The organism is Bacillus sp. EB106-04-04-XG123, from assembly GCF_058791855.1.
Map to the genome: position 1 here is coordinate 919,864 of NZ_JBYTDZ010000002.1, position 57,671 is coordinate 977,534.

At 42.5% G+C, this 57,671-nt stretch carries 54 protein-coding genes and 4 tRNA genes (2 of these 58 only partly in view); 19 read left to right on the forward strand and 39 right to left on the reverse strand.

What is annotated here, in order from left to right:
* The 12 genes from AC3WTB_RS10035 to AC3WTB_RS10090 all read right to left on the reverse strand — a co-directional run.
* Nucleotides 1-22: the start of a hypothetical protein gene (locus AC3WTB_RS10035; RefSeq protein WP_059375747.1), read on the reverse strand. Its footprint begins 287 nt before the window's first position; the window shows 22 of its 309 coding nt (coding positions 1-22); the start codon lies at nt 20-22; the stop codon falls past the left edge of the window.
* Between the two features lie 130 nt (nt 23-152).
* Nucleotides 153-617, reverse strand: coding sequence for a GNAT family N-acetyltransferase (locus tag AC3WTB_RS10040; protein WP_058838359.1), 465 nt, complete (start codon nt 615-617; stop codon nt 153-155).
* A 68-nt stretch (nt 618-685) separates the two neighbouring features.
* A complete protein-coding gene (locus AC3WTB_RS10045; protein ID WP_369880193.1) occupies nt 686-1,876 on the reverse strand; it encodes a S1C family serine protease in 1,191 nt (396 codons plus the stop codon).
* Nucleotides 1,877-1,954: 78 nt separating this feature from the next.
* Complete coding sequence (locus AC3WTB_RS10050; protein ID WP_058838357.1) at nt 1,955-2,749, reverse strand: MBL fold metallo-hydrolase; 795 nt, start codon at nt 2,747-2,749, stop codon at nt 1,955-1,957.
* 6 nt (nt 2,750-2,755) lie between these two features.
* Nucleotides 2,756-3,619 carry a two-component system regulatory protein YycI gene (locus AC3WTB_RS10055; protein WP_058838356.1) on the reverse strand — a complete coding sequence of 288 codons (864 nt, stop codon included), beginning with the start codon at nt 3,617-3,619 and terminating at the stop codon, nt 2,756-2,758.
* Nucleotides 3,606-4,985 carry a two-component system activity regulator YycH gene (yycH, locus tag AC3WTB_RS10060; RefSeq protein WP_492333675.1) on the reverse strand — a complete coding sequence of 460 codons (1,380 nt, stop codon included), beginning with the start codon at nt 4,983-4,985 and terminating at the stop codon, nt 3,606-3,608. The genes AC3WTB_RS10055 and yycH overlap by 14 nt, the downstream gene beginning before the upstream one ends.
* Nucleotides 4,975-6,813: a cell wall metabolism sensor histidine kinase WalK gene (gene walK / locus AC3WTB_RS10065; RefSeq protein WP_024424029.1), complete on the reverse strand. Its 1,839-nt coding sequence runs from the start codon at nt 6,811-6,813 to the stop codon at nt 4,975-4,977. The genes yycH and walK overlap by 11 nt, the downstream gene beginning before the upstream one ends.
* Before the next feature lie 7 nt (nt 6,814-6,820).
* Nucleotides 6,821-7,528, reverse strand: coding sequence for a response regulator YycF (gene yycF, locus AC3WTB_RS10070; RefSeq protein ID WP_024424030.1), 708 nt, complete (start codon nt 7,526-7,528; stop codon nt 6,821-6,823).
* A gap of 347 nt (nt 7,529-7,875) precedes the next feature.
* Nucleotides 7,876-7,948, reverse strand: a tRNA-Phe gene (locus tag AC3WTB_RS10075).
* A gap of 27 nt (nt 7,949-7,975) precedes the next feature.
* A tRNA-Asp gene (locus tag AC3WTB_RS10080) sits at nt 7,976-8,052 on the reverse strand.
* Between the two features lie 82 nt (nt 8,053-8,134).
* Nucleotides 8,135-8,206: transfer RNA gene (locus AC3WTB_RS10085), tRNA-Glu, on the reverse strand.
* Nucleotides 8,207-8,212: 6 nt separating this feature from the next.
* Nucleotides 8,213-8,288, reverse strand: a tRNA-Lys gene (locus AC3WTB_RS10090).
* A gap of 342 nt (nt 8,289-8,630) precedes the next feature.
* Between AC3WTB_RS10090 and AC3WTB_RS10095 the strand changes: the two genes are divergently transcribed.
* Nucleotides 8,631-9,155 carry a peroxiredoxin family protein gene (locus AC3WTB_RS10095; RefSeq protein ID WP_024424031.1) on the forward strand — a complete coding sequence of 175 codons (525 nt, stop codon included), beginning with the start codon at nt 8,631-8,633 and terminating at the stop codon, nt 9,153-9,155.
* A 29-nt stretch (nt 9,156-9,184) separates the two neighbouring features.
* Here AC3WTB_RS10095 and AC3WTB_RS10100 read toward each other — a convergent pair whose 3' ends face one another.
* The 7 genes from AC3WTB_RS10100 to AC3WTB_RS10130 form a co-directional block, all read right to left on the reverse strand.
* Entirely contained in the window at nt 9,185-9,394 is a 210-nt protein-coding gene (locus tag AC3WTB_RS10100; RefSeq protein ID WP_099663870.1) for a hypothetical protein, read from the reverse strand.
* A gap of 14 nt (nt 9,395-9,408) precedes the next feature.
* Nucleotides 9,409-10,542 carry a DUF418 domain-containing protein gene (locus AC3WTB_RS10105; RefSeq protein WP_492333676.1) on the reverse strand — a complete coding sequence of 378 codons (1,134 nt, stop codon included), beginning with the start codon at nt 10,540-10,542 and terminating at the stop codon, nt 9,409-9,411.
* A gap of 136 nt (nt 10,543-10,678) precedes the next feature.
* A complete protein-coding gene (locus AC3WTB_RS10110) occupies nt 10,679-11,968 on the reverse strand; it encodes an adenylosuccinate synthase (RefSeq protein ID WP_024424032.1) in 1,290 nt (429 codons plus the stop codon).
* Nucleotides 11,969-12,221: 253 nt separating this feature from the next.
* Nucleotides 12,222-12,635 (reverse strand): VOC family protein, encoded by a 414-nt coding sequence (locus AC3WTB_RS10115; protein WP_338593721.1) that lies wholly within the window; start codon nt 12,633-12,635, stop codon nt 12,222-12,224.
* Between the two features lie 127 nt (nt 12,636-12,762).
* Complete coding sequence (dnaB, locus tag AC3WTB_RS10120) at nt 12,763-14,127, reverse strand: replicative DNA helicase (protein ID WP_024424034.1); 1,365 nt, start codon at nt 14,125-14,127, stop codon at nt 12,763-12,765.
* A 220-nt stretch (nt 14,128-14,347) separates the two neighbouring features.
* Nucleotides 14,348-15,304 (reverse strand): DUF4885 family protein, encoded by a 957-nt coding sequence (locus AC3WTB_RS10125; RefSeq protein WP_492333677.1) that lies wholly within the window; start codon nt 15,302-15,304, stop codon nt 14,348-14,350.
* Nucleotides 15,301-16,245, reverse strand: a complete 945-nt coding sequence (locus AC3WTB_RS10130; protein ID WP_126682575.1) for a DUF4885 family protein — start codon at nt 16,243-16,245, stop codon at nt 15,301-15,303. Before AC3WTB_RS10130 ends, AC3WTB_RS10125 begins: the two co-directional genes overlap by 4 nt.
* 110 nt (nt 16,246-16,355) lie before the next feature.
* Here AC3WTB_RS10130 and AC3WTB_RS10135 point away from each other — a divergent pair, with 110 nt between their 5' ends.
* Nucleotides 16,356-17,213, forward strand: coding sequence for a hypothetical protein (locus tag AC3WTB_RS10135; RefSeq protein ID WP_126682576.1), 858 nt, complete (start codon nt 16,356-16,358; stop codon nt 17,211-17,213).
* A gap of 118 nt (nt 17,214-17,331) precedes the next feature.
* Here the strand turns inward: AC3WTB_RS10135 and AC3WTB_RS10140 are convergent, their stop codons facing one another.
* Nucleotides 17,332-17,550 carry a hypothetical protein gene (locus AC3WTB_RS10140; protein WP_039182857.1) on the reverse strand — a complete coding sequence of 73 codons (219 nt, stop codon included), beginning with the start codon at nt 17,548-17,550 and terminating at the stop codon, nt 17,332-17,334.
* 524 nt (nt 17,551-18,074) lie between these two features.
* Here AC3WTB_RS10140 and AC3WTB_RS10145 point away from each other — a divergent pair.
* From AC3WTB_RS10145 to AC3WTB_RS10200, 12 genes are all read left to right on the forward strand, one after another.
* On the forward strand, nt 18,075-18,959 hold the full coding sequence (locus AC3WTB_RS10145) for an alpha/beta hydrolase (protein ID WP_492333678.1): 885 nt from the start codon (nt 18,075-18,077) through the stop codon (nt 18,957-18,959).
* 4 nt (nt 18,960-18,963) lie between these two features.
* Nucleotides 18,964-19,749 carry a 2,3-dihydro-2,3-dihydroxybenzoate dehydrogenase gene (locus AC3WTB_RS10150; RefSeq protein ID WP_212044426.1) on the forward strand — a complete coding sequence of 262 codons (786 nt, stop codon included), beginning with the start codon at nt 18,964-18,966 and terminating at the stop codon, nt 19,747-19,749.
* A 26-nt stretch (nt 19,750-19,775) separates the two neighbouring features.
* Nucleotides 19,776-20,957 carry an isochorismate synthase DhbC gene (gene dhbC / locus AC3WTB_RS10155; protein WP_492333679.1) on the forward strand — a complete coding sequence of 394 codons (1,182 nt, stop codon included), beginning with the start codon at nt 19,776-19,778 and terminating at the stop codon, nt 20,955-20,957.
* Nucleotides 20,958-20,981: 24 nt separating this feature from the next.
* On the forward strand, nt 20,982-22,601 hold the full coding sequence (locus AC3WTB_RS10160) for a (2,3-dihydroxybenzoyl)adenylate synthase (protein ID WP_228280010.1): 1,620 nt from the start codon (nt 20,982-20,984) through the stop codon (nt 22,599-22,601).
* Between the two features lie 17 nt (nt 22,602-22,618).
* A complete protein-coding gene (locus AC3WTB_RS10165; protein WP_039182873.1) occupies nt 22,619-23,527 on the forward strand; it encodes an isochorismatase family protein in 909 nt (302 codons plus the stop codon).
* Between the two features lie 15 nt (nt 23,528-23,542).
* Nucleotides 23,543-30,691 (forward strand): amino acid adenylation domain-containing protein, encoded by a 7,149-nt coding sequence (locus AC3WTB_RS10170; protein ID WP_492333680.1) that lies wholly within the window; start codon nt 23,543-23,545, stop codon nt 30,689-30,691.
* A gap of 20 nt (nt 30,692-30,711) precedes the next feature.
* On the forward strand, nt 30,712-30,939 hold the full coding sequence (locus tag AC3WTB_RS10175; RefSeq protein ID WP_025093680.1) for an MbtH family protein: 228 nt from the start codon (nt 30,712-30,714) through the stop codon (nt 30,937-30,939).
* A gap of 123 nt (nt 30,940-31,062) precedes the next feature.
* On the forward strand, nt 31,063-32,688 hold the full coding sequence (locus tag AC3WTB_RS10180; protein ID WP_039182879.1) for an AraC family transcriptional regulator: 1,626 nt from the start codon (nt 31,063-31,065) through the stop codon (nt 32,686-32,688).
* A gap of 98 nt (nt 32,689-32,786) precedes the next feature.
* Complete coding sequence (locus AC3WTB_RS10185; RefSeq protein WP_039182881.1) at nt 32,787-33,752, forward strand: iron-hydroxamate ABC transporter substrate-binding protein; 966 nt, start codon at nt 32,787-32,789, stop codon at nt 33,750-33,752.
* A gap of 98 nt (nt 33,753-33,850) precedes the next feature.
* Nucleotides 33,851-34,585, forward strand: a complete 735-nt coding sequence (locus AC3WTB_RS10190; RefSeq protein ID WP_492333681.1) for an alpha/beta hydrolase — start codon at nt 33,851-33,853, stop codon at nt 34,583-34,585.
* A 72-nt stretch (nt 34,586-34,657) separates the two neighbouring features.
* A complete protein-coding gene (locus tag AC3WTB_RS10195) occupies nt 34,658-34,804 on the forward strand; it encodes a YycC family protein (RefSeq protein WP_064498621.1) in 147 nt (48 codons plus the stop codon).
* 22 nt (nt 34,805-34,826) lie between these two features.
* Nucleotides 34,827-36,041, forward strand: a complete 1,215-nt coding sequence (locus AC3WTB_RS10200; RefSeq protein ID WP_039182887.1) for a CynX/NimT family MFS transporter — start codon at nt 34,827-34,829, stop codon at nt 36,039-36,041.
* 39 nt (nt 36,042-36,080) lie between these two features.
* Here AC3WTB_RS10200 and rplI read toward each other — a convergent pair whose 3' ends face one another.
* The 3 genes from rplI to AC3WTB_RS10215 are packed head-to-tail and all read right to left on the reverse strand — an operon-like array spanning nt 36,081 to nt 39,475.
* Entirely contained in the window at nt 36,081-36,530 is a 450-nt protein-coding gene (gene rplI, locus AC3WTB_RS10205; RefSeq protein ID WP_008359128.1) for a 50S ribosomal protein L9, read from the reverse strand.
* Nucleotides 36,527-38,506 (reverse strand): DHH family phosphoesterase, encoded by a 1,980-nt coding sequence (locus AC3WTB_RS10210; RefSeq protein WP_330545811.1) that lies wholly within the window; start codon nt 38,504-38,506, stop codon nt 36,527-36,529. The genes rplI and AC3WTB_RS10210 overlap by 4 nt, the downstream gene beginning before the upstream one ends.
* Nucleotides 38,507-38,536: 30 nt before the next feature.
* Entirely contained in the window at nt 38,537-39,475 is a 939-nt protein-coding gene (locus tag AC3WTB_RS10215) for a YybS family protein (protein ID WP_064498937.1), read from the reverse strand.
* Between the two features lie 303 nt (nt 39,476-39,778).
* Here AC3WTB_RS10215 and AC3WTB_RS10220 point away from each other — a divergent pair, with 303 nt between their 5' ends.
* Entirely contained in the window at nt 39,779-40,705 is a 927-nt protein-coding gene (locus AC3WTB_RS10220; RefSeq protein ID WP_024424048.1) for a manganese-dependent inorganic pyrophosphatase, read from the forward strand.
* Between the two features lie 55 nt (nt 40,706-40,760).
* On the opposite strand, the gene rsiV is transcribed toward AC3WTB_RS10220, so the two are convergent.
* The 3 genes from rsiV to AC3WTB_RS10235 form a co-directional block, all read right to left on the reverse strand.
* Entirely contained in the window at nt 40,761-41,618 is an 858-nt protein-coding gene (gene rsiV, locus AC3WTB_RS10225) for an anti-sigma-V factor RsiV (RefSeq protein ID WP_106025366.1), read from the reverse strand.
* Nucleotides 41,619-42,113, reverse strand: a complete 495-nt coding sequence (sigV, locus tag AC3WTB_RS10230; protein WP_039182900.1) for an RNA polymerase sigma factor SigV — start codon at nt 42,111-42,113, stop codon at nt 41,619-41,621.
* A 149-nt stretch (nt 42,114-42,262) separates the two neighbouring features.
* On the reverse strand, nt 42,263-42,922 hold the full coding sequence (locus AC3WTB_RS10235; protein ID WP_487268531.1) for an aspartate/glutamate racemase family protein: 660 nt from the start codon (nt 42,920-42,922) through the stop codon (nt 42,263-42,265).
* A gap of 195 nt (nt 42,923-43,117) precedes the next feature.
* Here AC3WTB_RS10235 and katX point away from each other — a divergent pair, with 195 nt between their 5' ends.
* Complete coding sequence (katX, locus tag AC3WTB_RS10240; RefSeq protein WP_235354832.1) at nt 43,118-44,617, forward strand: catalase KatX; 1,500 nt, start codon at nt 43,118-43,120, stop codon at nt 44,615-44,617.
* 49 nt (nt 44,618-44,666) lie between these two features.
* On the opposite strand, the gene wrbA is transcribed toward katX, so the two are convergent.
* From wrbA to AC3WTB_RS10290, 10 genes are all read right to left on the reverse strand, one after another.
* Nucleotides 44,667-45,281 (reverse strand): NAD(P)H:quinone oxidoreductase, encoded by a 615-nt coding sequence (gene wrbA / locus AC3WTB_RS10245; RefSeq protein WP_034283654.1) that lies wholly within the window; start codon nt 45,279-45,281, stop codon nt 44,667-44,669.
* Nucleotides 45,282-45,353: 72 nt separating this feature from the next.
* On the reverse strand, nt 45,354-45,962 hold the full coding sequence (locus AC3WTB_RS10250) for an alpha/beta hydrolase (protein WP_251180842.1): 609 nt from the start codon (nt 45,960-45,962) through the stop codon (nt 45,354-45,356).
* Nucleotides 45,959-46,930, reverse strand: coding sequence for a ring-cleaving dioxygenase (locus AC3WTB_RS10255; RefSeq protein ID WP_039182911.1), 972 nt, complete (start codon nt 46,928-46,930; stop codon nt 45,959-45,961). Before AC3WTB_RS10255 ends, AC3WTB_RS10250 begins: the two co-directional genes overlap by 4 nt.
* A gap of 192 nt (nt 46,931-47,122) precedes the next feature.
* Entirely contained in the window at nt 47,123-48,640 is a 1,518-nt protein-coding gene (gene opuFB, locus AC3WTB_RS10260; RefSeq protein ID WP_338593747.1) for an osmoprotectant update ABC transporter permease/substrate-binding subunit OpuFB, read from the reverse strand.
* On the reverse strand, nt 48,633-49,598 hold the full coding sequence (locus AC3WTB_RS10265) for an ABC transporter ATP-binding protein (protein ID WP_366206522.1): 966 nt from the start codon (nt 49,596-49,598) through the stop codon (nt 48,633-48,635). Before AC3WTB_RS10265 ends, opuFB begins: the two co-directional genes overlap by 8 nt.
* Nucleotides 49,599-49,801: 203 nt before the next feature.
* Nucleotides 49,802-50,041, reverse strand: coding sequence for a 30S ribosomal protein S18 (rpsR, locus tag AC3WTB_RS10270; protein ID WP_008359105.1), 240 nt, complete (start codon nt 50,039-50,041; stop codon nt 49,802-49,804).
* Nucleotides 50,042-50,081: 40 nt separating this feature from the next.
* Entirely contained in the window at nt 50,082-50,624 is a 543-nt protein-coding gene (gene ssbA / locus AC3WTB_RS10275) for a single-stranded DNA-binding protein SsbA (protein WP_007497456.1), read from the reverse strand.
* Between the two features lie 36 nt (nt 50,625-50,660).
* Nucleotides 50,661-50,948 (reverse strand): 30S ribosomal protein S6, encoded by a 288-nt coding sequence (rpsF, locus tag AC3WTB_RS10280; protein ID WP_024424058.1) that lies wholly within the window; start codon nt 50,946-50,948, stop codon nt 50,661-50,663.
* 108 nt (nt 50,949-51,056) lie between these two features.
* Nucleotides 51,057-52,157, reverse strand: a complete 1,101-nt coding sequence (gene ychF / locus AC3WTB_RS10285; protein WP_058837887.1) for a redox-regulated ATPase YchF — start codon at nt 52,155-52,157, stop codon at nt 51,057-51,059.
* A gap of 216 nt (nt 52,158-52,373) precedes the next feature.
* Entirely contained in the window at nt 52,374-52,580 is a 207-nt protein-coding gene (locus AC3WTB_RS10290; protein WP_008347561.1) for a DUF951 domain-containing protein, read from the reverse strand.
* Nucleotides 52,581-52,874: 294 nt separating this feature from the next.
* On the opposite strand from AC3WTB_RS10290, the gene AC3WTB_RS10295 reads away from it, so the two are divergent.
* Complete coding sequence (locus tag AC3WTB_RS10295) at nt 52,875-54,194, forward strand: hydrolase (RefSeq protein ID WP_144468188.1); 1,320 nt, start codon at nt 52,875-52,877, stop codon at nt 54,192-54,194.
* 15 nt (nt 54,195-54,209) lie between these two features.
* Nucleotides 54,210-54,620, forward strand: a complete 411-nt coding sequence (locus AC3WTB_RS10300; protein ID WP_039182926.1) for a hypothetical protein — start codon at nt 54,210-54,212, stop codon at nt 54,618-54,620.
* 25 nt (nt 54,621-54,645) lie between these two features.
* Here AC3WTB_RS10300 and AC3WTB_RS10305 read toward each other — a convergent pair whose 3' ends face one another.
* Nucleotides 54,646-55,701, reverse strand: a complete 1,056-nt coding sequence (locus AC3WTB_RS10305) for a YkvI family membrane protein (RefSeq protein ID WP_080967203.1) — start codon at nt 55,699-55,701, stop codon at nt 54,646-54,648.
* Nucleotides 55,702-55,773: 72 nt separating this feature from the next.
* On the opposite strand from AC3WTB_RS10305, the gene yyaC reads away from it, so the two are divergent.
* Nucleotides 55,774-56,400 (forward strand): spore protease YyaC, encoded by a 627-nt coding sequence (gene yyaC / locus AC3WTB_RS10310; RefSeq protein WP_058837885.1) that lies wholly within the window; start codon nt 55,774-55,776, stop codon nt 56,398-56,400.
* A gap of 25 nt (nt 56,401-56,425) precedes the next feature.
* On the opposite strand, the gene AC3WTB_RS10315 is transcribed toward yyaC, so the two are convergent.
* Both AC3WTB_RS10315 and soj read right to left on the reverse strand, forming a co-directional pair.
* Nucleotides 56,426-57,280, reverse strand: a complete 855-nt coding sequence (locus AC3WTB_RS10315) for a ParB/RepB/Spo0J family partition protein (protein ID WP_024424064.1) — start codon at nt 57,278-57,280, stop codon at nt 56,426-56,428.
* On the reverse strand, nt 57,273-57,671 hold the 3' portion of the coding sequence (soj, locus tag AC3WTB_RS10320; protein WP_008360890.1) for a sporulation initiation inhibitor protein Soj. It continues 363 nt past the right edge of the window; the window shows 399 of its 762 coding nt (coding positions 364-762); the start codon falls outside the window, past its right edge — the gene reads right to left on this strand; its stop codon occupies nt 57,273-57,275. Before soj ends, AC3WTB_RS10315 begins: the two co-directional genes overlap by 8 nt.

A 57,671-nucleotide genomic window follows, 5' to 3' on the forward strand; every position in this document is an offset into this window, starting at 1 on the left:
ATTTTTCAAGAACACTTATCATATCATGAATCACTTCCCTAAAATACCGTTTCCGATCCTTATACTTTCCGAACCGAACAACGTGTTCCGATGAACAATGAGGGCTCTCGAATCCGTCCTTGAGTGGTATTAGGAATTCAAAAAGCTCTTTTTTATAAAGGTTTACTCATATAGATCCCAGTTTCTTCAAATCCTGTTTTTTCGTACAGCGAACGGGCGATTTGATTGTGAGCAAAGACATGGAGCGAGAGTTTTTGCACACCTAATGACTTTGCCTCCTCTTCTAATGCAGCAATAGCCTGCTTTGCAAAGCCTTTTCCTCGATAAGCTTCAAACAAAATAAAGTTATAAATAAATCCTTCGTGCTGCGGGTGATTCGGGTCATAGCAAAGCCAAACCCAGCCAATCGCTTCATCTCCGTTTAAGAAATTCCACAGCTCATGATGCTCTGTCTGAAGTCCTTCTGGAAGGAGTCTGTCAAATTGTTCTTCTGCGTTCGCAAGTGATTCTTCCTTTTCCCATGTCCCTGCGAGTACCTTTTCTTCCGCGTACCGCTGAATGGCCTTCTTTATCAATACATCGTAATCGGTTTGTGACATCCGTTGTAGTGTAACCAATCGTACAACCCCCTTTTCTTCATCATATGTCAGTCATGCCAAAAAAACCAGTCCCTTACTGGAACTGGTTAGCTGCCATATCGGTCGGTTTGAGAAAGTTTAATCTCTGCTGATTTTTTCTTCCCGCTTCGGTAAAATTGCATTCTTACCTTGTCGCCGACCTTCTTTTGATATAAGTATTTACGAAGATCTACGATATTCTGTACACTTTTGCCATCAAAGGAGGTCACGACATCCAGCTCTTTTAGTCCTGCTTTTCCTGCTGGAGATAAAGGCTCAACACTCATGACAACAACCCCAGATGTGACCTTGGATGGCAGCTTCAATGTTTCCTGCCAGTGGTAACTCGCAATATCCGCTAATGATTTCATGCCGACGCCAAGATACGGACGCTTCACCTCTCCATAGCGCTCTAAATCCTCTATGACAGGGATAACCAAATTCGCTGGAATAGATAGCCCGATTCCTTCTACCTCTGATTCAGCAATCTTCATTGAGTTGATGCCGATCACTTTTCCGTCCATATTGATCAAGGCACCACCGCTGTTTCCAGGATTGATGGCGGCGTCTGTTTGCAGTACTTCTGCATTCCAATCCGTTTGTCCGTCTCCATTTGAGTCGACAGGGATCGCTCGCTCCGTGCCCGAAATGACCCCTTGTGTGACAGAGCCTGCGAATTCAAGCCCTAATGGATTTCCAATGGCGATGACTGGCTCACCCGGCTTCACATGATCTGAGTTACCGAAGGCTGCCGTTTTCTTGATTTTATCACTTTTGACAGTGAGAACCGCTAAATCCATGAGCTGATCACTGCCGACAAGATTGGCACCAATTCTTGTCCCATCATGAAGGCTCACTTCAAGCTGGTTGGCGCCTTTGATGACGTGATGGTTTGTGACAATATAAAACGTGTCACCCTTTTTTTTATAGATCACACCTGACCCGCTGCCTGCTTCTCCGCCTTCCTCCCAAAAGCTCGACTTTTGAATATTAATGACGCCGACTACCGTATCTGACATATTAGACACCACTTTCGTGACAGCATCATTGACGTTTACATTCACAGTTTTTAAAGGGCCCTGAGATGTTTGTCCATCACCGTTTTGCTGCCATCCAAAGGGACTGCCGCTCTGTCCAGATACATAGGGGAAAAAGAATCCCATTAAAAAAGCTCCTACCAATACACCGATCAAACCAGAAAGAAAATATCCTTTTCTGCTTCGTCTCGGCTTCCACTCTACATCGCGATAATCCACTATGTTTCCTTCCTTTCAGTGAATAGATGATGTATATAGTGTTGGTAAGAAGCTCTTATCTTAATCATACGATTGTAAAAATCATACGGCGCAAAGCGGGGTTGCTTTTTTCGGGTCCGTATCAAATAAATCAAAGCCGTCCCCGACAACAAAGCCCTTCATTTCAAGCGTCTGCTGGACCGCCATACGGGCTAAATCCTTCATGTTGTTGTCTTGACTCAAGTGAGCCAAATAAATGCGTGAGGTGGCATCTCCAATGACATCTGTCATCGCAAGAGCAGCATCTTCATTTGATACATGTCCGACATCGCTCAGAATTCTACGCTTAATGCTCCATGGGTATCGGCCCATTTGCAGCATACCGACATCATGATTGCTCTCAAACACAAACGTATTGGCTGACTTAATAATGCCTTTCATGCGGTCACTCACATAGCCGGTATCTGTCATGAGCGCAAGTTTGCGCCCTCCATAATGGAATACGTAAAACATAGGCTCTGCCGCATCGTGTGAGACGCCAAATGACTCGACATCAAGACCGCCAAAGGATTGAATGGTCTCCATATCAAAATGGAATTTCTGCTCTGTATCGATTTTTCCGATATGAGATTCCATCGCCTTCCATGTTTTCGCATTTGCATAGACAGGAAGCTTGTACTTTCTTGCCATGACACCAAGCCCTTTAATATGATCGGAGTGCTCGTGTGTCACAAAAATGCCGTCCAAGTCTTCAGGCTTGCGGTCGATTTGGCCAAGCAGCTCGACCATCTGTTTGCCGCTTAAACCAGCATCGACCAAAAAGGCATGCTCGTCTGTTTCTAAATAAAAAGCGTTCCCCGTACTTCCGCTCGCTAGTACACTGAACTGCAAGCTCATGTTCTCTCACTCCATTGAAGATTTGTCATCTTTCTCTATATGATCAAGTGTTGAGCCATCGATGGCATTGATCAAATATTCTTCCTCTGTCTTTTTCTTTGAACCTGCTGATACGCCTTCAAGCTCCACACGCCATACAGGAACCATGACTTGCGTGCTTGCCCCCGGGTATTGCGTATAGTAACCAAGCTCTACCTTTTTCACGGTCGTGTTTTGGCTCAGCAAATTTTGCGTATATAAGTCCTTCACGGTTTCAAGTGCTGGGACAAGTGTTTCTTTTCTCACTTCATTAATCGACGTCACCATTGACTGCTGATAAGAGACAACTTCGTTTTGATCGTTAAGATCTAAGGTGATTTTCCCGATGGTTTCGGTGTCATCAAGGCCTTCTTGGAAGATGTATTTCCCTTTATACGTTTGAAAAAAGACGATTTCCCCTGTCTCTTCATCTATATTCCACAGCTTATAATTCTTCCCATCCAGCAAACGCTGGTTCACAAGGTTCGTCGCCGCTGTTTTGATATCCTTTTTCGGCAAGGCAACTGGTTTGTTGAAGGTCATTTCAAGCAGCGTGACAGGATCATCTTTGTCTGTTTTCGGGAATGTGCTTTTCGCCTTTTGATCAGCTAATCCGTCGACATCCTTTTTCGTATATTGTTTCTTTTCAGCTGTAATGCGGTATCCAATCTTCGCTTCATCTGATAGATTGCCATATTTGATCCCGTCTGCCTTCATTTCTTCCAGCGTATCCGTTTTTTCGATAATCGCAAAATGATCGGTTGACCGTTTTTCAAAGTATTGAAAACCTAGAAAGATATCGAGAACGAGAAAGGCTAGGATAAAGATCGTTTTGGTCTTATTCCACTCCATGATTCTCGCTCCCCTCTGTCAAAAGATCATTCGATAGAATCACGGTTTTGCCGTTATACTTCATACACCATACAGGCTCCAGCCAGACAAACATCCCTTGATCTTGGTCTGATGGAGTTGAAGCAGCTTGATATGCCGGGAAAATCTGTTCAATTTTCTCCAGATCATCATATTTCGTCTGCTTGATGATCAAGTCCTTCAGCTCTGTCCCGTTCATCAGCTTGACCTGTTCACTTTGACTCGCTTTATTGCCAAGAATATAATTTGGACGCTTGTAATTCAAAATGTCATCATTCGCCCATTGGACTTCAAGGGAGGTCATCCCAAATGGATGCTTTGTACTGTTCACAATCGGCAGACCGTCCATAAACATATTGAAGGACAGCTGCTGGTTGCTGTTGATGCCAAAGTATTGGTAGTCATCAGTAAAGCTTCCCGTATCATTGAAATATTTCACGCTTCGCTTGATCAAATCCCCCGTTTGGAAAACAGTGCTGGAATTGATATTGCGATGCTGATATTGAATGCGGTGGTCTTTTTGATTGGCTTCAAGGCGGCTTGTGCCATCTGTGTATACCGTCCGGTTTAAATTAGATTCCTCACCGACAAGACTCGGGTCCGTAAACAAAGCGTCTTTGAACTTGTTTGTCTTAATCGTTTCGATAAAGAACATTTTCGCTTCAAGCTGCTTTTGCTTTCTCGGAAGAAGGAAATCTCGTTTAGAATTCGTAGAGAATGTATAAAGATCATAGCGCGGCATCTCGTTTTGAGCGGCAGCGATACTGTCCATTAGATTACGGTAGTTGGCGGACTCAATTGTCAGCTCAAGCACCGTTTCCTTGCTGTATGAGACCAAGTACACTTTCTTATTGGCCTTATCCTGCTGAGCGAACGGCACGATCATCCGATCAAACGAGTTGTATTCAATGGACTTGTTCGGCCATTTAAAAAGCGCTTGGAAAATATCAATCGGAATCGGATCATTGAACACAAGATCCAATGTCTTTCCTTGCCCATCGCGTCCATAGAAGAAATTCTTAAATTTCTGCTCGGAATATTGATCCGACACATCATTAATCTCTTTGACATCCCAAAGGCTCACATCATTCCAAAAGTTTTGAAAGAGTTCCTTTTGATCTACTTTAAAATGCTCCCCATTTGAATGGATAAACATCTCGCGCGGCTTCACGACATCAATGAGACTTCTAGGCTCGTCGCTTGAAATCTTCTTCGTTTCCACGACTTTTGTGCCTGTATCTGCCTGATCCTGCATGACGGGCTGGAACATCCAGATATTCCACGTAAATACTAGACTGATCGCAATTAGGATTGTCAATATTATGGTTTTAAAGGTCTCACGCTTCATCCCAATCATCCTCTTGTTCTTCATTGTACGGAAGGGTAAAGGTCACCGTTGTCCCTTTTCCTTCAATGCTGTCAGCCCAAATATCTCCGCCATGAGCCTGAACCATTTCTTTTGCAATCGCAAGACCTAGGCCGGTTCCGCCCAGCTTCCTTGTTCTTGCTTTATCCACTCGATAAAAACGTTCAAAGATTTTATCCATATCCTTCTTCGGAATACCGATTCCTTCATCTTTCACGCTGAATAACACAAGGCCTTTCTCTTCATCCAGATCAACGGTAAACGTGATGTGTCCACCCTCTGGCGAGTATTTCATGGCATTGGAAATGATATTATCGAGCACCTGTGTAATTTTATCTTGATCGATTTCCACATATACTTCACGCTGCGGCAGGTTGCGGATAAAATCGACATGCTGCTCCTTCGTCATTTCAAAACGATCAATGACGAGCGAGATAAACCTGATAAAGTTCGTCCACTCACGGTTGAATTGATAATCCTTGCTGTCGAACTTAGACAGCTGCAGCAGGTCATTGACAAGCCGGATCATGCGCTCAGTTTCATTTTGTGTGACACTAAGGAATCTTGGCGCAAGCTCCTTATCACCAATCGCACCTTCAGCCAGCGCCTCAAGGTAGCTTCGCATCGTCGTCAGCGGTGTGCGCAGCTCATGCGATACGTTCGCGACGAATTCACGACGTTCCGCATCAATTTTCTCCTGCTCAGTGACATCATAAATGACCGCAATTAAGCCATCAATTTTCCCATGCTCTTTCTGAATAACGGAGAAATTTACACGCAATACAGACAGCTGGTCTTCGCGTTCAATTTCGATCAGCATGGAATCTTGATTTTCGACTAAATCTTCAAATGTATGAGTTTCCTCTAAGCCAAGTAAAGACGTAATCGGCATCTCTAATGCTGTTTCACGTGAAACATTCAACAGCTCTAATGCGGGGCTGTTTAATAGAATAATTGCACCGTTTTGATTCGTTGCGATGACGCCGTCCGTCATATAGGCAATAACAGAAGAAAGCTTTTTCCGCTCACCCTCCGTCATCAGCTGAGCTTCCTCCAGCTCTCTCGTCAGATGGTTAAAGGTTGTCGCAAGCTGCCCAATCTCATCATGCCCATACTTCCGGACCTTCCTGGAGAAGTTCCCTTTGGCAAGCTCGATCGCTTGCTTTCTCATATCTGAAATAGGATGAGTGATCGTTCTGAAGATGAAGATACCAAGTAGAGCAGTCGTCCCAAGTGCAATCAGTGTTCCAGTCGCCAAAATGGTGTTAATGGTTCGCATTTGGTTAAACACACTTTCCATTGAAGACACAACATAAATCACACCAACGGTCTCTTGGTTCTCATTTTTTACGGCTGTCGCAGAAATACGCACCCTTTTATTTGATTCAGGGTCATAGAATTTTTTCTCATAGTCTTTGCCAACCGCGAAAATACGGCTAATGATTTGATCAGTGATTTTCTTGCCGGCAATCTCTTGGCTGCCGTTATTGACAGAGGCAATGACCTCTCTGCTTTCGTCAATATAGCTGACTTCAGAGATTTCATTAGACTCATCTTTGTTGTTAAAATCGTTTAATATCTTTTGAGCATCCTCTTTTAATTCTGCCTTGCTTTTCGATGAATCTTGTTCTAGGTAATACGATAACGAGTAGATTCGCTGATTCAAGGAATTATCATATGAATTAATTAAGGACTGCTCTAGCTGCTTCACAAAGTACACGCCAATGATCTGCATGGCGACGATGATCAGCAGCACGTAAATCAAGGTCAATTTGAAGTGAATCGAGCGAAAAAAACCTACTTTACTCATAAGAATCTTAGTCCTGCTCTGGGTTTCTTAAATAGTAGCCGACGCCTCGTCTTGTCACGATCCAGCTCGGATGGCTAGGGTTGTCTTCAATCTTTTCACGAAGACGGCGGACTGTAACGTCTACTGTACGGACATCTCCGAAGTAATCGTAGCCCCATACGGTTTGCAGCAAGTGCTCACGTGTCATGACTTGTCCGATATGTTTCGCTAAGTAATGAAGCAGTTCGAACTCACGGTGCGTCAATTCAATCGTTTCCTCACGCTTAGACACCACATACGCATCTGGATAAATGACGAGTGATCCAACCTCAATATCATTTGATTCAGATTCTTCCTCCGTCTGCGGAGCAGCGGTTTGTCTTCTCAAATTCGCTTTCACGCGGGCAAGCAGCTCACGCGTACTGAAAGGCTTTGTCACATAATCATCTGCGCCAAGCTCAAGGCCGATGACTTTATCAATTTCAGAGTCTTTTGCTGTCAGCATGATAATGGGCATGTCGTATTTCTTTCTCACTTCACGGCATACTTCAACACCATCTTTATTCGGCAGCATAATGTCGAGCAGAATAATGTCCGGCTTAATTTCTTCTACCATTTCAAGGGCTTCGTTTCCATCATATGCACAATGAACCTCATAGCCCTCTTTCCTTAAATTAAATTCCAATATATCAGCAATCGGTTTTTCATCATCTACGACAAGAATCTTTTTTTCCATTGTGATTTCCTCCTGCATTTTTAGCATCTATGTCATTCCATTTTGCATGTATCATTACGCCTTTTCCGTTTACGAAAAAAAGGCTCACTGTCTATTATAACGTTTTACGAGGCAAAGATAAAAATAATAACGGCTTTCTTTTCTAGTAAACGTTGGATAGAAAGGCGCCGCTCAAAAAAATTGATGACTTTTTCCTTTTTTATTGAAACTTTTCCAATCACCAGCCGTCTATATAGATGTAACGTCTTCTTCTTATGGAGCCGGGCCCTACCTAGGTCCGGCTTCTCCCTTTTTATGCCTTCTTTTCATAATAAAAACGCACCTGCGATTGCAGATGCGTTTGGAAGTGGCTCGGGACGGAATCGAACCGCCGACACACGGATTTTCAGTCCGTTGCTCTACCAACTGAGCTACCGAGCCATCATCAAAAAGATGAATATGTATAAATGGCGGTCCGGACGGGACTCGAACCCGCGACCTCCTGCGTGACAGGCAGGCATTCTAACCAACTGAACTACCGGACCTCAGTAACTTGCCCGAAAAAGCAATCGTGGTGCTCCTTCAAGCAAGTGAGGAAAAAATTAGCTTAACGCTAAAGTAAATCAATGACCCGTACGGGATTCGAACCCGTGTTACCGCCGTGAAAGGGCGGTGTCTTAACCGCTTGACCAACGGGCCAATACATGGTGAGCCATGAAGGACTCGAACCTTCGACCCTCTGATTAAAAGTCAGATGCTCTACCAACTGAGCTAATGGCTCTCGGTTTGTGAAAAGTAAATCTGAAGAAGTTGTATTGCGTCAAACCAATCGCTTTAAAAAAGCTGGAACATCGCATCCTAACAAGTTTCAGAGACCTTTGCAACAACGAGATTTATAATATCATAGAATAATTACATATGGCAATACGTTTTTCGACATTTTTTTAAAAAAAGTGTCGAATGTCAAATCTGCTTTCAAAGCCTCCACTTCTGCAACCGCCTTCATTTTACACGTCTTTTCGGATGATCTCTGCCTATTCAAACACATAGACACGTTTCAGGCCGCTCAAAAATGGCTATACATGAAACAAGTGACATTGTCATTGAAAAAGGAGGAAGCAGTATGAGTTCATTCAAATTAGGAGATAAAATGCCCAACTTTTCACTTCCAACAATACAGGGCGATCACATTGATTTCGACAAACATTTAGAGGAGCATCAAAGCTGGCACCTGATCGTTTTCTTTAGAGGATCTTGGTGTCCGGTATGTGTAGAAGAATTAAAAGAGCTCGAACAGCAGCAGTCCTATTTTCAGGACAAGGATATTCACTTGATGGCGATTTCAACCGATAACCCTGATGACTTGAAGGCATTTGCGGATAAAGAGGGACTGTCCTTCCCGATCATGTATGACCATGACCTCACGTCATTAAAAGCATATGAAGTCCACTATCACGGGGAAGATGCCCCATATGAAGACCACGGGGTGCATGGTGAACCCGCCTATTTCTTATTAAATGAAAAAGGGCAAGTGCTCTATCAGCAAAGACAAACTAGTCCGTTTGGCAGACCGCATGCCAACGAATTACGCAAAATCATTCAGTACATCCGTAAAAACTTAAAAGGCCAATATAAAAGCCTGAAGTAAGAAAAAAGCCCTCGTGATGAGGGCTTTTTTTATGAATGTTTTTTGTTAAATAACCAGTCAGCGGAGAAAAAAACAAGGAGTCCCGCCATTAAAATGACAAAAGTAACCGGTGGCCTGTCACCTTGGAAATACGCGTACAACGCATGCCCTCCTAATGCCAGAAGATAAAAGACAAATGCCGGCACAGCCGCTTGATGTGCATTCGCTTGTTCTCTTTTCGTCATTTTTTTAAAAAACATATTGTCTATCCCCTTTATGATGCTTTTTTCATCGTCACCCTGCGAAGTGCCCGTGAACGGATATATTCCATTGGTCCAATTCTCCAAACCTTTAGGCAAACTGCTGAAATCGCGATTTGCAGAAGTGAAATTAACAGCCATGCCAATACAATAAGGGGCGCATTGATTTGACCGCCAAGACCCAATCCCCAGCTATAAAAAAGAATGGAGCAGATGACATTTTGCAGGATGTAGCAGCTAAGCGCCATTTTCCCTACATATTCAAACCAATTCCACATGAACCATGACTCCGTGCGTGCGAGGAGCTTCGCAATGACAGCTATATAGAAAATAGAGAGGAATGGTGAAAAGGCGTAGCGCACCACAAATTCCACTAGATCGTTTGGAACGAAGACTAGTGCATTCAGCGGCAGACCAACCCACAGTCCGATTCGGAACAATATTTTCCGGAGAGATTGTCCGCGTTCATTTGCATAAAATACACCGGCTCTCAGCATCCGCACACCTAATAAAAACAGAAATGTATTCATTGGAATGATAAAGATCGCTTCTTCTCGGTACATGAAAAAGTATTGTAACCGTTCTTGAACCTGCGAGATCCATGTCTCTGGCAGCTGCTCTTCTAATGCCGGTTCACCGTTTTGATCATCGGCCGCTGACTCCATGTCAGAGAGGGAGTACACCATCAAACATGACATGACGAGCAGATGAATCACACCTGAGACCATCATGCCTTTTTTGATACGCCTGCTGCCTCCCCGTACAATGTAAGCCACAAGCAGCCCAGTAACGGCATAACTCATGAGCACATCATATTCCATCACGAGCGCAAAATGGACAAAGCCTTCGATAAATAAAAATAAAAGAATCCATAAATAAGTGCCCGGCCAAGGCGTGTTTTTCCTTTTTGCCTGCTGGTATTTCAGCTCCAATCCAACACCAAACATGATCGTGAGCAGCGAGAGCATTTTTCCATAAACGAACATGGAGACAAGGCTTTCAAGAAAACTGCCATTTTCATATTCATCCGCTATCTGATCTGTCGCAAAGGTATCCCCTGTGTACGCAAAAAACCAGACGTTCGTTCCCAATGTGCCTAGAATGGCAAAACCTCGTAAAATATCTAATAATCGTATTCTTTCTTTCACTAGAACGCTCCTTCCCTCTATACAGTTATCATATTTTGGTAATGATCGGAAGTCCGCTCTACTGAAATTAAGGAATATTTAAACAAAAAAACACCAGTAAAATGCGAGATTTTACTGGTGTCTCATCAATCTATTCTTATGGACGGTACACGCTGCGGACAACGTTCGTTTGTGAACGATCTGGTCCGACTGAGAAAATGGAAAGTGGAATACCTGTTAATTGTGAAATGCGTTCTAAATAATGGCGGGCATTTGCAGGCAGTTCACTTAAGTTCTTCACACCTGTAATATCCTCTGTCCATCCAGGCATTTCTTCGTAGACAGGCTCACATTTCGCTAATTCATTTAGGCTTGCTGGGAATTCCTCTGTGATTTCTCCGTTCAATTTATAAGCAACACAGATTTTCAACTTTTCAATCCCTGTTAGTACATCAATTGAGTTAAGAGATAAATCTGTAATTCCGCTCACACGGCGTGCATGACGGACAACAACGCTGTCAAACCAGCCGACACGGCGCGGGCGTCCAGTTGTCGTACCGTATTCACGGCCAACCTCACGAATTTGATCGCCAATTTCATCATGGAGTTCTGTCGGGAATGGGCCATCTCCAACACGTGTTGTGTACGCTTTTGACACGCCGACCACATGTTGAATTTTCGTTGGTCCTACACCAGAACCAATCGTCACTCCTCCAGCTACTGGGTTAGATGACGTCACAAATGGGTATGTCCCTTGATCGATATCAAGCATGACCCCTTGTGCTCCTTCAAATAGCACGCGACGGCCTTCATCTAGTGCATCATTCAGAACAACAGATGTGTCTACGACATATTTTTTCACTTGCTGGCCATATTCATAATACTCGTCTAAAATATCTTCAATCTTGAAGCCTTCTGTGTCGTACATTTTCTCTAAAAGACGATTTTTCTCTTCTAGATTACGTGCAAGCTTCTCTTCAAATACTTCACGATCTAAAAGATCTGCGACACGGATACCGACGCGAGCTGCTTTGTCCATATAAGCTGGTCCGATTCCTTTTTTCGTCGTGCCGATCTTGTTAGCCCCTTTCCGCTCCTCTTCTACCTCGTCCAATTTTAAATGATAAGGCAGAATAACATGGGCTCTATTGCTGATTCTGAGGTTATCTGTACTCACATTCCGTTCGTGAAGATACGCAAGCTCAGTGACCAATGCTTTAGGATCAACCACCATTCCATTACCGATGACACAAGTTTTCTCTTTATAAAAAATACCGGATGGAATGAGGTGTAGCTTGTATGTCACTCCATCAAATTTGATCGTGTGACCTGCATTGTTTCCCCCTTGATAACGGGCAATCACCTCTGCATTTTCTGAAAGGAAATCGGTAATTTTCCCTTTCCCTTCGTCACCCCACTGCGTACCTACTACGACTACTGAAGACATATCGTGCACCTCCGTTAACCTTTCAAAACGTTATCTCTTTCAAACACATTTATTTTATCAATGCACACCGAAAAAGTCAACGCGAAATCCGAACATTAATATCTTGAAATCAAATTTTGTTCGCTTTAAATATATAGAAAAGCGCTTTAATCACTTCTTTAGCGCTTGGAAATGGAGATTTTGAGAAAAAACAACTTTTTATCGTGTCCACTGTTCATCAACATAAAAAAGACCCCACCAATAGGAGTCTTTTTTAAACCGGTGTAATACCATCTGTATTCATCAGCACAACCCGGTACCCATCTGGGTCTTCAATGGTTGCTCCTCCCCGGTCCCAGTATGGATTCGTTGAGATGACATGCCGTCCGCCAAATGAAATCAATCTCTCCTTCATTTGCTGAAATTCCTCTTCATCCGGAATATAGAAAACAAGCAGCTGTTCTGGATGCGGGACGGGCAGACTTTCTTCTTCTTCATGTTTGGTGATTTCTAAATGAACATGCTGGTGAGGTAGCCCGAGCATCACACCATCGTACCCTTCATGCTGATCAAATGAGCCTATTCGTTTGAGCCCTAAGCCTTCTTCATAAAAGGAAACAACCTCTTTCATCTTGACGGTTGGGCGTGCGATACGTAATTGAGCGGCTTCAAACTGTTGAAATTTCATCAGTTCACTCCTTTTCTCCTTTTAGTATACGCGCTCTCTTTTTCTCTCTCCTCCTCATATTGACTGTTTTTTCAATCATTCTTTCGATGTAGATAATCAAAAAAAGCCCAGCTTCTTGAGCTGGGCTTTAAGCACCGGGCGGAACACCCGCATCATCAAATCTTCTTTCCAGGTTGACGAATTTGTTATATTCTTTGACGAACGCCAGTGATACTGTACCAACTGGACCGTTACGCTGTTTGGCAATAATGATTTCGATAATGTTCTTATTCTCTGATTCTTTGTCATAGTAATCATCACGATAAAGGAATGCCACGATATCGGCATCCTGCTCAATACTTCCTGATTCACGAATATCAGACATCATCGGACGTTTGTCCTGACGCTGCTCAACCCCACGTGAAAGCTGAGACAAGGCAATAACCGGAACTTCAAGTTCCCTTGCCAGCGATTTTAATGCCCTAGAGATTTCAGAAACCTCCTGCTGACGGTTATCGCTTGATCGTCCGCTTCCTTGAATGAGCTGCAAGTAGTCAATCAGGATCATGCCAAGACCATTTTCTTGCTTCAAGCGGCGGCATTTCGAGCGAATTTCACTTACTCGGATTCCAGGTGTATCGTCAATGAAAATCCCGCTGTTTGACAGCGAGCCCATCGCCATTGTCAGCTTGCCCCAGTCCTCTTCTGTCAGATTACCGGTTCTTAAGTTCTGTGCATTGATATTCCCCTCTGCACACAGCATACGCATAACGAGCTGCTCCGCACCCATCTCTAAACTAAAGATGGCGACACTTTCGTCCGTTTTGGTCGCGACATTTTGGGCAATGTTCAATGCGAAGGCGGTTTTCCCTACTGATGGACGAGCCGCTACAATGATTAAATCATTTCGCTGGAATCCAGCTGTCATCCGGTCAAGCTCAGAGAAACCCGTTGGAATCCCTGTGATATCGCCTTTGCGGTTATGAAGCTGTTCAATATTATCGTATGTTTGAACAAGAACGTCCTTAATGTTTTGAAAGGCTCCTGAGTTTTTACGCTGAGCCACTTCCATGATGGTCTTTTCAGCATCACTCAACAGGTCTTCTACTTCATCCTCACGCGTGTACCCATCCTGTGCAATGGTTGTCGCCGTACGGATCAGACGTCTTAAAATGGATTTCTCTTCTACAATTTTTGCATAGTATTCAATGTTTGCGGCAGTTGGGACCGAGTTCGCAATATCGGTTAAATATGAAATCCCGCCTACCTCTTCTAGTAAATCTGTATTGGCAAGCTCAGATGTCACCGTGACAAGATCGACCGGTTCTCCTCTATCGCCAAGTATAAGCATCGCATTGTAAATCTTTTGATGCGACATTCTATAGAAATCCTCTGGAATTAATACCTCAGAAGCGAGCGTTAGCGCAGATGGTTCTAAAAAAACAGCACCTAATACGGCCTGCTCGGCTTCTATATTTTGCGGCGGCAGCCGGTCATCGAGAAGTTCCGTCATGCCAAGCACCGTCCTTTCATAAAAAAATACGCTACTCATCATTTTAACATTTTCATCAATAAAAAAGTGAAAAACATCGACTATAGTCAAAATTACCATGAGGATGTTTCGTTGAACAGCAAAACAACGCACTTCAATAGAAAAGACTCTGTAACATAAATTGTTATAGAGTCCTTTATTAACGGTATCTAGTTTTGTACCTGTTGTCGTCCACGTTTTGTTAATCTATTGTTCTCTTAATCCCATAATTCTCTTTTTGTCCAATGTCTTGTAAAGAGCCATTTTGATAACCAATAGATAGCACCAAATCTGGAATAGAGTCAAACCCATTTTTGGCTAGATCAAATAGCTGTGCACCATAATGTGAAGCGGCAATACGTGCATTTTCAGCTGTGTATGGATTTTTCAGGAGTTCTTCTTTGTATAGATCAAAAATATTCGTTCCTTTATCCGTTACAAATTGACCGTTTACAATGCTTAAATCTTTTAAATTGTAGCCTGTCACCGTTTTGATTTGATTGACAAGATGGAACTTTGCTAGAGAATCAGGTGTGAATTGAGTAGAATCATCATTTTTGCTTTTCATAATATGGAAAAATAGTTCTCTTGTATTGTTAGTTGTATTTAATAGGTCTTCTATTTGTTTCATCAGCGATTCTTCTTTTGAACCACTTACCACTAATTTAAAATTGTTCGGGTCAATAGTAAAGGTTAAATTCGTGTTTTTAGGAATGGTTATACCGTTTTTAGAGAATAAATCTTGTAATTGTTCGTTCACTTTTTGACGATTGAGTATTTTCTTTTCTACACTTTCTTGTGTAGGATCGTACCGTTTTTCATTACGGAAGATGGCGTCATTAAAGTCATATTGACCTCCTTTTCCAGAATTAGCCCAGCCAATCTCCATCGTATAAGCAGCTTCTCTCTCTACTTTAGTTAGATCACTCCTGAAATAAGGAGAGCGTGGATTTCGATACTTATCGTGTATATGACTATGAGGATTTTTGAAACGTTTATTTTGTTCATTTATTTTTTGGTATTTTTCATCTAGTATTTTCATCCGTCTATCAGCTTCGGTCATCACCTCATTTGTACTTTTAATAGCTGAATGGCTATTGAAGTCCGAAAGGTTCTGCTTATTTAGAACGGCTGTCGTGTTAGATGTATTTATCTTCACTTTGATACTCCGTAATTCACCTTTTGTCCAATGTCATATAAGGAGCCGTTTTGGTAACCAATAGATAGCACCAAATCGGGAATAGAGTCAAACCCATTTTTGGCTAGATCAAAGAGCTGTGCACCATAATGTGAAGCAGCAATACGTGCATTTTCAGCTGTGTATGGATTTTTTAGGAGTTCTTCTTTGTATAGATCAAAAATATTCGCTCCGTTATCCGTTACAAATTGACCGTTTACAATGCTTAAATCTTTTAAATTGTAGCCTGTCACCGTTTTGATTTGATTGACAAGATGGAACTTTGCCAGAGAATCAGGTGTGAATTGAGTAGAATCATCATTTCTGCTTTTCATAATATGGAAAAATAGTTCTCTTGTATTGTTGGTTGTATTTAATAGGTCTTCTATTTGTTTCATCAGCGATTCGTCTGTTGATCCACTCACCACTAATTTGAAATTATTTGGATCAATGGTAAAAGTTAAATTTGTGTTTTTAGGAATGGTTATACCGTTTTTAGAGAATAAATCTTGTAATTGTTCGTTCACCTTTTGACGATTGAGTATTTTCTTTTCTACACTTTCTTGCGTAGGATCGTACCGTTTTTCATTACGGAAGATGGCGTCATTAAAGTCATATTGACCTCCTTTATTATTCCTTGCCCAACTCATTTCCATAATGTAAGCAGCTTCTCTTTCCGTTTTTGTTAAATCACTTCTGAAATAAGAAGAATAAGGGTTTCTATACTTATTATATATATGGTCTTGAGGATCTTTGAATCGTTTATTTTGTTCATTTATTTTTTCGTATTTTTCATCTAATATTTTCATCCGTCTATCAGATTCGGTCATCACCTCATTTGTACTTTTAATAGCTGATTGATCTTTAGAGTCGATTCGGTTCTGATTGTTTGAAGGTATCGTATATGACGTATTGATATTCATTTTGATTCTCCTTTTTTAAAAAAATTAGTGATTATTAAATATATCGGCAATTCAGTTAAAATTTGTTAGTTTTGATCCGATATAGTAATTATTACAAGGAGGGTTAAAATATGACAAATACTATCTTCAAACGTTTTTTATTACCTGCATTATTATTAGTGCTTTTTACTAGTTTTTTTGCACCTCATTCAGCAGAAGCAGCTATTACGGGGAATAACAGTCCTAACACAGCAAGCTCAATGGGATATTGGAAATATAGTCGTCCAGATACGACAATCTTACCTGAAGGTGAAAATGAAGCGTATTATCAGTTTACGATCAATAAAGGTGAAAGAGTTTATGTCAGAAGTTCGTATAATAAGCAATATACAGGGATGAATATCGAGGTGTATAATTCTAAATATTCTAGGACAGGGTCCGAAGTTATTAATCCTGATTCAGTAACGCCTTTTATTTTTGCTAATACTGGTGACGTGACTTCAACTTCAGAAACTTATTTTGTGAAAGTGACCCGTGGTACATATACAGGGAATATGTACTTTACTGTTTCCATTCAAGATCGTATTAAATCTGGGAATGGGACATTCAATTTTTCGGGGACTGCTACTAACTTGGGGAATTCTTCTTTAAATTTTTTAGGAGTTGATTCTTCAGTCATTACAATGGATTTAACTAATAATTCCACAGTTCCTAAACGTGCTGTAGTTAAATCGATTTCGACAACTAGTACCCAAACACCCAACCAAGGGAATGTCACTCACAAACTGATGGCTAGTGAAAGTAATATTTGGTACACATCACTTGTTTCATCTGCAACAAGTGGTTCTTACCGTATTTCTCTGGATGATCAATTAAAAGTCGCGCAAAAATGGAGCTTTAAGTACAACGCAAAGGCTACTGCGAGATCTACTATGAGCAATGTCAAAGCCGATATTCGTTACGAATATGATGTCACAGATGGATTTTAATTGAATGGTGTTTGCAGAAAAAAAGTAAGGGGACTTCCCTTACTTTTTTAATTGCCGCATTTTTGATGCTATATGATCTTTTACCAGTCTTAAGACAGCACCGTCCTTTCATAAGAAATTATTGGGGTTTTTGCTTGAGGGCGTGTTGAAAGAGGAGGACGGTGATCATATCGGTGGCCCGCTGGTATAAATCCCATTGTTCATAGGCCGCAAATGACATCCGTATTTCATGTAATGACTGTTTCATTTCATGATATTCTTCCACTGTAAATGTATTTGTCAGTTTGAGCTGATTTTCATGCAGTTTTAGCCTCAGCTTTCCTAATGAAGTTTTCATTCTGCCTACATTCCCTTCGATCTTGTCTTCCTTAGAAAATTGTATATGAATTTACGTATAATATTGAATAAGTTGTGAGATATGATCACCAGCTTTTCGAAAAATTCTCCTCTTTTTTCCTAAAAATACAAGAAGGTCTATAGACTTATTTTTCCTCAAAATGATTTCAAGAAGAAAAACCTATATATATTCCTGAATCAAACAGAAGAAAATGGTAAATATCCCGAGACGATCAAGGTCTTTTGGCATTTCTCCTCTTTTTAAATGACTCAGTCCGGCATTCCCTATTTCCATTCATTTGGTAGTTATTTAGTCCTTTATTTTCATAATATTTAGATTAAATGATCAACTACACGACTTAATGAACATTTGACTTCATAATTGATAACCATTATCATTTGATTTGCTTGCGTGATAATTGAGAATCATTTTCATTTCAATTCTATTACTACACTCATCCTATATCCGCAAGCCTGCTTTTATCATCGTATGAGGCTCAATTTGAGGAAGGGGATTTTTTACATATGTCCAAACGCCCTGATGGAATGGGTGCTGAGGATTCAATTTTCGGAGAAAGCCGTCCTTTTTTTATACCTGGGACGGAGCAACTGGATATCACAGCACACCCATATAGACTTTTTATATTTAAACCGAATACTACTCCTCCAGCGGCTGGTTTTCCAGTCATGTACGTACTTGATGGAAATTCACTTTTTGGCACAATGGTCGAAGCACTTCGTTTACAGTCAAGAAGACCTGAAAAAACAGGTGTCGTACCTGCCATCATTGTTGGAATTGGCTATCAGACAGAAGCACCCTATCATCCGCTCAGGCATTATGATCTCACTTTAACTGGCCCTGACGCTTCCATTGGTGGCAAAAGAAAGGATTTCTCCAACCATACATATGGCGGCGCCTCTGCGTTCTTTTCTTTTTTAGAAAAGATTGTAAAGCCTTATATCGAGCAGCGCTTTCCGATCAACCAGAGTCGTCAAACACTGTTTGGGCACTCTCTTGGCGGTCTTTTTGTATTACACACACTATTTGAGCACCCTGATGCTTATCAGACATATATTGCGGGCAGTCCTTCTATCCACTGGAACAAAGATTTATTTCTAGAAAAAGAACACCAATTCACCAATCATATACGTCAGATGTCTATGGATGCCAGGCTGCTTGTAGGTGTAGGTGAATTAGAAAAACATCATCCATGTCAAATGAATGATCATGCACATGCACTAGCAAATCGGATGCTGCCTTTATCTTCAAATGGCTTGCATACGGCCTATCACGAGTTCCCTGAAGAAGGACATACGTCCGTTTTACCAGTGCTAATGAATTACGCTTTTCGTTTTGCACTCTATCATGATGATCCTTTCACAACCACAGACATGAAGGAAAGGCAGTGAACACATGAAACATAGTGGTCTATCTCAAAAAATTGCCCTTATTACAGGCGCAGGACAAGGTATTGGACAAGCAGTCGCTAAAAGACTAGCCGAGGAAGGTGCGATTATTGCAGCAGTTGACGCAAATGAAGATCAGCTGCAAAGCACCGTCCAGCAAATGAATGATGAAGGCATACGTGCCTTTGCCTATCCAGGTGACATCACCGATCAAACTTCTGTTCAGCACATTGTTGATCAAATTGAAAAGCAGCTTGGACCCATTTATTTACTGGTCAATGTAGCAGGCATCCTTCGAATCAGTTCTATTGACCAGCTTAGTGCAGATGACTGGCAACAAACTTTCGCAGTCAACACACATGGTGTCTTTTACGTATCTCAAGCTGTCTCCAAATACATGATGAAAAGATCAGAAGGGGTCATTGTGACTGTCAGCTCTAACGCAGGTGCCATTCCTAGAATGAATATGGCTGCCTATGCCGCTTCAAAAGCAGCAGCTACTTCCTTTACAAAAACGCTTGGATTAGAGCTGGCAGCCTACGGGATCAGATGCAACGTTGTCTCTCCCGGCTCTACCGCAACACCTATGCAATGGGCTTTATGGGCTGATGAACAAGGAGAAAATCAGGTGATTAAAGGCTCATTAGAGACGTATAAAACCGGAATTCCTTTACAAAAAATCGCTGATCCTCAAAACATCGCTGATGCAGTCATTTTCTTTGCATCTGAGCAATCCAATCATATTACGATGCAGAATCTCACAATTGATGGTGGCGCAACACTCGGAATCTAGCATTTCAATCAAAAGGAGGCCTTTTCATGAAACATTCATTATTGTCGTCAGAAGAAAAAGTACAGTTGCTTCAAGACTATCAGCCAGGCGCTTTTTTTCTTGCTTCACCTAAACGCACGATACTTGCCGAAGGGATTTTCCAGCATATTGAAACCAATCAGCTAAATGAACTATCTACAAAGGTAGCGCATGTATTTGACGCTGCCAAACAAGCTGGTATTCAAGCACCGATTGTGGCTGGTGCTGTCCCGTTTGATCCGGTGCAGCCCGTTCGTTTAAATGTGCCAGTCCATGTACAGTTTAGTGATCCACTCGAATTTCAACAAGGTGATGAGGAGTCAGAAGTGGTATCGCCATCCTATGAGGTGACACCTGTCCCTGCCCCAGATGTCTACATGGAAGGTGTGAACGAAGGATTAGCTAAAATTGAGAACGGAGAGCTTAGCAAAATCGTACTCTCTCGATCTCTCCATCTCAAAGCAAATCAAGAAATTCATACGAAAGCAATACTCGAACGACTGGCTCGTCATAATACGACTGGCTATACGTTTGCTGCAAATATAGCTGACCCGAAGGCTTCCCAAAAGCGCACACTTCTTGGGGCAAGCCCTGAGCTGCTACTTTCAAAAACTGGTTCATCTGTGATTTCCAATCCACTCGCTGGCTCTCGGCCGCGCAGTTCAGATCCAGTAGAAGACCAGCGCCGCCGCGATGAACTTCTTACTTCAGCGAAGGATTTACACGAGCACGCAGTGGTTGTCGAAGCTGTCACTAAAGCGCTTACTCCTTACTGTCACACATTAGATGTGCCTGCATCACCATCCGTCATACAAACAGAAACGATGTGGCATTTGTCTACTGTGGTCAAAGGTGAATTAACAGATTCTAGTGTGTCCTCAATTGATTTAGCGCTTAGCCTTCATCCAACACCTGCAGTATGCGGAACACCTACAGCAGATGCACGTGAAGCCATTCAAGCGATTGAACCCTTCGATCGAGGATTTTTTACAGGAATGATCGGCTGGGCAGATACAAATGGTGATGGTGATTGGATTGTCACCATTCGTTGTGCAGAAGCTGAGGGTCACTCCCTTCGCCTCTTTGCTGGTGCAGGAGTGGTCAAAGGATCAAAAGCAGAGGATGAGCTAGCTGAAACATCTGCAAAATTCAACACGATGCTTCATGCGATGGGCATCCATCAGCTATAAAAGTAAATAGGAGATGACAAAAACATGTTTGTTCAACCACCTACATGGCCAGAAGAATTTGCAAAACGCTACCGTGAAAACGGCTGTTGGCGTGGGGAAACCTTTGGCGGTATGCTTCGTGCACGCGCCGCATCGTTAGGAAATAAAACAGCGATTACATACGCTGATACGCATATGAGCTACCAAGAACTTGATGAGCGCGTCAGCAGTCTTGCCGCCGGTTTTCATCAGCTTGGCATTCAAAAAGGAAGTCGAGTTGTCGTGCAGCTTCCTAACATTCCTGCTTTTTTTGAGGTCATTTTCGCTTTATTTCGAATCGGTGCTTTACCCGTCTTCTCTCTGCCATCTCATAGAAGCAGTGAAATCACTTATTTTATTGAGTTTGCCGAAGCAGACGCATATGTCATACCAGATATCGATGGCGGCTTTGATTATCGAACACTCGCACGTCAAGTGAAAGAAAAGCTTCCCTCATTACCTCATGTCATTGTTGCAGGGGAAGCTGAGGAATTCCTTGGCTTAGATGATCTGCGCAAGGACCCAGCACTTGATCCCCAAATTCATGTAGAGGCAAGCGATATTGCATTTCTTCAGTTATCTGGAGGCAGCACAGGCCTTTCTAAGCTTATTCCTCGTACACATGATGACTATATTTATAGTCTTTGGAAAAGCAATGAGGTGTGCGAGCTCACACAAGAAAGTGTGTATCTAGCTACACTTCCAGTTGCACACAACTATCCATTAAGCTCGCCCGGAGTCCTTGGGACGTTATACGCAGGCGGAAGAGTCGTTCTTGCACCTGGATCAAGCCCTGATGTCGTCTTTCCACTCATTGAAAAAGAACGGGCGACTATTACCGCTGTCGTTCCACCTATCGCATTGATTTGGCTAGAGGCCGCTCCTCATCGATCAGATGACTTATCGAGTCTTGAAGTCTTACAAGTCGGCGGTGCTAAATTCAGTGCTGAGGCAGCAAAACGAGTGATGCCTGCCCTTGGATGTAAGTTACAGCAAGTTTTTGGTATGGCAGAAGGTCTGGTCAACTATACCAGATTAGATGATCCTGAACATGTCATTATTCATACACAAGGACGCCCGATGTCTGAATATGATGAGGTACTAGTGGTAGATGATGAGGACAAGCCCGTCCCGCATGAAGTGGCTGGACATCTTTTAACAAGAGGACCTTATACGATTCGTGGCTACTATAAAGCCGATGAACAAAACAAAAAAGCATTTACACCCGATGGCTTTTACAGAACAGGTGACATCGTGCGATTAACCAAAGAAGGAAATGTTGTTGTAGAAGGCAGAGACAAGGATCAAATCAATCGTGGCGGTGAAAAGGTTGCCGCTGAAGAAGTTGAAAACCATTTACTTGCGCATGCTGACATTCATGATGCCGCCATGGTATCCATGCCGGATCCATTTCTTGGCGAACGCTCATGTGCCTTTGTCATTGCAAAAGGAGACAACAAACCAGCACCGCACGTCTTAAAATCATTTCTAAGAGAACGCGGACTCGCAGCCTATAAAATTCCTGACCGCATTGAATGGATCGATGCGTTCCCACAAACAGGTGTAGGCAAAGTCAGTAAAAAAGCATTAAGAGAACTAGCTGCAACCCATACTGCCAACGTATAAAAAGAGGAGTGAAAACCATGGCAATCCCTACTATTCCTGCATATCCAATGCCAAGCACACAAGATTTACCCGAAAATAAAGTGAACTGGATACCAGATCCGAAACGTGCTGTTCTGCTGATACATGACATGCAGCAATATTTTTTAAATGCATTTCAACAAGATACATCACCGATCACAGAGTTAGTTCAGCATATTGAACAATTACGTGACACATGCAATGAACTTGGCATTCCAGTCGTCTATACAGCACAGCCTGGTGACCAAGACCCGAAGGATCGTGCCCTATTAACAGATTTTTGGGGACCTGGACTTGGTGATGATGAAGCATTGACAAAAATCATTGATCAGCTTGCTCCATCTGAAACAGATACAATGCTGACAAAATGGCGTTATAGCGCATTCAAAAAATCTAATTTTTTGGATATTCTTCAAGAAGGCGGGCGTGATCAACTGATCATTACTGGCGTATATGCACATATTGGCTGTATGCTGACAGCCGCAGAAGCATTCATGCTCGATATTGAAACCTTCTTTGTCGCAGATGCCGTCGCTGACTTTTCATTGAAACATCACAAAATGGCCATGACCTATGCAGCTGAACGCTGTGCGGTCACCACAACAACAAATCAAATCATTGGTCGTTTAACAGGACAGGAAGCAGAAAGTGATGACCTATCTTTTGAGGCCATTCTTCAGCAAGTAGCTGAGTATCTCCAAATGGAGCCGAATGAAATACCGCTTGACGAGAATCTCGTCTACCTTGGACTTGATTCTATTAGAATGATGAGCCTAGCGGAAAAGTGGAGACAGCAAGGAGCGACAGTCAATTTCGTTGAGCTTGCAGCAAATCCAACACTCGCTCATTGGCGGACTCTTCTTTTCCCAGACAAACAGCCATCTATTCCAAATATCGATTACTTGTAAAGGAGGTATAGACCCTTGTCGATCCAGTCAGTCGATTCATTTCCACTAACCGGTGCCCAATCAGGCATTTGGTATGCGCAGCAGCTTGATCCATCTAATCCTATTTTCAATACAGCTGAGTATATAGATATTAAAGGTCCTATTGACCCCATACACTTTGAAGCAGCCATTAGAAAGACTGTCTTAGAAGCAGATTCCTTGTATATGCGCTTCGTTGAGGATACTGACGGTCCAAAGCAATGGTTCTCATCTAAGAACGAGATTCCATTCCAATTGATCAATTTACAAAATGAAAAACAGCCGCTTGATGCGGCTAAAGCATGGATGAAGGCAGATCTTTCAACGCCAGTCTCTTTAGAGAAAGATGTATTATTCCGTGAAGTACTTTTTCAACTTGCTGACGATCGATTTATCTGGTATCAGCGCATTCATCACATTGCCATTGATGGATTCGCCTTTTCGCTCATTGCGCGTCGTGTTGCTGAGGTCTATACAGCCCTATCGAAAGGGACACCTATGCCCCCTCAAACATTTGGATCCTTACATGACGTAGTCCAAGAGGAGCTCACCTATCAACAGTCCAATCGATATGAAGATGATCAAGCGTTTTGGAAAAATCGCTTTGCTGATCAACCGGAAATTGTCAGCCTTGCTGAGCTTGCACCAAGAACGTCGGATCATTTTATCCGAAAAACGGCTAGCTACGATGCCGCAAAGGTAAGCAAAATGAAAAAAAATGCTCCAGCCTTCGGTGGTACGTGGCATGAAATGATCCTTGCTGCATCCGCTTTATATGTGCATCGTATGACTGGTGCACATGATATTGTTTTAGGATTACCTGTGATGATGCGCCTTGGATCGTGCGCCTTACAAACACCCGGAATGGTCATGAACCTGGTACCGCTTCGTTTAACATGCAAACCAGAAATGACGCTCTCAGCACTTGTTCGCCAAGTATCTGATGAACTAAAAGCCATTCGCCCTCATCAAAGATATCGCCACGAGGACATGCGGAGAGACTTTAAACTTATCGGAAGAAATCAGCGATTATTCGGCCCGCAGATCAATATCATGCCATTTGATTATGATCTCATGTTCGATCAGAGCATTGGTCAAGCACATAACCTCTCAGCAGGACCCGTGGATGATATATCGATCAACATATACGACCGCGCGGATGGGAACGGATTTCAAATCGACTTTGATGCAAACCCTGCCGTTTACAAAGAGCAAGCAGTTGACGCTCATCAGCAGCGTTTTCTTCAATTGCTGGAGGAAATAACCGGACTAGAGCAAGATCAAACGATCAGTCAATTCAACCTTCTTTTGTCTGAAGAGAAAGAGACCATTCTCAAGCACTGGAATGATACAAAACGAGAATTACCAAAGGAATCTTTACGGGAACTATTTGAAAAACAGGTGAGCAAAACGCCACAAGCAAAAGCACTACAGTTTGAAGGAATCACTTTGACTTACGAAGAGCTAAATCAGCGGGCAAATCAATTAGCTCATTATTTGAAAAAACATGGCATTGGACCAGAACAATTTGTCGCCATTGCTCTGCCTCGATCCATCGATATGGTCGTAAGTCTATTAGCCGTCGTCAAAACGGGAGCTGCATATCTGCCATTAGACCCTGATTACCCTAACGATCGAGTCGCCTATATGCTAGAAGATGCCAAACCGGCGTGCTTGCTCACAGTCAAAGAGACAGCAGACGGTTTGGACCATCCACACATCGTTCAACTGGATGATTCAACTGTTCATCAGGAGATAGCAGGCAGTCCAAATCTCAATCCGACTTGGGGCGAGGGCTCTCCACATCACCCGGCTTACATCCTCTACACATCAGGATCGACAGGCAAACCAAAGGGTGTTGTTGTAACAAAACGAAATGTGATCAACTTTATATTGTCCATGCAAGATTCATTTTTATTAGATCAAGAAGACCAGCTTTTAGCGGTAACGACCATTGCCTTTGATATTTCCGGGCTGGAAATGTTCCTCCCGCTTTTACATGGGGCTGCTATTTTATTGGCAAAAAAAGAAACCATACAAGAACCAGCAAAGCTTTCAGACATGATTCGTTCTCATCATGTCACAATCATGCAGGCAACACCGACGTTGTGGCATGCGTTGGCAGATGAATACCCTGACGTGATAACAGGTATGCGTGTTCTTGTTGGAGGAGAAGCACTCCCTGCCTCCCTTTTGCACACATTGCAATCTCTTCAATGCGACATTACTAATTTGTACGGCCCTACAGAAACGACGATCTGGTCTACGATGGAAAATGTCACAGCACATCGAGAGAATAGCGGACCGGCAATCGGTAAACCCATTTGGAATACGAGCGTTTATATTTTAGATGAAGGACTAAACCCAGTCCCAGCAGGGTCAATCGGTGAACTTTATATTGCTGGTGAAGGAGTATCTAGAGGATATCTTGGACGATATGATTTAACGGCTGAACGTTTTGTCGCTGATCCATTCGGCACAAGCGGCACGAGAATGTATCGTACTGGTGATTTAGCCAGATGGCGTGAAGATGGTTCGATTGATTATATCAGCCGTGCCGATCATCAAATTAAAATACGCGGCTTCCGTATTGAACTAGGTGAAATCGAAACCGTGATGATGCAGCACCAAGCCATTAAGCATACATCTGTTATCGTTCGTGAAGATCAACCTGGGCAGCAGCTGCTTTGTGCATATGTTGTACTCACAGACGGCTCTTCTCTACACCCTTCAGAGCTCAGACAGTTTGTGGCTTCATTACTTCCTGATTACATGGTGCCTTCTGCTGTTGTCGTTTTGCCAGAACTTCCACTTACGCCAAACGGCAAAATCGATCGCAAAGCATTACCAATACCAAATATGTCTTTAGTTAGTTCTGAGCGGACACCTAGAACACCACAAGAAGACATGTTATGTAGTTTATTTGCAGAAACCCTTGGAGTATCTCAAATTGGCATAGATGATAGTTTCTTTGACTTAGGAGGACATTCCTTACTCGCCGCTCGCCTGCTTAGACGTATACGCGATACACTTGGCGCAGACCTAAGCATGAGTACCATTTTTGAATCGCCTCGGGTTGCTGAGCTTGCGCAGCACATTGACAAAGCGAAGGACATTCGGCCGCCGCTTCAGGTTGAAGACAAGCCAGATGAAATTCCATTATCCTTTGCCCAAAAACGGCTCTGGTTCCTTCATTGCCTTGAAGGGCCAAGTCCAACTTACAATATTCCACTTGTCATTCAACTGACAGGTACACTAGATCAAACAGCTCTAATTGGTGCACTGGCAGATATCACTGAAAAACATGAAACCCTTAGAACCATTTTTCCAGATAAGAACGGCATGCCAAGACAGGTCATTTTACATCCGAAAAGTGTTCAGCCTGAACTCCATGTCACAGCTTCAACCGATCAACAAATTGAGCGTCAGTTAAACGAAGCCATTCGCTATAGCTTTAAAATTGAAGAAGAACCTGCACTGCGAGCAGAGTTATTCACGCTTGATGCAAACCGATCCGTCCTGCTTCTATTGCTGCATCATATCGCTGGTGATGGCTGGTCACTTGCACCATTGACGCGAGACTTAGCTGCTGCTTACGAAGCCCGTATACAAGGAAAATCCATCTCCTTGCCAGCAGAACCTGTTCAATATGCTGACTATGCTATTTGGCAGCAGAAGCTGTTGGGCAGTGAAGAAGAGACGGATAGTCTATTTGCCAAGCAGCTCAGCTATTGGAAAGGTGCCTTACATGACTTGCCTGAAGAACTTGAGCTGCCTTATGACTTCCCGCGTCCACAGGAAGGAAGCTTCAACGGTGCGACGATAGACTTTACGATTGAACCCGCTTTACATCAGAACCTCCTTGAGCTTGCCAAGCAGCATCAAGTGAGTTTGTTCATGGTGCTTCAAGCATCACTTGCAGCATTAATGACACGCCTTGGAGCGGGGACAGATATTCCAATCGGCAGTCCAATTGCTGGACGGAATGACGATGCACTTGACGACATTGTAGGCTTGTTTGTGAACACACTAGTATTACGTACAAATACAGCTGGTAATCCAACCTTTAGTGAGCTATTGAAGCGAGTGCGGGACGTTGACTTAGCAGCCTATGAGCATCAGGATCTGCCATTTGAGCGACTAGTCGAAATCCTAAATCCTACCCGATCCAGATCACGAAATCCATTGTTCCAAGTCATGCTTGCCTTCCAAAATACACCGAAGGCAGAAATGAAGCTGACACAGCTTGACTCAGATCTTTACGTGAAACCAGTAGGGTCAGCTAAATTTGATTTGACCATTGAATTGACAGAACAAAGGACTGAAACTGGATCAGCAGCAGGATTAACAGGTTTGTTTGAATTCAGTACAGATGTGTTTAAAGAAAGCACCATTCGAGCAATCGCTGACAGAATGAAGCGCTTTTTAACTGAAGTGACTGAGCGCCCACACGTGCCGATTGGCCAAGTGAACATTTTATCAGATAAAGAACGGCAAACATTTCTCCCTGATAAAAGGACATTCGCTCAGTTAGATCAAGCACATAGTCTCCCAGCCTTATTTGAAAAAACGGCGCAGCAATATCCTGATCGAGTGGCTGTAACGTATGGCAATAGGCAGCTTACCTATGGTGAGTTAAACAACAAAGCCAATCGTCTTGCTCATTTATTAATACAAAGAGGCGTTGGACCAGAACAGTTCGTTGCACTTGCCCTGCCTAGATCAATCGACATGCTCGTAAGCTTATTAGCCGTTCATAAAGCAGGCGCAGCCTATGTTCCGCTTGATCCTGACTATCCAGCAGACAGGCTGGCATACATGATACAAGATGCCAAACCAGTTTGCAGCATCACAACAAAAACAGATGCAGTGCATCTCCCTGCTGATTGCGATTTGATTTTGTTAGACGAAAAAGAAACGAGCGATCAATTGCTGACTATGCCAAGTCATAATCCGGCTGATATAGACAGAATTGAACCGCTATCTTCTCTGCATCCGGCCTATATTATTTATACATCCGGTTCTACAGGGAAACCAAAAGGAGTGGTCATCCCACATCAAAATGTCATCCGTCTTCTGACATCTACTGAACATTGGTTCCATTTTGATGAAGAGGATGTTTGGACAATGTTCCATTCATATGCCTTTGATTTTTCAGTATGGGAAATATGGGGACCACTTTTATATGGCGGCAGGCTTGTCATTGTACCTCATACCATCTCTCGCTCTCCTGAAGAGATGCTGCAGCTTCTAGTCGAGGAAGGTGTGACTGTGCTTAATCAAACACCTTCTGCCTTCTATCAGCTCATGCAGATAGACAAGGAACAACAAACACTAGGCCAAGCATTATCACTCCGCTATGTCATCTTTGGCGGTGAAGCATTAGAGCTTAGCAGATTAGAAGATTGGTACAGCCGTCACTCAGACTGTAAGCCAAAGCTAATTAACATGTACGGCATTACAGAAACCACTGTACACGTTACGTACAATGAACTCAATCGAGACATGATCACAAAGAACTCCAGCAGTTTAATTGGCGAACCGATTCCTGATTTACACGTTTACGTACTTGATGAATACCTGCAGCCTGTTCCCCCTGGGACAACAGGTGAAATGTATGTAGCTGGAGCTGGCCTTGCAAGAGGTTATCTAGGCAGACCTGACCTGACATCTGATCGATTCCCTGCCGATCCTTATGGAGCACCTGGCACAAGGATGTATCGTACAGGCGACCTTGCGCGCTGGACAGAAGAAGGGGCTCTTGATTACATTGGCAGAGCTGATTATCAAATTAAAATACGCGGCTTCCGTATTGAACTTGGAGAAATCGAAGCCGTTCTGGCACGCCATGATGCAGTTGCACAAGTGGCCGTCATAATGCGAGAGGATCAGCCTGGCGACAAGCGCTTAGTCGCATATATCGTCACAACGGAAGAAGACCATTTCGATACTGAAGCCCTTCGTCATTTTGCAGCAGCCAGTCTTCCTGATTACATGGTGCCCGCAGCATATGTACAGATTGACGCCATGCCGCTTACAGCAAATGGGAAGCTTGATCAAAAATCACTGCCGGCCCCTCAATTGCATTTACAGCAAGCGGATGGGCGCGGCCCAAGAAATCCGAAAGAGGAAATCCTATGTCATCTCTTTGAAGAGGTGCTTGATTTGCCTAAAATCAGCATAGACGATCGCTTTTTTGACATTGGCGGGCATTCACTGCTTGCAGTTCGTTTAATCAGCCTCATTCGTGATGCACTTGGTGTCAAACTAAGTATCGGAACATTGTTTGAAGCACCAAATGTGGCAAGTTTGGCAGAGAAACTAGAAACAGGAAGCGATGAAAATGCACTAGACATCTTGCTGCCGCTGCGAACAAATGGAGAAAGGTATCCTCTCTTCTGTGTTCACCCAGCAGGTGGTCTTAGCTGGTGCTATGCCGGCCTCTTGAATACATTAGAGAAAGACATCCCTATTTATGGATTACAGGCACGAGGAATCGCAAGAAAAGATGACTACCCGCACACACTAGATGATATGGCTGCGGATTACATCAAGCACATCCAAACAATTCAGCCAAAAGGCCCTTATCATCTTCTTGGCTGGTCATTAGGTGGAAACGTTGTACAAGCAATGGCTACACAGCTCCAGCAGCAAGGTGAAGAAATCGCACTCGTTGCGATGCTGGATGCCTATCCAAACCATTTCTTACCGATTAAAGAAGCACCTGATGAAGAAGAAGCACTAATCGCTCTTCTTGCGCTCGGCGGTTATGATCCAGATACCTTAACAGGTGAACCGCTCACGATGAAAAGTGCCGTCGACATTTTGAAAAAAGATGGCAGTGCACTAGCAAGCTTAAGTGAAGATGCCATTAGAAATCTAAAAGAAACCTATGTGAATTCAGTTCGATTGCTCGGAGAATATCAGCCAAAAACTTATCAGGGAGACATATTATTCTTTAGATCTACCATTATCCCAGATTGGTTTACACCAATTGATCCCGAAGCATGGGCACCTTATATCAACGGAACAATCGAACAGCACGACATTCATTGCCGGCACAAAGACATGTGCCAGCCTAAACCCCTAGCAGAAATTGGTGTCATCTTAGACAACGCACTGCATCGGGTCAAACAAAAGCACTAAGAATAAAGGAGAGATGACAAATGACAAATCCCTTTGATCGTGAAGACGGTGTATTTCTTGTGCTGGTCAATGAACAAGGACAGCATTCACTTTGGCCATCATTTGCACCAGTGCCAGATGGATGGGAAAAGGTCTTTGGTGAAGACACTAGAAATGCCTGCATCGATTATATCCAGACACACTGGCAGGACTTGCGGCCATTAAGCTTAACAAAAGAACCTGCACTAGCACATGGAAAAACGGAATAAATCATCGCACCCTGATCTCACTCAGGGTGCTTTTTTGACAGAATAAACATCACCATCTTTCAGCTCTTTCTGCTACAATTTAATTGAGAATGTTTATCAATCAATAAGAGATCAGGTGGTTTTATGGGAAACAACAATCAATTACGTACATTGGCAAATGCCGAACAATTCATCTATCGATTAACATATACTGAAAAAATAAATAATGCAGAGCTTCCACATACAGAGCAGCAGCTATCAGATACATTCTGCCTCCTCTTCAGCATAAGCGGCAGCGGTTTACTCACATTGAACGATCAAAAATGGCGATTGAAACATCTGACACTCTATACGATCATGCCTGGAGAAACATTTATGTTGAAAACAGAGCCTTATCAAAAACACGAGCTCTATCTGTTTCGCTTTCAGCTCTACACGCTGCAAGATCAAAACATAGGAGAAGTATCAACGGAACATGCCCGTTCTTTACTGAATAAATGGCAATTTATCGATATTAGTTCGATTGAACAAATTCATTCTTTACTGTCCGATATGACAGAGGAATGGCAAAGACCTGAATCCATTAGCTTTTTTAGAAGCCAAACTCTTTTTCAGCAGCTCATTATGCAGCTTTTCACACTGCATAAAGAAGATATTTGTGACACGGCACATGCCCTTTTCAAAACAAAACAATATATCGATCAACATTCCGAAGAACCTCTCAGCCTGACAAGTCTATCTCATATGGCTGGCATCAGCTCTAATCATTACAGTGAGCTATTTAAAAAGCATTTTGATGTGAGTGTCACTGATTATATCACCAAGAAAAGGATGGCTAGAGCGAAACAATTAATGGCAAAGGGCAACGCAAAGCTCAAAGACATTGCACTTGAAATCGGCTATCAAGATCCGTATTACTTCAGCCGCATCTTTAAGAAAAAAACGGGAATGACCCCTTCTACTTATATGAAAAGCCGGCAGCGGAAAATTGCAGCCTATGGCCATTCCATACTCGGCCAGCTCACACCCATTCATATCATCCCATATGCTGCCCCTCTTCACCCTAAATGGACAGCACATGATTTTGAGCATTATGCAGAAGAAATTCCGATTCACCTGAGTGCACATCGGATCAACGAGCACGCTGAAGCCAATTTACAGCTATTAAAGGAAACAAAGCCTGAGCTGATCATTGCCAATGATCATGTGACAGAGGAAGAAAAACAAGTGTTAAAAACCATCTGTCCTGTTCACTTTGTTCCATTCACACAATTGGATTGGCGCACTCAATTCAGACAAACAGCTATGTTCCTAAACGAAGCGAAGGAAGCAGAAGAATGGCTGATTCATTACGAGGAACTCGTCATTCAAGCGAAAAAGGCATGCCTTTTTGATCATCCACCAAAAACCGTCCTGCCTCTTCGTATCTTTCAAGATCAGCTCTATTTGTCTGTGAATCGCACCATGTCAGAAGTGATTTTTCAAGACATTGGTCTTCAGCCAGCTTTTCAGAATGACGGCCAGCTAATAGAAAAAGAAATCAGCATTCGATCTATACAACAGCTAGATCCAGATACCATCTTCCTTTTCCTGCATAAGGAACCAAAAACCATTGCTTTTTATCAAAAATTAAAGCAGCAGGAGGCTTGGCAAAATCTCAAAGCTGTTACGCAGCAAGCAGTCTATCCACTTACGTCTGACCCTTGGCGTGAATACACAGCAGCCAGTCATCAACGAGTCATTCAGGACCTTTTATCTTTTTTTCCGTAAAAAGTCCATCATTTGACAGATCATTGTCTATGGATAAAAGGACGAAAGACTACTACAATCTTTAATTGAGAACAATTATCAGTTAAAGGAGAAAACAAATGAAAAAATGGTTCGCATTGCTTATCCTTTGTATCATGACGATCATCGCAGCAGCCTGTGGTGCTTCAGAAAATAAACCTGCTTCAAACACAACCAAAGGCAAGTCAGCTGAAGCAGCTGAAACAAACATCAAATACTTAGAACAAACGTACAAACTCAAAACACCAGTGAAACGAATCGTCATTGCTGGAAGCCTAGAATCAATGGAAGATGCAAAATTACTTGGTATCGAGCCTATTGGTGCTTCTACTGTAGGCGGCACTTTCCCTGAATTATTTAAAGACATCACAGCAAAAACTGAAGGCATCGGGGAAAAAACAGAACCGAACCTAGAAAAAATCCTAAAACTAAAACCAGATGTGATACTTGGATCAACCAAGTTCCCGCCTGCAACAATTAAAAAACTAGATAAAGTCCAAACGACGATCCCAGTATCACATGTCTCTTCCGACTGGGAAAGCAATCTTTTATTACTCGGTGAACTGACTGGAAAAAGTGAAGAAGCCAAAAACATCATCTCTGATTATCAGAAAGATCTTAAACAAGCAAAAGAAACTTTGAAAGACAAAAGCAGCAACAAAACAGCTGTCATTTTACGCATTAGACAAGGCGACCTATACGTGTACCCTGAAGACGTATACTTCAACTCTACTTTATATGGCGACTTAGGATTTACAGCACCAAGTGATATCAAAAAAGCCAAAGCACAAGCATTGATTTCATTGGAGCGCCTAGGAGAACTCAATCCTGACTATATTTTTGTTCAGTTCTCTAAAGAGGAAAACTCATCGAATCCGAACGCATTGAAGGACTTAGAGAAAAATAAAATTTGGACAAGCCTAAAAGCTGTGAAAAATGGGCACATCAATGAAAATGCCGTTGATCCTATGCTTCAAGGAGGAACAGCACTAAGCAAAACAACCTTCCTTGATAAGGCCGTCAAATGGTTAGATCAAAACAACTAAAAAAGATGTGACGAATGACAAAGGGCTAAAATGATCTTTATTTTTAGCCCTTTGTCTTCTTTTCAGCGGAGCTTGAAAACTTGGAGGAGAGATGACACATGAACGGAATGTTTCTATATGACGAGTTTAACGGGCGTCAGCTTGATATTTACCTACCACCGGACACTTCTATTAATGTTCCAGCTGTCTTTGTACAAGATGGCTCTTCTTTGTTTAGAACACACCTGCTAGAAATCGAAAGAATGATCGAAACCAATACCATCTCGCCAATCATCATTGTCGGCATACATCCCTTCAATCGTCTTGACGAATATACCCCATGGAAGGCGTCATCACTGCGATCTGGGTTCCCTGACTTTAAAGGCGAGGCACAGACGTATGTGTCATTTTTAACGAATGACTTGCTCCCATATATCAAAAGAGAATACCCAGTTCAAGAGACCTGTCATGAGCATAGCCACGTAGGTGCTTCATTAGGCGGGCTATTTGCTATTTATACTTTATTCATGCACCCTGATCTTTTTAAAAATATCGCATCGATCTCCGGGTCATTTTGGTATGAAGATTTTCTACCGTTTGCTAAACAACAAAGCATTCAGTTTGTGGATCACCTTGTCTATTTGTCTGTAGGCAGTGAAGAAGGGAAAGGCAAAACATCGGTTCAACAGCACATGCCGTTATTCACCAAACAACTGCATGATCTTGTATTACAGAAAGGGATGCAGGAATCGCAGCTGCACTATTACATTGAACAAGGAGAGGGCCATCATCTGAAACAATTTCAAAAAAATTTCTTATCGGCCCTAAAGTGGTTTTATAAAAGAGAATGCTAATTTTTTATCAGCATGACACAAAGCCGATATGATATATTGGAACGTATAGATTGAAAGAGGAGGGATTTGCGCATGAGACCTTTACAAATCTCAGCCGATACCGCACAAAAGCTTGCTGCATCACTCAATGTACCATTAGAACAAATTATGCATATGCCGCAGCATATCTTATTAGCTAAATTAGCGGAGCTTGAACAGAAGAAAGATCGTTCTTCTTAAAGAAATAAAGGAGTTTACATTCATGGAACAACAACTAGAAAAATCAACATTACATCCTCGCAGTACAGGACAAACCATCCTGCTGATTGCTGGGATTTTGCTCATTGCATTTAATCTGCGGCCTGCCATTACGTCCGTTGGCCCTGTTATCGGCGCGATTCGTTCCGATTTACAGCTTTCAAATGGACTGGCAGGTTTTCTTACGACATTACCACTGCTTTCATTCGCATTGCTTTCTCCAATTGCACCTAAAATCGGAAAACGCCTTGGCAATGAACGAACCCTCTGGCTTGGACTTGCTGTCCTTCTCTTTGGGATTGTGATTCGCTCGTTTGGCACCATCACCTTCTTAATGATTGGAACGGCGCTAGTCGGCGTCGGAATTGCGATTTGTAATGTGCTCTTACCGGGGCTTGTGAAGCATAAATTTCCTGCACATGCAGGTTTGATGACAAGTGTATACACGACTTCAATGTCCGTCTTCGCTGCACTTGCATCAGGTGTCAGTGTTCCGCTTAGTCATACGATGCCTGGCGGCTGGAATACATCATTCCTTGTATGGGCTGGACTTGCCCTTCTCGCCATGATGGTTTGGGCGCCGCAGCTTCTTCATCAGAATACAGCGGCCGTCAAAACCATTTCTCTTACAGAGCAGCCAATATGGCGCTCACGTGTCGCATGGCAAGTGACCTTTTTTATGGGCTTGCAATCATTCCTTTTCTATAGCAGCATCGCTTGGTTTCCTGATATCTTAACATCACATGGAATGAACCTATCAACAGCTGGATGGATGCTGTCCATTATGCAGTTCGCTGGTCTGCCATCCACCTTCTTAACGCCCGTTCTTGCAGAAAAATTAAAAACGCAAAGACCGCTTGTCGCCGGCCTTGTCCTTGTGTATTTACTCGGCATGATTGGACTTCTTCTCGGAGGATCGACACCTATTCTTGTCATCTCTGTCCTATTGATCGGCATTGGACAAGGTGCTAGTATCAGTCTAGCGCTCACCTTCATTGGATTGCGGACAAGACATATGGAACAAGCAGCTGCCCTCTCTGGAATGGCGCAGTCACTCGGTTATTTATTAGCTGCTGTTGGTCCATTCATGATCGGTATCCTTTTTGATTTCACACATACATGGACACCAGCCATTATCATCTTTATCATCATCCTATTTTTCATGTTTTTATCCGGTATGCGTGCCGGACGCAGCGTCTATATTTCAGATCCTTCATAAAAAAGAACCCGCCTCCTCGTGAGACGGGTTCTTTTCTGCTTATGCCTGCTCTGTCACATGTACCTTTAACGTTGCTTGTACCTCTGGATGAAGCTTTACCGGTACATTTGTGTAACCTAATGCACGGATGGCATCATTCAGCTCGATTTTGCGCTTATCGAGTTTAATTTGATGATCTTTTTGCAATTTATCAGCGATTTGTTTGCTTGTAATGGAGCCAAACAAACGGCCGCCTTCACCTGATTTTGCAGTGAGTTCCACTGTTAACGCCTCAAGTGTTTCTTTTAATTGTTTTGCTTGTTCAAGCTCTTGGATGGCATTCTTTTTCTCTTTGTTTTTCTGCCCTTCCAATGCACTTAGGTTCGTTGGAGTTGCTTCAACAGCTAACCCTTGTTTGATGAGAAAGTTGTGAGCGTATCCGTCAGCTACATTCTTGACTTCGCCTTTTTTCCCTTTGCCTTTTACGTCTTTTAGAAAGATGACTTTCATCTTTGAACCCCTCCTTCGAAATATTCGTCTATGGCAGCCTTTAACTTCCCTACCGCTTCTTCAATGGTTATACCATAAATCTGGGTAGCAGCGTTAGTCAAATGACCGCCGCCGTCTAGTGCTTCCATAATAATTTGAACGTTGATATCCCCTAATGATCTGGCACTAATGCATACCGTATCGTCATCTCGTCTAGCGACAGCAAATGACGCTTCTACCTCACTCATTGACAACAAGGAATCAGCCGTCTGGGCAATCGTAATTTGATCATAATACTCCGACCTGTCAGACGGTAATGAAGCAATAGCCACCTGATTTTGATACAGTTCTGTATGCTGAATGAGTTTTGCCCGTTTGATGTAATGATCGACTGTTTCTTTTAAAAACTTTTGCACAAGGACAGGATCTGCTCCCTTTGCACGAAGGTAAGATGCTGCATCGAACGTTCTTGACCCCGTTCTCAGAGAGAAACTCTTCGTATCCACGATGATCCCAGCAAGAAGCGCAGTCGCCTCAATCATGTTAATCCGCAATTTCTTCGGCTGATACTCTAAGAGTTCTGTCACAAGCTCTGCTGTAGATGAAGCATACGGCTCCATATAAACAAGTAAAGGATCACGGATAAATTCCTCGCCTCGTCTATGATGGTCAATGACCACGACGTTTTCAATCTTATTCAGTAGTCGTTCCTCCATGACGAGAGACGGTTTATGTGTATCCACGACGACAAGCAATGTGTCATCCTTTGCAAGCTCCATTGCTTCCTCTGGCGTGATAAAACGTGACCAAAGCTCTTCATAATTTTTAATTTCACTAATTAAGCGTTGAACACTGTCGCCAATCTGGTTGGCATCAATGACAATATAGCCTTCTTTTCCATTGGCCTGAGCGACCTTTAAAATCCCGATGGATGCACCGATTGAGTCCATGTCTGGGAACTTATGACCCATGATCATGACATTACCGCTTTCAGATACAATTTCTTTTAAAGCATGAGAAATGACCCGTGCGCGTACGCGTGTCCGTTTCTCCATTGGGTTCGTTTTTCCACCGTAGAACTTCACTTTTCCATTCGGCTGTTTAATGGCGACCTGATCCCCGCCTCGTCCGAGGGCAAGGTCAAGACTCGACTGTGCTAGTGCTCCAAGCTCTTTCAAAGAAGGAACGGACGCACCAATCCCGATACTCAAAGTAAGCGTCGCACTATGTGCCCCTGTTTTCTCACGGACCTCGTCTAAAATGGAGAATTTCGACGCCTCAAGCTCAGCTAAAATGCTCTCATTTAGGACCGCCATAAATCGTTCAGACGAAATTCTCTTCAGGAAAATTCCGTATTCTTGTGCCCAATTGTTGAGCAGAGACGTCACTTCACTATTAATCGCGCTGCGCACTTGATCATCAAGGCCCTGCGTGACATCGTCGTAGTTGTCTAAAAAGATATAAGATAAAACCGTTCGTTCATTTTCGTACTGTCGTTCAATCTGCACCTGTTCCGTGACATCAAAGAAATATAAAAGGCGCTCTGATCGTTTAATAATGACTTTGAATTTCCGGTCATTCAGCGTTACATTTTCGGTCTCGACCTCTTGTTTAATAAGAGGCACAATGGACTCGAATGTATCGTACAAGGATCTGCCGACAAGTGTGCTTTCATGAAAGCTTGACGCGAGAAATGGATTCGTCCATTCGATATAATACTGGTCATTAAACAGCATAATACCAATTGGCATCTCCATTAATGCTTCTTCTCCAACCTTTTTGACTCGATAGGATAATGTTGAAATATATGAATCAATCTCTTTCTGCACTTGCGTATCTGCCCACTTTAAGAAGTAGAGCACACCTGCAAGGACGAAAAGACCAACCGCTCCTATGATCCAATTAAAATAAAGGTTGAGGAGGACTGTGACCACCGCAAGGACAATTAACGCGATGATCGGATACTTGATGACAGGTTTTCTATAGAAGCTTGGCACTGATATCAACTCCTCAACATTCAGAGTGAATTATTTGTTTTTTACTTTTTCTCTTAAATCAAAGCCTATGTCAGCAATCCCTATAATTCGCACAATCACACCGATCGGCGGAAAGAAAACCGTTAACACGACAGCGAAAATGGGTACCGCTTTTGAGATGTTTTTTTCGTGGCAATAATAGAAGAGAAAAGAAAATCCCTGAATAAGCACCAGTATAAATAAAATTTTAAACAAACTCGATTGAACGAGCCATAAAAAGCTGTCTTTTTCCGTCTGAATCAACATCAAAAGCAATGTGAGTAAATAATACCATACCATGCTTTTTGGCAGCCGCATATCCTTAAATTTCTTCAAGGACGGCATGTCTGAAACAAACCGTTTGAGCAAAGGCCGCACGAACCAATGATTCACAAAAGCCATCAGCGTGACCAAAATCAATAACGCTATAGGTAAAGCACTTAATGCCGTATCCTGCAACTCTCTGAACTGCTTCAGCTGCTTCGCAATGTCCTTCTCAGACGCGCCGGATTGCTTTAAAGTACTCTCTACCATCGGCATCATTTGCTCAATCGACTCTTTCGCCATATTCATAATATCGATTTGAAAGAGCTGAACACTGACAACAAAGGAGATGAGAAAACTGAATAAATAAATCAGCGCACCTGTTATGATGGCATTCCCGGGCTGCCTTCTGCTGTAGAAAACACCCATGCCTAATCCGGCGGCAATCAATATTGGTGCAGTCATAAGACCATTTATAGACCCAATTAAAAAGCTGATCACTATGCCAATAGCGCCAGCAACAATTCCTTTTTTCAAGCCGTGTCTAATTGTATAGAGGATGATCGGAATCGGAGCAGATAGAAAAAAAATAATGGATAATAGCGGCACATACAAATAAAACAACGTCATGACCGCGAAAATACTCATCATGATTGCGCCCTCTACTAACGCTTTTGTTTGTTTCACACCTTCACCTCTATCCAATCCTTTTGTCTATATCTTGCTCAATGTGTACTTCTATGTATACGTATGATGTCAGCTCCATCATGTCTTGCCCCAACCTTTATTTTACCATAGCGGCAAATCTCAAGTAAAATGCAGGCTATTCTGGGAGCGTTTCACGTGGAACACCGATATGGAATCGTACATGCAAGTTTTCAAACAGCATGTTACAATTTTTAAGATAATTCTTAGCTATAAACCCTGAATTCAAGGTCAAAAGCTGTTAGAATAGAAACATCATCAATAAAAGTAAGAAGGAGAATTCACATGGGAAAAACACTCGTATTCGGACACAAAAATCCTGACACAGACACGATTTGTTCTGCTATTGCTTACGCTGATCTGAAAAACAAAATCGGCGTTCAGGCAGAAGCCGTCAGACTTGGAGAAATCAATGGAGAAACACAATACGCATTAGATTTCTTTAAACAAGAAGCACCTCGTTTCATTGAAACGGCTGCAAATGAAACAAAGCAAGTCATTCTTGTCGATCATAACGAATTCCAGCAAAGTGTAAGCGACATTGATCAAGTACAAGTAACTGAGGTCATTGACCATCACCGTATTGCCAACTTTGAAACAAGTGAACCTCTTTACTATCGTGCTGAGCCTGTAGGCTGTACAGCAACGATCTTAAACAAAATGTATAAAGAAAACCAAGTGACGATTGAAAAGGAAATCGCTGGTTTGCTTTTATCTGCGATCATTTCTGATTCCTTACTATTCAAATCCCCAACATGCACACAGCAAGATATTGATGCTGCGCATGAGCTTGCAAAAATCGCAGGGGTAGATCCAGAAGTTTATGGCCTAGACATGCTGAAAGCCGGCGCTGATCTAAGCCAAAAAACAGTTCAAGAATTAATTACACTTGATGCAAAAGAATTCGCACTAGGCAAAAGCAAAGTGGAAATTGCGCAAGTCAATACAGTAGATATCGCTGAAGTGACAGCAAGACAGGCTGACATTGAAGCGAAAATCAATGAAGTCATTGCAGCAAAAGGTCTTGATCTATTTGTTTTAGTCATCACAGACATTTTAGAAAATGACTCCCTTGCTCTTGCACTCGGTGCAGAAGCAGCAAAAGTAGAAAAAGCATTTAACGTCACGCTTGAAAACAACACAGCTTTACTAAAAGGTGTTGTATCAAGAAAAAAACAAGTCGTACCTGCATTAACAGACGCACTTTCTTAATAAAACAAGACAAGACTGCTGAATCATTCAGCAGTCTTTTTTGTCTGTCTTCTTTTTAATGAATGTACGTATCACTCACGAGAATATCCTTTAACACACTTGTTGGAATCGTGAATTCAACTACGCCCATGTAACCAGGTGCCACATCATATTCATTAAAGGAAATCACCAGTTTGCCTTTTGAATTGATATAGAAATTTTGATCCGGCTTAATTTTCTTAAATGGATCCGCCATATCTTGCTTGCCAATCCAATATATTTTGTTTGAATCCTCTTTCATCTGTTTCTTCATCTGCTCTTTAATATTTTCACTAATCACATCTATATACCGGTTATCTTTAAACAGACTTGGTAATGTAATGAGGACATGATTTTTCTTATCCACCGTATCATATGTCATTTCCTCTGCCGCAGAAGCCTGAGTCGTCACCTTGTATCGACCTAGTGAAAGAACTTGGTCATTGTTTGTTTTTACTTCATATCCGCTCTCTACACTCAAATGACCATTTTTATAACCCTTTGTTTCCTTTTCAAAATCTTGATACAGCTTTTTGTTTTCAGCTAAATATTTTTCATTCAGGCTGTCTTGTAATGTTCCGTCCCCAAGTCCTGAAACGTGTGGTGTTTTAAGATCAATATTCGTTCCTTGATCGCTCTTTTTAAATTCTGTAAACGTCACGACTTTCACCAGCTCGCCAATGATAGGTACTTCTGAAATCGCTCTTGCTGCCTGTGGACTAACATTAACAGTTGTGACAAAAAGAGCAGCCGCTGCAACAAGTCCGATGGTCCATTGCTGAAAATGAGGTTTTTTGTTTTTTCTTTTTAACGTTCGTTCAATCATCGCATCATATTCCGGTGGTATAGGGATTTCTAAATATTCATCTTTTAAATGTTCCAAATACTTATCCATTTATATTTCCTCCTGTGATAATTCTACTTTTAAAAGCCGCAGCGCCTTATATAATCTTGTTTTAATGGTGTTTTCATTTTCATCGAGAATCTGGGCGATGTCCTCTAATTTTAGATCTTCAAAGAACCTCAAAATAATGATGACTCGATACATCTCAGGCAAATCTTCTATAGCCCGTTTGACGTCTTGATCCTCGTATACATCTGATTCGCCCTGTGATAAGAATTCAAGCGTATCATCATCTGTCACCTGCACCCGCTTCTTCTTTCGTAAAAAGTCTAGGGCAGCGTTCACCACGATTTTATAAAACCAGCTATGCATCTTGCTCGTATCCTCTAATCGATGAACAGATTTAAGTGCTTTATGAATAGCCTCCTGAACAACATCCATAGCATCTTCCGGGTTTTTGACATAACTATAGGACAACCGATAAAAACTGTGTTTATGCTCCATGACGTAATCCGCAAATTGATCGTCTATTTTTCGTTTCTTCATTTTACAAAGAGCTCCTTTATCTTAAATGCGCATCTGTTATTTCTTACATTGGATAGACGCGCGCCTTTTAAAAATAGTTTGCGCTCGGTTATTTTTTTAACATGTCATCGCATTTGCATTCCTATACAAAAAGAGCGAACCTGATGGGTTCACTCTTTCCAGACGGATAGTGTTTGATGGACAAACTGTTTTAGTGGAGAAAGCGGATGAATGATAGGAACGCCTGTCTCCCGCTCCATCTGCTGTGCCGCATGAACCATCGAAAGCTGCATCACACAAATATCTCTGCCTTTTTGCTTCATACATTTTCTCAGCTGCTCCATGATTTGTTCATCATAGGCTTGCATATCACCGTTTAGGCAAAGATGAAAGACATCCTCCATCACAACCATTTCTACTTCAACCTGTTTACCCCGCTCTGTTGCATATGATTCAAGCCGCTGCATCGTTCCCTCCACTGTATTTGGGTTGGAAAACACAAGCTGAAGAGGCCCTTTTTTCTCACAAATCAGCTCAAATAACGGTTCATCGATCGGAACAATCGGTTGTTTAAAGAGGTGCTGCTGATCACCTAGAGCAGCAATGTATTGTGTACACGTGAGCAGAATGAGATCAGCTTCACTTTCTTGCTTTAATCTGTTGATAGCATACGTTTGCTGCTTGTGTTGATCGAACGAGGGATCTTGAGTGGCGCGTTCTATAAATGATGAATCGACTTTGTGATGCAAATCAACATCTGTATCACCAAAAACATCTTCTATATATGACTGATTGGACGGATGGGCGTGAAGGCAGTGTAATCGAATCATCAGGCTCTCTCCTCGTGAAAGTTTTCAATCATTATATCAATCCTTGTATGAAATAGGGAGCAGCATGACCATATTGTTAAGGAGATATTGAAGGAGGGATTTGAATTGAAAGAAGATCAACAGCCTAAACCATCTTCAGAGTCAGAAGAAACCTTAACGAATCGGCAAGGTCATCCCGTCACAGACAATCAAAATATGAGAACTGTTGGGAATAGAGGACCCACTACGCTTGAAAACTACGATTTCCTAGAGAAAATCAGTCATTTTGATCGTGAACGCATCCCTGAACGTGTTGTGCATGCACGCGGTGCCGGAGCTCACGGTTATTTTGAAGCCTATGGCACATTTGGCGATGAACCGATCTCCACCTATACGAGAGCGAAATTGTTTCAGGAGAAAGGAAAAAAAACGCCTGTTTTCGTTCGTTTTTCTTCTGTGATTCACGGCGGGCATTCGCCAGAAACATTACGCGATCCGAGAGGGTTTGCAATTAAATTTTATACAGAAGAAGGCAACTGGGATCTCGTGGGGAACAACCTGAAAATTTTCTTTATCCGAGATGCTTTAAAATTCCCTGATTTGGTTCATGCCTTTAAGCCAGACCCCGTCACCAATCGTCAGGACGGCGAGCGTATCTTTGATTTTGTCTCACAATCACCTGAAGCGACGCATATGGTGACATTTCTCTTTTCACCGTGGGGCATCCCAGCAACATACCGGCATATGCAAGGCTCAGGTGTCCATGCGTACAAATGGGTGAATCATGAAGGAAAAGCGGTGCTGGTTAAATATCATTTTGAACCGAAACAAGGCATTCGCAATCTGACCCAAGAACAGGCGCAAGCGATTCAGGGAGAAAATTTTAACCATGCCACACAGGATTTATATGAAGCCATTGAGCAAGGAGATTATCCTGAATGGGAGGTATATGCACAGATCATGGAAGATGATGCCCACCCTCACCTCGACTTTGACCCGCTTGATCCGACAAAGCTTTGGTACAAGGATGACTATCCATGGAAACCAATCGGACGGATGGTATTAAACAAAAATCCAGAAAACTATTTCGCAGAAGTCGAGCAGGTTGCCTTTGGGACTGGTGTACTCGTAGATGGTTTGGATTTCTCAGATGATAAATTGCTTCAAGGCCGTACCTTCTCCTACTCTGACACGCAGCGATATCGTGTAGGACCAAACTATTTACAGCTGCCGATCAATGCACCGAAAAAGCAAGTCGCCACCAATCAGAGAGACGGCCAAATGGAATACCATGTCGATCAAGGCAAAGGGCAAAATCCCCATGTGAATTATGAACCATCGATCCTCGGGGGATTAAAAGAAGCCAAACAGGATGGAAAGGATCATACGCCTTTTGTAGAGGGTGAAGTCAAACGAGAAGCCATTGACCGCCCAAACAACTTCGGACAAGCGGGAGAAACGTATCGCCGTTTTAATGATTGGGAGCGAGAGGAACTGATTAAGAACTTAGTCAACACCCTTGCGACATGTCAAAAGGACATTCAAGACCAAATGATCGAAAACTTTACAAAAGCAGACCCTGATTACGGAAAGCGTGTCGCTGACGGTTTAAAAGCCTTTAAACAAGAGCAGCCAAGCGGACCTATCGGCTCTACAGGCGCTGCTCAAGCCGTGGACGAAGCCATCAACAACAGCACACCATCAGATCCTTATTAATGAAAAAAAGAATGCAGCGGCGAGGCTGCATTCTTTTTGTATACATCTATTAAGCATTTTGACCTTTTTTGATCCATTCTGCCACATTCACTGTACGTTTTGCCTGATGTTTCACAGCTGCTTCTGCATCCTCTTGGATTTTTCCATTTTGGTCAACGGTCACACTCACACCGTAAGGGTTGCCCCCTGCACCGTATAAGGAATCATCTGTGTATCCAGGAGCGGCAATAATTGCTCCCCAGTGGAACATTGTCGTATAAAGGCTGAGAACCGTCTGCTCCTGTCCGCCATTTGCATTTTGAGCTGAAGTCATCGCACTGACTGCTTTGTTTGCCAATTTACCTTGGAACCACAAGCCGCCTGTCGTATCTAAGAACTGCTTCATTTGAGCTGGCAGGTTACCGAAACGTGTCGGCATGCTAAAGATGATGGCATCTGCCCACTCTAAATCACTTAATTGAACCTCTGGCACATCCTTTGTTTCGTCTAAATGTGCTTTCCATGCTGGATTTGAAGCTACAACTGCTTCTGGTGCCAATTCAGCAACCTTTAATACTTTAACTTCTGCGCCAGCTTCTTTTGCTCCAGCTTCAGCCCATTTCGCCATCTGATAGTTTGTACCTGTTGAACTATAATAAATAATCGCTAGTTTTACGTTTTCCATTTGATCCATCTCCTTTTGTTTGTTTTGCCCAAAAAGCTTCTGTAAAAATCCCACCTGTATTCCCCACCTTATTTAAAATTGACGACGATACCATAAAGCCGCAGCATCGACTTCTTCTCTCGTTAACTGATGTCCGCGATTTTCCCAATGAAGTGTAACCGATGCGCCTGCACCCTGCAGCAATTGCTCCAGCTCCTGCGATTCCTCTGGACGGCACATTGGGTCATTTTCACCAGCTGCTATAAAGACTTGTTTCCCCGCTAATGAAGGCAATGAAACCCCGCGTCTTGGAACCATTGGATGATGCAGGATGGCTCCTTTTAAAGCATCCCCATAATGGAATAACAAGCTTCCAGCAATGTTTGCCCCATTGGAATATCCGATAGCCACCACATTGTGACGATCAAACCCATATTCATCGGCTGCTTCTCCGATAAATATATACAGCTCCTCTGTACGAGCAATCAAATCCTGCTCATCAAATACGCCCTCTGCCAAACGTCTGAAAAACCGCGGCATGCCGTTTTCTAATACATTCCCTCTCACACTAAGAACAGATGCGTCAGGATCTACTATCTGTGCAAGCGGCAATAAATCTTCTTCCGTCCCGCCAGTTCCATGCAGTAATAGCAGAACAGGTCTTTGTTCATTCTTTCCTTTTCGAAAAAGATGCTTCATCATGAATCTCCTTTCCCTTTAACTTCTCTCACTTCAATTGGCAGTACAATTTGTTCAATCTGACTGCGCTGCGCCTCATATTGCGGTGGCAGTTTCAATGCTTCACCCATTGTTTCCACTGATTCGTCATGTGCAAACCCTGGAGGATCAGTGGCAATCTCAAATAATATGCCCCCAAGTTCTCTAAAATAAATGGCATTGAAGTAATTTCGGTCTTGCACAGGTGTCACTTGATACCCGCTTTGTGCAATATGTCTTTGCCAATCTAATTGGTCCTGATCATCTGTTGCTCTCCATGCAATATGGTGCACAACTCCAACACCCATACGTCCTCGTGGAACAGGTGTGATGTTCACATCAATGACATTGCCTATTTCACCAAACGAACGGAATCTCACATAGTCTCCTTCTGCTCCGACTCTTTCAAGTCCCATCGTTTGCTCTAGCAGCTGCATTGTTTGTTCCGGCTGCGAAGTTAATAAAACAGCTCCGCCAAATCCTTTAATCGCTACATCTGGTGTGACACCGTTAAATGTCCACTCGTTTTGCTTTCCTTCCGCACGCTCTACTAGCTCAATCAATAAGCCGTGTGGGTCTTCAAATGAGAGAAAAGCTTCACCAAAACGTTCAACCATTTCATAAGAAACATTAAACTGCTCAAGACGATCCTTCCAGAAAGAGAAAGCGCCTGTCGGTACGACATATGTCGTCACGCCCACTTGACCTGCACCAATTTGACCTTTTTGTGCTCCCGGCCAAGGGAAAAATGTAATAATGGTCCCTGGAGAGCCGCCTTCATTTCCAAAATATAAATGGTATGTGCCCGGATCATCAAAATTCACGGTCTTCTTCACGAGACGAAGCCCTAAAACACCTGCATAAAAATCAACGTTCTCCTGAGGATGACCCACAATAGCTGTAATATGGTGAATTCCTTCTGTTTTTTTCACTTCTAATGACCTCCTAATCATGAAGTAATAAACCTCTATTCATTATGTCTTTACTGACGTCTTTATATTATCTCGAATTCGAGATATTAAATCAAAAAAATATATTTATCTCGAATTAAGGATATGATGTTTTTAAGTAAATGTCAATGATTTTTGTTTTTTCTTTTAAAAAAGCAGAGCTGCTTTGCCATAAACAGCCCTGCTTTTCCTTGATTATTGCAGCAATTTTTTCTTTTTTAAATAGGCTTTCGCTACCTGAAATGCATCCTTCCCCTTCACATTGACTTCATAATTCATTTCTCTCATCTCATCGTCTGTGATTTGACCCGCAAGCTTATTGAGAGAGGTCTCAATCTCAGGGAATTCAGTTAATGTCTCCTGCCTGAGCAGCGGTGCTCCTTGATATGGCGGGAAAACATGCTGATCATCATCAAGCACCTTTAATTTGTATTGTCTCAATTCACTATCTGTCGAATACGCATCGACCAAATTGATATCCCCTTTTTGAATCGCTCGATAACGAAGCTTTGGCTCCATCGTCACGACATCATCAAAGGAAAATTGATAGGCTTTTTGAATGCCTCGATACCCATCCTGACGATCAGAAAACTCTAAGGTGAATCCAGCTTTTATACGGTTTTTGATCTTACCTAGATCTGAAATGTTGGACACCTTATATTGATCAGCCAGTGACTGCGGTACGGCTAAAGCATACGTATTGTTGTATGCCATGGGCTCAAGAAGGCGGAGCTGAAAGGATGATTCCAATCCACGCCGAGCTTGCTCATACACTTTTACTTTATCTGTGCTTTTTGCTGTTTCCTTGAGGAATTCAGAAATCGCTGTACCCGTAAACTCAGGATAAATGTCGATATCACCAGAGCGTAAAGCCTGAAAAACAAAGGACGTCTTACCAAGACCAGGCTTCAGGTTCACTTGAATATCTGTATCCTGTTCAATTAAAAGCTTATACATCGAGATCAAAATCTCAGGCTCTGAACCTAACTTTCCGCCAATGGTGATTTCTTTCTTTTCTTGCTGAAACAGCACGGGGGAAGCGACAACTGCTCCAGCAATCAGAGCAAAAACAGTCACAGAGATCACCGTCTTTTTAAAGGAAATCTTCTCAAAGGTTCGCAGCACCACATCAAATAAGAGTGCGAGTAAAGCAGCTGGTATCGCACCAATGACAATGAGCGACATATCATTTCGATCAATTCCCAGCAGGATTAAGCTTCCTAATCCCCCAGCCCCGATCAGTGCGGCCAGAGTGGCCGTTCCCACAATGAGAACCATCCCGGTTCGGATACCCGCCATGATCACTGGCATCGCAAGAGGGAGCTCCACCTTTAATAACCGTTTGCGATGATTCATCCCCATAGCAAGCGCCGCTTCTCTCAGAGAAGGATCAACCTCCTGAATGCCTGTATATGTATTTCTTAAAATAGGGAGTAAGGCATAGACCACAAGCGCAATAATCGCAGGCACTTGCCCAATCCCCACGAGAGGAATCAGCAAGCCAAGCAGTGCGAGCGACGGAATTGTTTGCAAGACAGCCGTCACCCCGATGACCCACTCCGCTAGCTTTGGAACCCTTGTTAAATAGATACCTAATGGAATGGCAATCAAAATCGCTAAAAATAAAGCAATAAAAGAAATTTGAATATGCTCAAGTAAGGCGTGTCCCAATTGTTCTTTTCGTTCCCATAACACACGGGTCCAATCATTCATGTGAATCGCCCCTCTCTCTAGGAGAATCAGCTAAAAACTGAATCACTGCTTGACGGTTCACTAGTCCTATCCGATCTCCATTCTTTTCAACAGCCAATTCCTCGTGCCTTGCCAATTGAGATAAGACTTCATCCAGTGTGGCACGTGCTGAGACCGCCTCATAGGATAAAAGAGCTTCGTGAGCCATCGGTTGCGCCAAGGTTTCCAGCTCAAATGCTTGATGTCCTACATGATGGGCAGCCCCTGAGACAAACTCCTGTACAAAGGCATTGGCTGGTTGCTGAACCAATTCCTCAGGACGTCCGATCTGCACTACTTTTCCTTCATTCATCACACAAATTCGATCACCCAGCTTCATAGCTTCCTGCATATCATGCGTCACAAAAACAATGGTTTTTTGAATCCGGCGCTGCAAATCAAGCAGATCATCCTGCAATTTCTCCCTCGTTAGTGGATCTAACGCACTAAAAGGTTCATCCATCAGGACAATCTCAGGATCAGCTGCAAGTGCACGTGCCACACCGACACGCTGCTGCTGCCCACCAGAAAGCTCTGCTGGCTTTCGATGTCGATACACAGCAGGATCAAGCCCAACCATCAACATGAGTTCATCGACACGCTGATTGGTCTCATTCCGGCTCCATTGTTTAAGCTCTGGCACCACAGCAATATTTTCTTCTATGGTCATATGAGGAAAAAGCGCAATTTGCTGTAGAACATAACCGATATCCCAGCGCAGCTCATACATATCATAATCACTTATTTTTTGACCTTTTATGTAAATCTCACCTTCTGTTGAAGAAATGAGACGATTGATCATTTTCAATGTCGTCGTTTTCCCGCTGCCACTAGGTCCAATCAATACAAAAAACTCACCTTGCTGAATTTCCAAATCAACAGATTGAACGGCATAGCGCTCATCAGAAAATTGCATCGATACCTTTTTAAATTCAATCATCTTCCCACGCCCTGACTGCAATTATTTTCTAGACTACCAATATGACAGATCAACCTCATATTTGTATAGAATAAACTGTCACTTTAACATACTTCCCCTCGGTTGACTGCCAAAAACAGTTCTAGCAAAAATAGATGAGGTTCTTAGTGAGACAAATAAAAAAAGCGAAGAGCTCGGGGCTCTCCGCTTTTTAAGTCAACGACTTACTCACCAGTAACGTATGGAAGTAATGCCATTTGACGTGATCTTTTGATCGCTAATGTCAATTTACGTTGATACTTAGCGCTAGTTCCTGTTACACGACGAGGTAAAATTTTACCACGCTCAGAAACAAACTTTCTAAGAAGATCAACATCTTTGTAATCGATGTGCGTGATACCGTTAGAAGTAAAGAAACATACTTTACGACGTTTCGCACGACCGCCTCTGCGTCCACCTGCCATTTGTTTTCACACCTTTCCTTTAGTCATTTTTTCAGATCAATTAGAATGGCAAATCATCATCGGAGATGTCAATCGGTTTACCATCGTTCGCAAATGGGTCATCATTGAAGCTATTTCCCTGATTACGATTTTGGTTGTTTTGATTGCCATATGGATTTTGACTTGGTTCATTTCCAAATGGATTCTGATCGTTTTGGCTGCCGCCATAATACTGGCCTCCGCTATTGCCACCGCCGCTGTATCCACCTGAACCAGCACCGCCGCTCTTAGGCTCAAGAAATTGAACACTTTCAGCTTGAACTTCTGTCACGAAGACACGCTGTCCTTGCTGATTTTCATAGTTTCTTGTCTGCAAACGACCGTCTACACCGGCAAGACTTCCTTTTTTCAAGAAATTAGCCACGTTCTCGGCTTGTCTTCTCCAAGTAACACAGTTAATGAAATCGGCTTCACGCTCTCCAGATTGATTCGTAAACGTACGATTCACAGCTAGAGTAAACGTGGCTACAGCCGCACCATTAGGCGTGTAGCGAAGCTCAGGGTCTTTTGTTAGTCTTCCGACCAATACAACACGGTTTAGCATATTGAAAGACCACCTTTAAATATATATTTCAATGATTTATACTTCTTCTTTAACAACAATGTGGCGAATGATATCGTCACTGATCTTAGCTAAGCGGTCAAATTCTTGAACTGCTGCAGCGTCAGATTGAACGTTTACGATTTGGTAGAAACCGTCACGGAAATCGTTGATTTCGTATGCAAGACGACGTTTACCCCAATCCTTTGTTCCAGTGATCTCCGCACCGTTAGAAGTTAACACGTTATTGAAACGCTCGATAACTGCTTTTTTAGCCTCATCGTCAACTGTTGGGCGGATGATGTACATAACTTCGTACTTTCTCATCTGATTGCACCTCCTTTTGGTCTAAGCGGCCCTAAACGGGCAAGGAGCAATAAATTATATTACTCACAATTGTATATTATAACAAATCACTTGGCCTATGACAAGAACCTATACGTTAAAACGGAAATGAATGACGTCTCCATCTTTCACTACATATTCTTTACCTTCTAGACGAACTTTCCCTGCTTCTTTAGCAGCAGACATGCTTCCGCCAGCTAGTAAATCCTCATACGCAACCGTTTCAGCACGAATAAATCCACGCTCGAAGTCTGTGTGGATGATTCCAGCACATTCTGGCGCTTTCATTCCTTTTTTAAATGTCCAAGCACGTACCTCTTGCTCACCTGCTGTGAAATACGTAGCTAATCCTAGAAGAGAATAAGATGCTCTAATTAGCTGATCAAGCCCAGACTCATTAATACCAAGCTCTTCAAGGAACATTTGCTTCTCTTCTCCTTCAAGCTCTGCAATTTCAGACTCGATCTTCGCACAAACGACGATGACTTCAGCGTTTTCACCAGAAGCAAACTCACGGATTTGCTGCACATATTCGTTGCCGTCATGATCCGCTACTTCATCCTCACTCACGTTTGCTACATAAAGAACTGGTTTAGATGTGAGTAAATGGAGCTGTTTCACAAGCTTTTGCTGCTCATCTGTAAATTCTACAGATCTTGCCGATTTCCCAGCTTCAAATGCGGTCATTAGCTTCGACAAAATCTCAAATTCAGCTACTGCTTCCTTGTCCTTTTGTTTTGCAAGCTTGCTCACACGAGCTAAACGCTTTTCAACTGTTTCTAAATCAGCCAAAATCAATTCGAGATTAATTGTTTCAATATCTGCAACAGGATCAACCTTACCAGCTACGTGTGTAATGTTATCGTCTGCAAAAGCTCTAACCACGTGACAAATCGCATCTACTTGACGAATATGAGAAAGGAATTTATTCCCTAAACCTTCACCTTTAGATGCACCTTTGACAATACCCGCAATATCAGTGAATTCGAAAGCAGTGGGAACTGTCTTTTTCGGCTGCACCAATTCTGTTAGCTTTTGTAAACGCTCGTCTGGAACTTCTACAATTCCGACGTTTGGATCAATGGTACAAAACGGATAGTTAGCAGACTCCGCTCCAGCCTGTGTAATTGCATTAAATAGCGTTGACTTCCCGACGTTAGGTAAGCCAACAATACCAGCTGTTAAAGCCATTCTTTCATCTCCTCTATATCAAACGTGCTCGTTATACTGCGTAATATGAACCTAGAGCAATTATAAGTAGGTTTACATGAAAAGACAAGCTAACCATCATGCATTTTCAATAGAAGAAACATCGTCAAAATGAATAAATCAATGCTTCAAAACGGGAAATTGCACCTGGCTTTGCTGTAGAAAAGACAAATTTAATAAAAAAAGCATGAGGCCTACTTAAGCAGTTGGCTCCTCATGCTTGACGAGAATTTTCTTCATTTTTCGTTCAAAATCTCTTCTTGGGATCATCACGCTGTGTCCGCAGCCTTCACATTTAATACGGATATCCATGCCCAAACGAATGACCTTCCACCGATTGGCACCACATGGATGGGGCTTTTTCATCTCAACAACATCATGTAACCCAAACGCTTTGTCTGCCATCAGCCTTCACCTCTCTTGCTCACTTCATTGCATCTATTGTACAAAAAAACGGCGATGGAGGGCAATGCACAAAACAAAGAGTCTCTTTCAATCGTTCATCCTATTCTTTTTTAAAGAAAAAACCCTTCTTTTAGATCATTTTATTTGTGACCAATAGTTACTTAAACTCCGCTTTTTTTCAATATTGTCACAAACACTGTAGGTCAAAAGGTTTTTATTGGTAGAACGCGGTGGTTTTTCCATATTTTTTGATTTATGATATCTGCATAAATGTTATGTGAGGGAGCAGGTACGATGGTCAATCGAAAGGATAGATTAACTGATAAAGACTATAAAATCATATCCGATCATGCTGGAAATATCGACAATTACCAGCAGCACCATACGATAGAAATAGGTCAGCAAACACTCACTGTCCACGATTTTCTAAAAATCGATCAAAAATTATATGGTTTAACGATGCAACCGGAACAATCAGACGAATTCATCGTCGCTTTTCACTGTCCGCTGCCACATCAAATGACAGTGACATCTAAGCAAGATGTACACAACGCTGCACAGTCATTACTCAAAACAGATTATGCCTATCCAATTGAAAGAAAGTCCCTTGACAGCAATCAAGAACATGTCTTTTTTAAAGGGAAGGAATACATAGAGAAAGTCTGTCAGAAGCATCCGAATGCAGGTATCCATCTCACTGGACAAGCACTTGCCGGTGCTGTTTGTGCTTATGTTGCAACAGAACAGCCAGCTGTCAAAAAAGCCGTCACTTTTGACAGCCCAAATATATGGAGCAGTCTATCGCCTTCGATTCAGCAAAAGGCGCAGCAAGGTCAATATACACACATGTTGACTGAATATATTCAGCCTAGTCATTACGTCGGTTTACTCAATCGTCATGATCAAGGGGTTGGACAAGTCAAGTACACCGTACCGCCAAAGCAGCAAGGCTCAGTCCAAGAATCCGTTAAATACAAAAAAAGAGAAATAGACACCTTTTTAAAATCAGCTTTTGCATCTATGAATATAGAATGGAACGAATCCTTTGATACAAATGCTTTTTTAGCTCTCGTTTCAGGAGAATTTAAAGAAAATGGATATTCATTCCATCCGAATGGATCTGCCCGTATTTTAGATGAACAGCTTGATCATAATACAAGTTTTACAGCCATGCTGCTGCAAGAAATTCATTCTGGACGTGCATATGCACAAAGCGGACTTGAAATTATCATAAAATCCCATTTACTGAAAAATTCATCCTATGATCTGCAAAGTATTATTGAACATGAAGTACACACTGTATTTGAAAAAATCGATGGAATTGATGAAAGCGTAAAAGACGCCGTTCATCATGTAAAACAAGAGCTCAAAGGACTCGTCGGCTTTGGCCACTATGATTTATTAAGTCATAGTGATGTGGAAGCACTCGTAGAGGAAGTGAGAATGGAACAGACCCATTCCTCCTTTTATTCACACGAAAAACAACTGAATGCCTTGTACACCCTGAGAGATTACGAACAAGAGCTTTCTACCCTTTCAAGACATATGTACACAATGGGTGATGACTACGCCAAGGCAGATAGACGCCTTGCGGTGCAAATGGGTATTCATTAAGAAAGGAGTCATCGCATGATCAATCAAAATAAACCTCCTAGTGACGCCCAGCGTTTCTTGCAAAATGTGAGTGCCCGCCGCTCCATGTCTGTATTTGAAAATCAATCGGCACCACACACACAAACACAGTCTCCTGAAGAAATTGCCGCCATTCAGGCCATGCGCAGAGAAGGACAGCGTAAGGATTTAAAACGGCTGCTCAAAATGCGGCTGCACGACGAATTAGCAAATACACGCGTGCACTTGGAGTATCAGTTGGCTAAAACAGAAGACATGATAAACCAGACGACCATTGTCAAACAACACATTTCCCAGCATTTAAAGGGACAGGCCATTTCTGAATTAGAGGATCGCCTCCAGCGTCTTAAACAAATGCCTGTCTACGATGACATCAAAGAAGCTATTGATTCAATTCAGATCAAATAAGCACAGCTCTTAAAAAGAGAGGTGCTTATTTTATTTTATCAATATAATTTTTAGGGCGAGAAAATATCTTTTTACTTAAAATCGGATACAGCATTAAACAGACGAGCAAATAAAGATTCAACAAACTATAAATTGGATACAAGAAAGCAATCAAATCAGCAAATCCAAGAGATGTTAAAGGTGCCATCAAAAGAAGCATTACCAATACAACCAGCCAGCGGGGCATTCGTACAAAAGAAAGCATCCGGCTGGATAATCCAAATAAACCTGCTGCCGTCGTCGTATAAATGGCTAGACAAAGGACAACCGTCATAAACACAAACAAAGACGCCGGCGCCCCTTCTAATACTGTAAACAAAGGAATTCCCTCTGCTGAAAGGCTTCCAGAAATATCAACCAGTATTTCGTTATACACATACGAGATGACACCAAAAATGAGACCGCTTAATATACTCGCCACTTTGGCTTCCCCAAGCCCCTTCATTTCTTTCCCAACCGAAGACAGCACTGCCACAACGGATAATATATTCAAAGAAGCAAAGACAATGCTGGCAGGCCAATTGTACTGCTGTCCAAAATCAATCCGCCACATATGATCATGGTTCATATAATAAAAAACAAACGCATAGATGAGCCCTGCCACCAAAATTGGTATAATGAAAGCATTCACAGATAAAAGCCCTTTCACATCCCAGAAAAAAATCATAAACGAAAACAAACAGAACGCGCCGATGCCAATCCAAAAAGGCACATGATACATCTCAAGAGTCACCCCGCCGCCGGCAATCATGACCGTCGTTGTCGTGAATAAATAAAGGACAATTAACACGTCATACACCTTAGCCAGCCATGGACCGACAAGCCGCTCCAGCACTGGCACAAAGTGATCGGCACGCACCTCATAACTGATTTTTAACACCACATAGGTAGACAGCATAAACATCAATGTAAACAGTAGAATGGCTAGTCCGCTATCAATGCCAAAAAACTGCCAAATTTCCTGGCCGGAAGCATATCCCGCTCCTATTAAGCTTCCTAAAATTAAAAGCGTCCACCTTGAACCAGCCTTCCACACAATCATCACCTCATAGGTATAGAATTAAGCTTGTTTCCGTATACTGTTACTAACTACTATGACAAGGAAGTGAGACCTATGAATAGCAAGAACGGTCTTTTTTTTAGAAATAGGGTGAAAGAATACGTGTCCCATACGGATACAAATGCCATTCAACAGCTTAAAAGTATTTTATTCTCGCATCTTCAGAAAGCAGGAAAAAGACCCGTTGCCATCGTTTGTATTGGAACAGACCGCTCAACCGGCGACTCTCTAGGTCCACTTGTTGGTACAAAGCTTTCAGGTCTGAATTTGAAAAAGCTTCATGTATATGGAACACTCTCTGATCCAGTGCATGCAGTCAATTTAAAAGAAAAACTCGCTGAAATTGAACAAGCTCATAAACACCCGTTTATTGTAGCGGTTGATGCCTGTTTAGGAAGAGTGAAAAGTGTCGGTTCCTTCCAAATTGGAGATGGACCGTTAAAGCCCGGGGCTGGTGTGCAAAAAGAACTGCCAGAGGTAGGAGATATTCATATTAATGGAATCGTCAATGTGAGTGGTTTCATGGAATACTTCGTTCTCCAAAACACACGTCTTCATCTAGTCATGTCTATGGCCAATACACTTTCTGAAAGTCTATCTCACATTGACCAAATGGATTGGACAAGAGAAAAAAGCCGGTCTCTTTTCACCCCTATTCAAAATATCACTGGGCGAATATAAAAAAGACCATCCTGTATCAAGATGGTCACTCTGATGATTCCCTCGTAGAAAGCAATTCAAGGATTCTTTCTAAATCTTCATTGGAGAGAAATTCAATCTCAATTTTCCCTTTTTTCTTCTGTTTCTTGATCGTCACGGAAGTACCAAAGTAGTTCTGTAAGAAAGACTCTCTTTCTTTCAACACTCGATCCTTTGGTGCTTCTTTTTTCTTTGTTTCACGTGGAACATTTTCGTTTAACTGCTGCACAAGTTTCTCAACCTGGCGTACGTTTAATCCCTCATCCACGATTTTCTTTACTAAAGGCGCCAGCTTCTTTTTGTTTTTTAAGCTAAGCAATGTCCGGCCATGTCCCATTGATAACGTTCCATTTGCAATCAGCTTTTGTATGTCATCCGGTAAAGTCAACAGACGGAGATGGTTCGCAATATGCGGTCTGCTTTTCCCTAATCGCTTCGCTAATTCCTCTTGCGTCACACTTAGATGATCCAGCAAGGAAGCATACGCTTCGGCTTCCTCTAGTGGAGATAGATCCTCGCGCTGCAGGTTTTCTAAAAGGGCAATTTCTCTCATCAGCGTTTCTGAAAACTCTCGAACGATCGCAGGAATTGTTGTCAGACCAGCTTGTTGTGCCGCGCGAAAACGGCGCTCTCCTGCTACAATGTCATATCCTTTAATCGATTTACGAACAATGATTGGCTGTAAAACACCGTGCTGCTGAATCGATTCTTTCAGATCAGACAACGCATCATCATCAAACGTTTTCCTTGGCTGATACGGATTCGGGCGCAAATCCTTTAATTTGATTTCTTCAACCGTTTCTTCATTTGAGTCTACGTTGTTAAATAGTGCATTAATACCCTTTCCAAGACCTTTAGCCATTCGCATCCACTTCCTTTGCTAAGTCTAAATAGACATCTGCACCTCTTGAACGTGGATCATACAAGATAATCGGCTTTCCATGACTTGGCGCTTCACTCAGCCTCACATTTCTAGGAATCACGGTTTGATAGACTTTATCTCTAAAGTACTTCTTCACTTCTTCAATAACCTGAATCCCAAGATTTGTTCTGGCATCAAGCATTGTCAGTAAGACACCTTCAATGGCTAAATCGGTATTTAAATGTTTCTGCACGAGACGAACTGTGTTTAACAATTGGCTCAATCCTTCAAGCGCATAATATTCGCACTGAACTGGTATTAAAACGGAATCAGAGGCAGTTAACGCATTAATCGTCAGTAGTCCAAGTGATGGCGGGCAGTCAATAATCAT

What these genes read in the sequence shown, in the direction of transcription:
- AC3WTB_RS10050 (WP_058838357.1), bottom strand. Translation starts at nt 2,749, where the DNA reads ATGAGCTTGCAGTTCAGTGTACTAGCGAGCGGAAGTACGGGGAACGCT.
- AC3WTB_RS10055 (WP_058838356.1), bottom strand. Translation starts at nt 3,619, where the DNA reads ATGGAGTGGAATAAGACCAAAACGATCTTTATCCTAGCCTTTCTCGTT.
- yycH (WP_492333675.1), bottom strand. Translation starts at nt 4,985, where the DNA reads ATGAAGCGTGAGACCTTTAAAACCATAATATTGACAATCCTAATTGCG.
- walK (WP_024424029.1), bottom strand. Translation starts at nt 6,813, where the DNA reads ATGAGTAAAGTAGGTTTTTTTCGCTCGATTCACTTCAAATTGACCTTG.
- yycF (WP_024424030.1), bottom strand. Translation starts at nt 7,528, where the DNA reads ATGGAAAAAAAGATTCTTGTCGTAGATGATGAAAAACCGATTGCTGAT.
- AC3WTB_RS10095 (WP_024424031.1), top strand. Translation starts at nt 8,631, where the DNA reads ATGAGTTCATTCAAATTAGGAGATAAAATGCCCAACTTTTCACTTCCA.
- AC3WTB_RS10100 (WP_099663870.1), bottom strand. Translation starts at nt 9,394, where the DNA reads ATGTTTTTTAAAAAAATGACGAAAAGAGAACAAGCGAATGCACATCAA.
- AC3WTB_RS10110 (WP_024424032.1), bottom strand. Translation starts at nt 11,968, where the DNA reads ATGTCTTCAGTAGTCGTAGTAGGTACGCAGTGGGGTGACGAAGGGAAA.
- AC3WTB_RS10115 (WP_338593721.1), bottom strand. Translation starts at nt 12,635, where the DNA reads ATGAAATTTCAACAGTTTGAAGCCGCTCAATTACGTATCGCACGCCCA.
- dnaB (WP_024424034.1), bottom strand. Translation starts at nt 14,127, where the DNA reads ATGACGGAACTTCTCGATGACCGGCTGCCGCCGCAAAATATAGAAGCC.
- AC3WTB_RS10130 (WP_126682575.1), bottom strand. Translation starts at nt 16,245, where the DNA reads ATGAATATCAATACGTCATATACGATACCTTCAAACAATCAGAACCGA.
- AC3WTB_RS10135 (WP_126682576.1), top strand. Translation starts at nt 16,356, where the DNA reads ATGACAAATACTATCTTCAAACGTTTTTTATTACCTGCATTATTATTA.
- AC3WTB_RS10140 (WP_039182857.1), bottom strand. Translation starts at nt 17,550, where the DNA reads ATGAAAACTTCATTAGGAAAGCTGAGGCTAAAACTGCATGAAAATCAG.
- AC3WTB_RS10145 (WP_492333678.1), top strand. Translation starts at nt 18,075, where the DNA reads ATGTCCAAACGCCCTGATGGAATGGGTGCTGAGGATTCAATTTTCGGA.
- AC3WTB_RS10150 (WP_212044426.1), top strand. Translation starts at nt 18,964, where the DNA reads ATGAAACATAGTGGTCTATCTCAAAAAATTGCCCTTATTACAGGCGCA.
- dhbC (WP_492333679.1), top strand. Translation starts at nt 19,776, where the DNA reads ATGAAACATTCATTATTGTCGTCAGAAGAAAAAGTACAGTTGCTTCAA.
- AC3WTB_RS10160 (WP_228280010.1), top strand. Translation starts at nt 20,982, where the DNA reads ATGTTTGTTCAACCACCTACATGGCCAGAAGAATTTGCAAAACGCTAC.
- AC3WTB_RS10165 (WP_039182873.1), top strand. Translation starts at nt 22,619, where the DNA reads ATGGCAATCCCTACTATTCCTGCATATCCAATGCCAAGCACACAAGAT.
- AC3WTB_RS10175 (WP_025093680.1), top strand. Translation starts at nt 30,712, where the DNA reads ATGACAAATCCCTTTGATCGTGAAGACGGTGTATTTCTTGTGCTGGTC.
- AC3WTB_RS10180 (WP_039182879.1), top strand. Translation starts at nt 31,063, where the DNA reads ATGGGAAACAACAATCAATTACGTACATTGGCAAATGCCGAACAATTC.
- AC3WTB_RS10185 (WP_039182881.1), top strand. Translation starts at nt 32,787, where the DNA reads ATGAAAAAATGGTTCGCATTGCTTATCCTTTGTATCATGACGATCATC.
- AC3WTB_RS10190 (WP_492333681.1), top strand. Translation starts at nt 33,851, where the DNA reads ATGAACGGAATGTTTCTATATGACGAGTTTAACGGGCGTCAGCTTGAT.
- AC3WTB_RS10195 (WP_064498621.1), top strand. Translation starts at nt 34,658, where the DNA reads ATGAGACCTTTACAAATCTCAGCCGATACCGCACAAAAGCTTGCTGCA.
- AC3WTB_RS10200 (WP_039182887.1), top strand. Translation starts at nt 34,827, where the DNA reads ATGGAACAACAACTAGAAAAATCAACATTACATCCTCGCAGTACAGGA.
- rplI (WP_008359128.1), bottom strand. Translation starts at nt 36,530, where the DNA reads ATGAAAGTCATCTTTCTAAAAGACGTAAAAGGCAAAGGGAAAAAAGGC.
- AC3WTB_RS10220 (WP_024424048.1), top strand. Translation starts at nt 39,779, where the DNA reads ATGGGAAAAACACTCGTATTCGGACACAAAAATCCTGACACAGACACG.
- rsiV (WP_106025366.1), bottom strand. Translation starts at nt 41,618, where the DNA reads ATGGATAAGTATTTGGAACATTTAAAAGATGAATATTTAGAAATCCCT.
- sigV (WP_039182900.1), bottom strand. Translation starts at nt 42,113, where the DNA reads ATGAAGAAACGAAAAATAGACGATCAATTTGCGGATTACGTCATGGAG.
- AC3WTB_RS10235 (WP_487268531.1), bottom strand. Translation starts at nt 42,922, where the DNA reads ATGATTCGATTACACTGCCTTCACGCCCATCCGTCCAATCAGTCATAT.
- katX (WP_235354832.1), top strand. Translation starts at nt 43,118, where the DNA reads ATGAGAACTGTTGGGAATAGAGGACCCACTACGCTTGAAAACTACGAT.
- wrbA (WP_034283654.1), bottom strand. Translation starts at nt 45,281, where the DNA reads ATGGAAAACGTAAAACTAGCGATTATTTATTATAGTTCAACAGGTACA.
- AC3WTB_RS10250 (WP_251180842.1), bottom strand. Translation starts at nt 45,962, where the DNA reads ATGATGAAGCATCTTTTTCGAAAAGGAAAGAATGAACAAAGACCTGTT.
- AC3WTB_RS10255 (WP_039182911.1), bottom strand. Translation starts at nt 46,930, where the DNA reads ATGATTAGGAGGTCATTAGAAGTGAAAAAAACAGAAGGAATTCACCAT.
- opuFB (WP_338593747.1), bottom strand. Translation starts at nt 48,640, where the DNA reads ATGAATGATTGGACCCGTGTGTTATGGGAACGAAAAGAACAATTGGGA.
- AC3WTB_RS10265 (WP_366206522.1), bottom strand. Translation starts at nt 49,598, where the DNA reads ATGATTGAATTTAAAAAGGTATCGATGCAATTTTCTGATGAGCGCTAT.
- rpsR (WP_008359105.1), bottom strand. Translation starts at nt 50,041, where the DNA reads ATGGCAGGTGGACGCAGAGGCGGTCGTGCGAAACGTCGTAAAGTATGT.
- ssbA (WP_007497456.1), bottom strand. Translation starts at nt 50,624, where the DNA reads ATGCTAAACCGTGTTGTATTGGTCGGAAGACTAACAAAAGACCCTGAG.
- rpsF (WP_024424058.1), bottom strand. Translation starts at nt 50,948, where the DNA reads ATGAGAAAGTACGAAGTTATGTACATCATCCGCCCAACAGTTGACGAT.
- ychF (WP_058837887.1), bottom strand. Translation starts at nt 52,157, where the DNA reads ATGGCTTTAACAGCTGGTATTGTTGGCTTACCTAACGTCGGGAAGTCA.
- AC3WTB_RS10290 (WP_008347561.1), bottom strand. Translation starts at nt 52,580, where the DNA reads ATGGCAGACAAAGCGTTTGGGTTACATGATGTTGTTGAGATGAAAAAG.
- AC3WTB_RS10295 (WP_144468188.1), top strand. Translation starts at nt 52,875, where the DNA reads ATGGTCAATCGAAAGGATAGATTAACTGATAAAGACTATAAAATCATA.
- AC3WTB_RS10300 (WP_039182926.1), top strand. Translation starts at nt 54,210, where the DNA reads ATGATCAATCAAAATAAACCTCCTAGTGACGCCCAGCGTTTCTTGCAA.
- AC3WTB_RS10305 (WP_080967203.1), bottom strand. Translation starts at nt 55,701, where the DNA reads ATGATTGTGTGGAAGGCTGGTTCAAGGTGGACGCTTTTAATTTTAGGA.
- yyaC (WP_058837885.1), top strand. Translation starts at nt 55,774, where the DNA reads ATGAATAGCAAGAACGGTCTTTTTTTTAGAAATAGGGTGAAAGAATAC.
- AC3WTB_RS10315 (WP_024424064.1), bottom strand. Translation starts at nt 57,280, where the DNA reads ATGGCTAAAGGTCTTGGAAAGGGTATTAATGCACTATTTAACAACGTA.